The following is a 57,671-nucleotide window of genomic DNA, read 5'->3' on the forward strand; positions in this document are numbered from 1 at the left end:
CATGATTTTCTTCCCTGGTCGCCCACCAGGCGCAGATACCGGCCCCAGTCCCAGTGCGGACCCGGATCCGTGTGATCGGTGCCCGGCACCTCCACGTGCCCGACGATGTGCTCCCGGTCGACGGGTATGCCGTACCGCGCGCAGATCCGGGCCGTCAGCCGCGCCGAGGCGGCGTACATCGCGTCCGTGAAGGACCCGGCGTCCTCGACGAAACCCTCGTGCTCGATGCCCACGCTCCGCTCGTTGTACCCCCGGTCGCCCGCGTGGAAGGCCACGTCCAGCTCGCGGACCAGCTGCGTGACGCGCCCGTCCCGGCGGACGATGTAGTGGGCCGCGGCCGCGTGCTCCGGATCCTGGAAGACCTTCACCGCGCTCGCGTAGCCGCCCTGGGTCACATGCACGACGACCCGGTCGACCGGGTAGTCCGCCGGACGGTCGGCCCGCCGGTAGTTCGCGGGGGAGGCGGCCACCCACCGCGCGCCCCGGAAGTCGACCGCGCCCGCGACCCGCGGCTTCTCCACGCCCGGCAGCCGCCACCACAGCCGGGACAGCTCCTCGCGCCCCAGCGCGATCCCGCCCACGGCCGCCGCCGCGCCGCCGACGAGCAGGGCCCGGCGTCCCAGCCGCCGCTCCGAGCCCTCGCCGTCCGCGTCCCTCGTCGCCCCCATGTGCTCGTCAACGGATGTCCGGCGCCCCCGGTTCCCGTGGCCCCGTACCCTGGAAGGGTTATGACTGAGACCCCGCAGCGCCCCCTCCGCGTCCTCGCCGCCATGTCGGGCGGCGTCGACTCCGCCGTCGCCGCCGCGCGCGCCGCGGAAGCCGGCCACGACGTGACCGGCGTCCACCTCGCGCTCTCCGCGAACCCGCAGTCCTTCCGCACGGGCGCGCGGGGCTGCTGCACCATCGAGGACTCGCGCGACGCCCGCCGGGCCGCGGACGTCATCGGCATCCCCTTCTACGTCTGGGACCTCGCCGACCGCTTCCGCGAGGACGTCGTCGAGGACTTCGTCGCCGAGTACGAGGCCGGCCGCACCCCCAACCCGTGCCTGCGCTGCAACGAGAAGATCAAGTTCGCCGCGCTGCTGGACAAGGCGCTGGCGCTCGGCTTCGACGCGGTCTGCACCGGCCACTACGCGAAGGTGATCCTCCACGAGGACGGCACCCGCGAACTGCACCGCGCCTCCGACATGGCCAAGGACCAGTCCTACGTCCTCGGCGTGCTCGACGACCGGCAGCTCGCCCACGCGATGTTCCCGCTCGGGGACACCCTCACCACCAAGGACGAGGTCCGCGCGGAGGCCGAACGCCGCGGCCTCGCGGTGGCCAAGAAGCCCGACTCGCACGACATCTGCTTCATCGCCGACGGCGACACCCAGGGCTTCCTGGCCCAGCGGCTGGGCCGGAGCGAGGGCGACATCGTCGACGAGTCCGGCGCCAAGGTGGGCACCCACGAGGGCGCGTACGGTTTCACCATCGGCCAGCGCAAGGGCCTGCGGATCGGCACCCCGGCCCCCGACGGCAAGCCGCGCTACGTCCTGGACATCTCCCCGGTGACCAACACGGTCACGGTCGGCCCGGCCTCCGCCCTGGACGTCACCGGCCTCACCGCGATCCGGCCCCGCTGGTGCGGCGCCGCCCCGGCCGGGCCCGGCACCTACACCGCCCAGCTGCGCGCGCACGGCGGCGAGAGCGAGGTCCGCGCCGAACTCGTCGACGGCGAGCTGCGGGTGCGTTTCACCGAGCCGGTGCGCGGCGTCGCCCCCGGCCAGGCGATCGTCCTGTACGACGGCACCCGCGTGGTCGGCTCGGCGACGATCGCCTCGACGCTCCGTGCGCAGGACCCGGCCGAGGACACGGCCACGGCGGTGTGACCCCCGGGACGGGGGCTCGCGTCACAGCCCTCCGGCGGCGACTCCTCTAGTCCCAGTCCCACATCACCCCCACATGCCCGGGCCGGGTCTCCGGCTCCAGGACGTGGACCGTGCCGTACGCGTTCAGCGTCAGGTCGGCGACGAACTCCCGCGGTGCCTGCAACGAGGGCCGCCCGAACCGCCGGCACCGCACCGGCAGCGCCGCCCGGTCGAAGGCGACCTGCAGCACATAACTTCCGCCCCCGTGCGTGAAGCCGCGGAAGTACTCGCGGCTCGGCTCGCCCGTGCCGTCCTCGAAGCGGTACCGCAGCACCGCCGTCGCCCCCGCCGTCAGCCGCGCGTCGAACAGCAGCTCCGCGACCACCACCGCGGCCTCCTGCGCCCGCCGCACCCGCCCGACCCGGCAGTTCTCCAGGCCCACCACCCGCACCCGTTCGGTGTCCGCGTCGGCTTCGCCGCAGTGGATCGCCACGTAGCGGTCCACACCGTCCCGGTGCGCCCGCACCACGTGCTGGGACTCGCGGACGGCGAGCCGCCGGTGCCCGTCGATCTCCACCCGCTCGTGGTGCAGCACGGTGTGCAGCCCGCCGTCCCGCGGCACGTCCAGCTCGGTGAGCAGCCGCTCCGGCGCCGAGTCCGGGCCGGCCAGCGTCCGCAGCGTCCGGGCCGTCGGCTGGTCGGCCGCCGCACGCGGTCCGAGCAACCGCGTCAGGGCGTGTTCCGGCAGCTCCAGCAGTTCCTCCAGCGCCGTCACCGCGCGCAGCGACGCGGGCCGGTCCGGCCGGCGGATGCCGCGCTGCCAGTAACTCAGGCTCGTCACGCCCACATTGATGCCGCGCTGTGCCAGCCGGTGCCGCACCCGGTGCAGCGCCGGCCCGCGCGCGGTGAGAGCGGTCTGCAGGGCCACGTGGAACGGTCCGGTGCGCAGTGCCTCGGCGAGCCGTGCCTCGGCCTCGGCCCGGGGGCCGGCCGGGGCCGGACGGGCGTCCCGGGCCCGGGCGACGGGGAGCGCCGCACCGGGCGGCCGGGTGCGGCGGGTGCCGAGTCCGTCGCCCTGCTCTCCCGGCGCTTCCGGTGTTTCGGGTGCTTCCGGTACTTCCGCTGCTTCCGGTGCTTCCGGCACAGGAGTTCCCCTTCGCACCGCCGCGCCCCGGCGCGACGTGAATGTTCACTTCCCGGGCCGCGGCGGACCCGGCGGGGGGCGAGGTTACCAGCGGTACCGGTGGAGGTGTTCACGTATGGACGCCACTTGTTCACATCGGTGCCGGCCCCCGGATCGCGGACGTTGACCACGCACCGTCGCTGCTCGATGCTCGTCCGCAAGCGTCCGGACGCGCTCCTTCCGACCCACCCTTCACCAGGGAGGACCGCCCCATGTCTTCCACCGTTCCCCACCCGCCCCGGTCCCGCGGCAGACGTCGTGCCGTCCTCGCGAGCTGCCTGCTCGCCACCGCCCTGTCGCTCACCACCGCGACCACCGCGACGGCCGCGACCACCGCCACCGGCGCCAGGCAACTGAACATCAGCATGCAGGCCCAGCAGGAGAGCAACTGGTGCTGGGCGGCCAGCGGCGCCACCATCGCCTCCTGGTTCGGCCACGACTACAGCCAGAACTCCTTCTGCGACGCGGCCTTCGGCTACAGCCTGAACACCTCCTGCCCCAACAGCCAGGCCACCCTCGCCGACGACCGGACGGCGTACGACCGGATGGGTCTCAACCCGGGCAGCTACATCCAGGGCCGGCTGAGCTACGGCGGGGTACAGAGCGAGATCGACGCCGACCGCCCGGTGCAGACCCGCATCCAGTGGAGCTCGGGCGGCGGCCACATGGAGGTGCTGTACGGCTACGACGCCTCCAGCGGCTGGGTGTACTGGGGCGACCCGTGGCCCGACGACTACCGCTACAACTGGGCGACTTACGGCTAGCGTGAGCGCGGTGAAGCAGATCCGCACCCTGATCCGCCCGGCCGCCGCCGGAACCCTGGCCGCCGCCGTGCTCCTCCTGTCCGGCGCGAGCACGAGCGCGGCCGCCCCCGCCGCCCCCGCCGTCCCCCCTGCCTACAGCGCCGGCCAGCTCGCCGCCGCCCGCGCCGTGGCCGGCAGCGACACCATGCTCGCCGTGCTCGGCCGCTTCTTCGCCCACGCGCCGGGCCTCGCCGCCGGCGCCGCCGAGGCCGCCCCGCCGCGTCTCACCGGCGCCGGCACCACCGTCTACACGCTGAACGCCGACTTCGTCGCGGGGCGCGCGGGCGCACCGGTCGCCAAGCCGGCGTTCGTCGCCACCGAGGCGGTCTCGGCGGACGGCCGGCGGGCCTCCGTCTGGACCGTCCGCACCGCGCACGGCTGGCAGGTGGTGAACATCGCCAGCGGCGCCGACGAGACCGCGTACCCGGCCGAGGCGCACGGCCGCGGCACGGTGTTCCGCGAACCGCAGATCAACGCCTGGTACCTGCTGCGCGGCGAGCGACTGCTGCCGCTCAACCCGGAGGCGCGAGCGGCGATCGGCGCCGACGGCGCCACTGTGGACGGTTACCGGCGCCACGTCCGCTCGGCGTACGGTTCCCGGCTGGCCGGGTCGGCGTACGACCGCGAGGGCTACGCGGGGGGCTTCGGCCGGGAGTCCGCGGCCGCGGCGACCGCGGCGGCGGACCGGGAGTCCGGCCCGGACACCGGCGTCCTGGCCGGCGTCGCCGGTGCCGCGCTCGCCCTGGGCGGCGCGCTCGGCGGGCGAAGGCTGCTGCGAGGCCCGGGATCGCGGTGACCTGACCCACCGCGACCCCAGAGAGCGCGTACGGCGACGGTGCCCCACACGCCGTCGGCGCGCGCCGGGGGAGGGGGCCGGCCGGGCACACCGGCCCGGCCCCTCCCCGAACCGCCGCCGGACCCTTCTCGGTCGGGTACGGCACGCGCGCGCCCGGACCGAGCGGCGCGCGGGCCTCGCCGTGCGCCTACGAAGCCGCCCCCGCCGCGAAGAACTCCGCCAGCACCGGCGCCAGCACCTCCGCCTCCACGGCATGGCTCTGGCCCTCCAGCGTGCGGTACGTGCCCCGGGGCGCGAGCTGGGCGACCTGCTGGGCCGCCACGCGCATCCACCCCGCGCTCGCCCCGCCCGCGACGGCCAGCACCGGCACCCTGATCGACGCCAGCAGGTCCCGCGGCACCAGGCCGTCGCCCATCACCGCGTCGTCGTAGGCCAGGGTCGGCGCGATCGACTCCATGCCGGCCCACATGGGAGCCTGGCGGGCGTTGGCGATCACCTCCGGGGCCAGCCCGGTCAGCCGCAGGAACAGCTCGACCGCGTCCCCGCGCCGGTCCTCCGCCAGTGCCGCGGTCAGGTCCCGGGTGTACGCCGCGCGCTCCTCCGCGCCACCCTCGTACACCGCGAACGGCGGCTCGTACACGGCCACCTGACGCACCGGCAGCCCGCTCGCCGCCGCGCGCAGGGCCAGCGCCCCGCCCGAGGAGATGCCGTACAGCGCCGCCTCGCCGCCCACCGCCTCGATCAGCGCCGCGAGGTCCTCGACCTCGCGCTCCACCGCGTACGGCGCCGTGTCGCCGCTCCCGCCGCGGCCCCGGCGGTCGTAGACGACGGCGGCGAAGCGGTCGGAGAGGGCCGCCGCCAGCGGCGCCAGCGTGGCGCCCGTCGACATCGCGCCGCTGACGAGGACGACCACCGGGCCCTGGCCGGTGCGGTGGTGGGCGAGGAGGGTGCCGTCACGCGAGATGGTCTTGTTGTCCATGTCTGTGAAGACTGCCACGCCGCACCGGACTCATCGGGGAGGCGCCGGGCGCAGGTCGGTCAAGGGCGTCGCCCGGGTCGCCGCCGGGTCACGCCACCTCCACGTCGTAGAAGCAGAGGTGGTCCTTGATCTCGGCGACGTCCGGCTTCGGGTCGGGGTACGCCCACACCAGGTCCGCCGCGTCCGGCAGCGACCAGTAGGACGCCGTGCCCTTGAAGGGGCAGTAGGTGTGCGAGTCGGACGGGGTCAGCAGGTCCAGGCGCACGTCCTGCGGCGGCAGGTAGTAGCGCGGGGGACAGCCGGTCTCGCGCAGCACCAGGGCCCGGTCGCTCTCCGCGAGGACCAGGCCGTCGTGCACCACGCGCACATGCCCGCCGCTCGGCTCGATGGTGATCGTGTGTCCATGGGTCATACCGGGACAGCGCCGGCGGGCGCGGACTTCTTCCCGCGCGGGCGCACGTCCTACGCCCGCGTACCGTGGGCCCCATGAACATCTGCGTCTTCCTCTCCGCCGCCGACCTCGACGACCGCTACACGCGCCCCGCGCGGGACTTCGCCCGGCTGATCGGAAAGGGCGGCCACACCCTGGTCTGGGGCGGTTCCGACAGCGGGCTGATGAAGGTGGTCGCGGACGGCGTGCACGAGGCGGGCGGCCGGTTGGTCGGTGTCTCGGTCGACTTCCTGTCGGCCAAGGCCCGGCCCGGGGTGGACGACATGGTGATCGCGCGGGACCTCGCCGAGCGCAAGAGGCTGCTCCTGGCGAGGGCCGACGCCGTGGTGATCATGGTGGGCGGCACCGGCACCCTCGACGAGGCCACCGAGATCCTGGAGCTGAAGAAGCACGGCCGGACCGAGAAGCCGGTGGTGCTGCTGAACACCGCCGGCTTCTACGACGGGCTCCAGGAGCAGTTCCGCCGCATGGAGGAGGAGGGGTTCCTGCCGCGGCCGCTCGCCGAGCTCGTGCACTTCGCGCAGGAGCCCGCGAGCGCGATGGCCTACCTGGAGGCGTCGGCGGCCGGCGCCCCGGGGGCCGACGGCCGCTGAGCCGCTGATGCGACCATGGCGGGCATGGCAACTCATGTGATCACCGGAGCCGGTTCCGGCATCGGCGCGGCCGTGGCCCGCCGCCTGCACGCGCGCGGGGACGAACTCGTGCTGCACGCGCGCGACGCGGGACGGGCGAAGGAACTGGCGGCCGAGTTCCCCGGCGCCCGCACGCTGGTCGGCGACCTCGCGGACCCGGACCGGCTCAGCTGGGCCTTCTCCCACCAGAGCCTCCCGGACCGGGTGGACACCCTGCTGCACATCGCGGGCGTGGTCGACCTCGGCCCGGTGGGCGAGCTGACCCCGAAGACCTGGCACCACCAGCTCGACGTCAACCTCGTCGCCCCGGCGGAGCTGACCCGTCACCTCCTGCCCCAGCTGCGCGCCTCCCGCGGCCACGTGGTGTTCGTCAACTCGGGCGCCGGCCTGAGCGCGCACGCGAACTGGGCCGCGTACGCCGCCTCCAAGCACGGCCTGAAGGCCCTGGCCGACTCCCTGCGCCAGGAGGAGCACGGCAACGGCGTCCGCGTCACCTCGGTCTACCCCGGCCGCACGGCCAGCCCCATGCAGGCCAAGGTCCACCAGCAGGAGGGCAAGGAGTACGACGCCGGGCAGTGGATCGACCCCGAGTCGGTCGCGACGACGATCCTGATGGCCGTGGACCTGCCGCGGGACGCCGAGGTGAACGACCTGACGGTGCGGCCGGGCCGCTGACCACCCCGGCCGGTGCCGCCGGCCGCGGCGGATTCCGTAGGCTTCCCGGGTGAGCGAAAACAGCCAGTTCAGGTTCGGTGCCGCCACCGGGGTGGGGTCCCTGCCCGGTGGGGACGCCCGGGAAGCCGCCAAGACCGTGACCGGGACCTTCGAGGACTTCCCGTTCCTGCCCGAGCTGCCCGGGCGCGGACCCGGCGCCGACATGGTCGGACGCACCGCGGGGATGCTCGTCGAGCTGTACGCGCGCGTGGAGCCCAGCGGCTGGCGGATCGGGGACCGGCCGGGCCGCGACACCCAGCGGGCCCGGTCCTGGCTGCGGGAGGACCTCGACGCGCTGGAGGAGTTCACCCAGGGCCACGAGGGACCGCTGAAGGTGCAGGCCGTCGGCCCCTGGACGCTGGCCGCCGCCCTCGAACTCAGGAACGGCGAGGCCGCGCTCTCCGACCCCGGCGCCTGCCGGGACCTCGCCGCCTCGCTCGCCGAGGGACTGCGCCTGCACCTCGCGGACGTCCGGCGGCGCGTGCCCGGCGCCGAGATCGTCCTCCAGCTCGACGAGCCCTCCCTCACCGCCGTCCTGCGCGGCCGGGTCAGGACCGCCAGCGGCTACCGCACCCACCGCGCCGTCGACCGGCAGGTCGTCGAGGCCACGCTCCGCGACGTCCTGGGGGTGCACACGCAGGGGCCGGTCGTGGTCCACTCGTGCGCACCGGACGTCCCGTTCGCCCTGCTGCGCCGGGCGGGCGCGGCGGGGATCTCCTTCGACTTCTCGCTCCTCACCGAGCGTGACGACGAGGCGATCGGGGAGGCCGTGGAAGGGGGCACCCGGCTCCTCGCCGGTGTCGTCCCGGGCACGGACGGCCCGTTGTCAGACCCTGCCGGTAGCGTCATGGGTGTCAGGACGCTGTGGCGCAGGCTGGGGCTGCGACCGGGGCTTCTCCCGGAGACGGTCACGGTCACCCCGGCGTGCGGCCTCGCGGGCGCTTCCCCCGCGTACGCGCGCCGGGCGCTCGCCCACTGCGTCCGGGCGGCGAGATCCCTCGCGGACAACCCAGAGTAACGGGAGGACCACACGGTGGCCGGCGACAAGCAAGCGGAGACGACGGTGCCCGCCGAGGCACGGGAGAAGCACGCGCAGCTCGCGGAGCAGGTCGAGGAGCACCGCTTCCGGTACTACGTGAAGGACGCTCCCGTCATCAGCGACGCCGAGTTCGACCAGCTCCTGCGCTCCCTGGAGGCGCTGGAGGAGGAGTACCCGGAGCTGCGCACGCCCGACTCGCCGACCCAGAAGGTCGCGGTGGCGTACGCGACGGACCTCGCCGAGGTGGAGCACCGGCAGCGGATGCTCTCCCTGGACAACGTCTTCGACGACGCCGGGCTCGCCGCCTGGGCCGAGCGTGTCGCCAAGGACGTCGGCACCACGGACCACCACTTCCTGTGCGAGCTCAAGGTCGACGGCCTCGCGGTCAACCTGACCTACGAGGACGGCCGGCTCACCCGGGCGGCCACCCGCGGCGACGGCCGCGTCGGCGAGGACATCACCCCCAACGTCCTGACGATCGCGGAGATCCCGCACCGGCTGGACGGCGACCGCGTGCCGTCCCTGGTGGAGATCCGCGGCGAGGTCTACTTCCCGATGGAGGCCTTCCAGGACCTCAACGCCCGCCGGGTCGCGGCGGGGGAGAAGCCGTACGCCAACCCCCGCAACTCCGCCTCCGGTTCGCTGCGGCAGAAGGACCCGAAGGTCACGGCGACGCTGCCGCTGCACATGGTCGTCCACGGCATCGGCGCCCTGGAGGGCTACGAGGGCCTCACCCGCCTCTCCGAGGCCTACGAGCTGCTGAAGTCCTGGGGCCTGCCCACCTCCCGGCACAACAAGGTGGTCGACGGGCTCGACGGCGTCCGCGAGTTCATCGCGTACTACGGCGAGAACCGGCACTCGGTGGAGCACGAGATCGACGGCGTGGTCGTCAAGCTCGACGAGATCCCGCTCCAGGGCCGCCTCGGCTCCACCTCCCGCGCCCCGCGCTGGGCGATCGCGTACAAGTACGCGCCGGAGGAGGTCAACACCAAGCTCGTCAACATCCGGGTGGGCGTGGGCCGTACCGGCCGGGTCACGCCGTACGCGCAGGTCGAACCGGTCACGGTGGCCGGCTCGGAGGTCGAGTTCGCCACCCTGCACAACCAGGACGTGGTCAAGGCCAAGGGCGTGCTCATCGGCGACACGGTCGTGCTGCGCAAGGCCGGTGACGTCATCCCGGAGATCCTCGGCCCCGTCGTGGACCTGCGCGACGGCACCGAGCGCGAGTTCGTGATGCCCTCCGAGTGCCCGGAGTGCGGCACCCCGCTGCGGCCGATGAAGGAGGGCGACGTCGACCTGCGCTGCCCGAACGCCCGCACCTGCCCGGCCCAGTTGCGCGAGCGGCTCTTCTACCTGGCGGGCCGCAAGGCGCTGGACATCGAGCACTTCGGCTATGTGGCCGCGGCCGCGCTGACCAGGCCGCTGGAGCCGGAGCGGCCACCGCTGACGGACGAGGGCGACCTGTTCGACCTGACCGTCGAGCGGTTGCTGCCCATCAAGGCGTACGTCCTCGACCAGGACAGCGGTCTGCCCAAGCGCGACCCGAAGACCGGCGAGGAGAAGGTCGTCACGGTCTTCGCCAACCAGCAGGGCGAGCCGAAGAAGAACGCGCTTGCCATGCTGGAGAACATCGCGGCGGCCAAGCGGCGCCCGCTCGCCCGCATCCTCACCGGACTGTCGATCCGTCACGTCGGGCCGGTCGCGGCCGAGGCGCTGGCCCGCGAGTTCCGGTCCATCGAGCGCATCGAACAGGCCACTGAGGAGGAGCTGGCGAACACCGAGGGCGTCGGCCCCATCATCGCCGCCTCGCTCAAGGAGTGGTTCGCCGAGGAGTGGCACCAGGAGATCCTGCGCAAGTGGCGGGACGCGGGCGTGCGTACGGAGGAGGAGAGCACCGGCGAGGAGGAGGGGCCGCGCCCGCTGGAGGGGCTGACCGTCGTGGTCACCGGCACGCTCGAGAAGTTCACGCGCGACGGCGCCAAGGAGGCGCTGCAGAGTCGCGGGGCGAAAGTGACCGGTTCGGTGTCGAAGAAGACCTCTTTCGTTGTGGTGGGTGACAACCCGGGGTCGAAGTACGACAAGGCGATGCAGCTGAAGGTGCCGGTTCTGAACGAGGACGGTTTCGGCGTCCTGTTGGAACAGGGGCCCGACGCGGCGGCCGAAGTCGCCCTCCCGACCGGCGAGTAGGGGGTTGAAGGCCACCCGTTCTGCGCATATCAGATGCATACGGGTGGTTGGGGCGCATTCGGGCAACCGTCGACGACCGCTGCCCGTGGAAGCCTTCTGCGGCCTACTGTTGAGGGGCGCGCCTGCCGTGCCCAGTTGCGGTCAGGGCGTCCCCGTGCTCGCGAGGGAGTACGTGGAAGGGTTTTCCAGAGCGGTGCCGTTGAGGGTCGTCGGGCAGCGGGCCGCGTGGCGTGGGCACCGCCGGCTGTGAGAGGGACGGGAATGGAACCGACCGAGAGCGCCGCCCCGGACTCACGACTGCGCCGGATCACCGGCGCATGGCGGGGGTGGACGGGGCGGTCGCCGGAGCGCGCGGGCGCGGAGGGGCGTGCCGCCGGTCCGTGCGTCGTGACGGAGATCGGCCCCGTCGCGCAACCGGCCGCCGACCGCGCCTCCGCGCTCCCGGACGACGACTCCGAACCGCACCCGTACCGGCCCGCGTTGCCCGCCGCGGCCGTCGCGGCGGCCGCCCTCGTGCTCGGCGCCGGTTTCTACCGGGCCTTCGCCGGCCACCACGCGCTCTTCCCGTCCGGCGGGGTCGGCTGGTCGCTGGCCGTCCTCACCGGCATCATCGTCGGCCACCTCGTGATGCTCGGCCGGGCCCGCTGGTGGGGCGGCACCGGTTCCGGCGCCGCCCTCACCCTCGCCGTCCTGCTGCTCTACGGCTGGGTGTCCGCCGGCATGGTCAGCCTCACCGTCGTCGTCCTGGTCGGCATAGCCAGGCGCCACCGCTGGCGCCAGGGCGCGCTGCACGGCGCGGTGGACATCCTCGGGATCGGCGCCGGCGCCCTGCTGCTGGGCGCCTTCGGCAGCGTGCCGACGGTCGAGCGGCCCTGGGACCCGGGCACCTGGACCGCGTACACCGCGCCCCAGGTGGTGCTGGCCGCCGTCGCCTACCTCGCGGTCTCCCGCATCCTGCTGTGGTACCTGCACGCACCGCAGGCCGGCGGGCTGCCCACCGTCGCCCGCACCGCACTGGTCCGGCAGGGCCTGGTCGCCGTCGCGCTGCTCGGCATCGCCCCGCTGGTCTGCGTGGTCGCCGTCGCCAAGCCCGTACTGCTGCCGCTGTTCTCCATCCCGCTCATCGCCCTCGACTCCACACTGTGGATCGCCCGCGCCCGCGCCGAGGAGCAGTTGCGCGACCCGCTGACCGGACTGCCCAACCGGCAGTGGCTGCTGGAGCGCACCTGGACCGCCCTCGACGACGCCGAACGCGTCGGCGCCCGGGCCGCCCTGATGCTGATCGACATGGACCGCTTCCGATCGGTCAACGACACGCTCGGCCATCTCGCCGGTGACCGGCTGCTGCTCCAGATAGCCGACCGGCTGCGGCTGGCGCTGCCGCGCGGGGCGGAGGCCGCGCGGCTCGGCGGCGACGAGTTCGCCGTCTTACTGCCCGTGGCCGACTCCACGACGTCCGCAACCCGGGTCGCCCGCGGCCTGGTCGGCGCCCTCGGCTCCCCGCTCGACCTCGACGGGCTCACCCTCGTCCTGGAGGCCAGCGCGGGGGTCGCCGTCTTCCCCGACCACGCCCTGGACGCCGAGGGCCTGCTGCGCCGCGCCGACGTGGCGATGTATCAGGCCAAGCGGGACCGCACCGGGGTGGAGGTGTACGAGTCCAAGCGGGACTCCAACACCCCGGACCGGCTCGGGCTGCTCGGCGACCTGCGCCGCGCCCTCGACGCCCACGAGGTCGAGCTGCACTACCAGCCCAAGGTCCGCTTCGACGGACAGGTCGCCGGGCTGGAGGCGCTGGTGCGCTGGGTCCACCCCGAGCGCGGCAAGGTGCCGCCGGACGAGTTCATCGCGATCGCCGAGTCCTCGGGGCTGATGCCCCATCTGACGGAGTACGTGCTGGAGACCGCCCTCGGCCAGGTCGCCGCGTGGCGCGCCCAGGGGCTCTTCGTACCGGTGGCGGTCAACGTCTCCCCGCGCGACGTGCACACCCCCGGCTTCGCGGGCTCGGTCGCGGCGCGGCTGGCCCGGCACGGCGTTCCGGCGGGAGCGCTCCAACTGGAGATCACCGAGCATGTGCTGCTGGAGGACCCGCAGCGCGCCGCGGACACGCTGGCCGGGCTGACCGGGCACGGCGTGAAGATGTCGCTGGACGACTTCGGCACCGGCTACTCCTCGCTGGTGCACCTGCGCCGGCTGCCGGTGAGCGAGCTGAAGATCGACCGTTCCTTCGTGGCCCGGCTGGCGGTGGACACGGAGGACGCCGAGATCGTGCGCTGCACCATCGACCTCGCGCACTCCCTCGGGCTGCTCGTCGTGGCCGAGGGCGTCGAGGACGACGAGACCTGGGAGCGGCTGCGCGACCTCGGGTGCGACGCCGTCCAGGGGTGGCTGGTCGCCGCCGCGATGCCGCCCGAGGAGACCACCGCGTGGCTGCGGGCCCGGGGATCCCTGGGATGGCAGCGGCCCGCGGCGGCGCTGCCCGCGGCGGCGTCCGACGAGTGAACCGGCCACCCGCCCGCCGGTCCTGAGGGGGCCCGTGACGGTCCCGCGCCACGGCGGGACGAGAGCGGGCGCCTCCGGGATCCATTTCGCCACGGCGGTCGTTGGGCTGATCAGTGCCGGACCGCTCTTCGCGGCCTGACCGGGTTCTCCCGGCCCGGCCGGCGTCCCAACCGTCACCAGGGGGTTGCTCCATGTCGCTGTTCGTACCGAAGTTCGACGAGTCCGTGATCGTCCGCGACGCCGGGGCCGAGGTCGTCGGCAGGGCGCCCACCACGGTGAAGCTGCTGGCCGACAGCAGCGCGACCGGGGGTGCCCTGTCCACCGTCCGGGTCACCCTCACCGACGGCGCCGACGGCGCCCGCCCGCACCTGCACAACAACTCGGCCGAGATGTTCTTCGTCCTCCACGGCGCCGCCGAGCTCCTCTCCGGCGACGACGTCGTCACCGCCGGGCGCGGCGACCTCGTGGTCGTCCCGCCGGGCCGGCCGCACGCCTTCGCCGCCGTGCCCGGCTCCGACGCCGACCTCCTCGTCGTCATCACACCGGGCGTCGAGCGGTTCGCGTACTTCCGCCACCTCCAGCGCATCCACCTCGGCGAGGTCACCCCGGAGAGCCTGCTGGAGGTGCAGGAGCTCTACGACAACCACTTCCTGCACAGCGAGGCCTGGGACGGGCGCCGCCGCTGAGCACGGGGACGGGACGGCGCGGCCAGGGGGGCACGAGGCCCCGGCCGCGAAACCGTTTAACGACCATGGCGCCCCGCCCCATAGGATTGGCCCCAACCACACACACTCACCCCAGAGGATCGCTGCATGCCTGGCATCACGCGCGAGGAGGTCGCCCACCTCGCCCGGCTGGCGCGTCTGGAGCTGAAGCCCGAAGAGCTCGACCACTTCGCCGGCCAGCTGGACGACATCATCGGCGCGGTGGCCCGCGTCAGCGAGGTCGCCGACCGAGACGTACCGCCGACCTCCCACCCGCTGCCGCTGACGAACGTCATGCGCAGCGACGAGGTCCGTCCGTCGCTCACCCCCGAGCAGGCGCTCTCCAGCGCCCCGGCCCAGGAGCAGCAGCGTTTCAAGGTGCCGCAGATCCTGGGGGAGGAGTAACCAGCCATGACGGACAGCACCATCATCAAGCTCACGGCCGCCGAGACCGCCGAGAAGATCGCCTCCGGCGAGCTCACGGCCGTCGAGGTCGCCGAGGCCCACCTCGCCCGGATCGAGGCCGTGGACGAGAAGGTCCACGCCTTCCTGCACGTCGACCGCGAGGGCGCCCTCGCGCAGGCCCGCGCCGTCGACGAGAAGCGGGCGCGCGGCGAGAAGCTCGGCCCGCTGGCCGGCGTCCCGCTCGCGCTGAAGGACATCTTCACCACCGAGGGCGTGCCGACCACCGTCGGCTCCAAGATCCTCGAGGGCTGGATCCCGCCGTTCGACGCGACGCTCACCCAGCGGCTGAAGGCCGCCGACGTCGTGATCCTCGGCAAGACGAACATGGACGAGTTCGCCATGGGTTCGTCGACGGAGAACAGCGCCTTCGGCCCGACCGGCAACCCGTGGGACCTCACCCGCATCCCCGGCGGCTCCGGCGGCGGGTCGAGCGCCGCCCTCGCCTCCTTCCAGGCCCCGCTCGCCATCGGCACCGACACCGGCGGCTCCATCCGCCAGCCGGCCGCCGTCACCGGCACGGTCGGCGTGAAGCCGACCTACGGCGCGGTCTCCCGCTACGGCATGGTCGCCTTCTCCTCCTCCCTCGACCAGGGCGGCCCCTGCGCCCGTACGGTCCTGGACGCGGCGCTGCTGCACGAGGTGATCGCCGGGCACGACCCGCTGGACTCCACCTCGATCGACGCCCCGGTCCCGCCGGTCGTCGAGGCCGCCCGCAACGGCAGCGTCGCGGGGATGCGCGTCGGCGTCGTCAAGCAGTTCCGCGGCGAGGGCTACCAGGCCGGCGTCATCCAGCGGTTCGACGAGTCCGTCGCGCTGCTCGAGGAGCTGGGCGCCGAGATCGTCGAGCTGGACTGCCCGTCCTTCGACCTGGCCCTCTCGGCGTACTACCTGATCGCCCCGTCCGAGTGCTCCTCCAACCTCGCCCGCTTCGACGGCCTGCGCTACGGCCTGCGGGTCGGCGACGACGGCTCGCGCTCGGCCGAGGACGTCACCTCGCTCACCCGCGAGGAGGGCTTCGGCCCGGAGGTCAAGCGCCGCATCATGCTCGGCACCTACGCGCTGAGCTCCGGCTACTACGACGCCTACTACGGCAGCGCCCAGAAGGTCCGCACGCTGATCAAGCAGGACTTCGACGCGGCGTTCGAGCAGGTCGACGTCATCGTCTCCCCGACGACCCCGACCACCGCCTTCGCGATCGGCGAGCGCGCCGACGACCCGATGGCGATGTACCTCGCCGACCTGTGCACCATCCCGACCAACCTGGCGGGCAACGCGGCCATGTCGCTGCCCTGCGGTCTCGCGCCGGAGGACAACCTCCCGGTCGGGCTCCAGATCATCGCCCCCGTGATGAAGGACGACCGGCTCTACAAGGTCGGCGCGGCCGTCGAGGCCGCCTTCGTGGAAAAGTGGGGCCACCCGCTGCTCGAGGAGGCTCCGTCGCTGTGACCAAGGCACTGTCCAAGGCCAAGGGCTTCAAGAAGTCCAAGTCCGGTACGTACCTGTCGATGGCCACCACCGCGTTCGGCGCGGTGAGCGTCGTCAAGCAGGCCAGGAAGGCCCGGAAGGAGAGCGACACGCTGCGTCTGCTCGACGCGGCCGTGTCCGCCGCCGCCATCGTGACCGGCCTCGCCATCCTCTACCGCGAGCTGAAGCGGCTGGGCGACGACGACGTCCTGCTGGGCTGAGAGGGAAGTTTTCACCGTGACCACCACGACCGACCTGGTGTCGTACGAGGACGCGCTGGCGACCTACGACCCCGTCATGGGCCTCGAGGTCCATGTCGAACTCGGCACCAAGACCAAGATGTTCTGCGGCTGTTCCACCGCGCTCGGCGCGGAACCGAACACGCAGACCTGCCCCACCTGCCTCGGCCTGCCCGGCTCGCTCCCGGTCGTCAACGCGACCGGTGTCGAGTCCGCCGTCAAGATCGGTCTCGCCCTGAACTGCGAGATCGCCGAGTGGTGCCGCTTCGCCCGGAAGAACTACTTCTATCCGGACATGCCGAAGAACTTCCAGACCTCCCAGTACGACGAGCCGATCGCCTTCGACGGCCACCTCGACGTGCAGCTGGAGGACGGCACGACCTTCCGCGTGGAGATCGAGCGCGCCCACATGGAGGAGGACACCGGCAAGTCCACCCACGTGGGCGGTGCCACCGGCCGCATCCACGGCGCCGACTACTCGCTGCTGGACTACAACCGGGCCGGCATCCCGCTCATCGAGATCGTCACCAAGCCGATCGTCGGCGCCGGTGACCGCGCTCCCGAGGTCGCCAAGGCGTACGTCCGCGAGCTGCGCGAGGTCATCCGGGCGCTCGGTGTCTCCGAGGCCCGTATGGAGATGGGCCAGATGCGCTGCGACGTGAACCTGTCGCTGATGCCCAAGGGCAGCGACACGTTCGGCACGCGCTCCGAGACGAAGAACGTCAACTCGCTGCGGTCCGTGGAGCGCGCCGCCCGCTACGAGATCATGCGCCACGCCGCCGTGCTCGGCGCCGGCGGCACGATCGTCCAGGAGACCCGCCACTTCCACGAGGACACCGGCTCCACCACCTCGGGCCGGGTGAAGGAGGAGGCCGAGGACTACCGGTACTTCCCGGAGCCCGACCTCGTCCCGGTGGCCCCCGCCCGCGAGTGGGTCGAGGAGATCCGCGCCGCGCTGCCGGAGCTGCCGCTGGTGCGCCGCAACCGGCTCCGCGAGGAGTGGGGCGTGTCGGGTACCGACATGCAGGCGATCCTCAACGCCGGCGCCCTCGACCCGATCGTCGCCACGATCGGGGCCGGCGCCGACGCCGCCTCCGCCCGCAAGTGGTGGATGGGTGAACTGGCGCGGCAGGCCAACGAGTCCGGCAGGTCCCTGGACGAGCTGGCGATCACGCCGGAGCAGGTCGCCCGGGTGGCCGGACTCGTCGCCTCCGGCGAGCTCAACGACAAGCTGGCCCGCCAGGTCATCGAGGGCGTCCTCGCCGGTGAGGGCAGCCCGGACGAGGTCGTCGAGAAGCGCGGCCTGAAGGTCGTCTCCGACGAGGGCGCGCTGACCGCCGCCGTCGACGAGGCCATCGCCGGCAATCCCGCCATCGCGGACAAGATCCGCGGTGGCAAGGTGGCCGCGGCCGGCGCCCTGGTCGGCGCCGTCATGAAGGCCACGCGCGGCCAGGCGGACGCGGCCCGCGTCAAGGAGCTGATCCTGGAGAAGCTGGGCGTCGAGGGCTGATCCCGGGCCGGTACGGTCGAGCACTGGGGGGACGCGTCGGTCGCGACGCGTCCCCCCAGGTGTGTCACCGGCCGCGACCCCCCGCACCGGGCTTGGGGACCGACGCGCTACGCTCGCCCGGCATGAATGGACGCGCCGATTCCGAAACGCCCCCCGGCATAGCCGAAGAGGGCGACGTCGAGGGTGCCGGCGTACCTGAGGGCGACGAGGGCGCCGAGTCCGCCCCCGTGATCGACGACGACGGTGAGGATCCGGCGGAGGTGGCGCGCCGCGCCCGCTGGACGGCGTCGGGGTCGGGCGCCCTGCTGACGCTCGCCGGGCTCGCCGCGTCGCTGCTGCGCCTCACCGGCTCGTCCCCGGCGCTCGTTCCCGCCGCCTACGCCCTCGGCGCCGCCGTCTGCGCGCTCGCCGCCGCTCTGGGGGCCCGGGGCCACACCCGGAGGGCGCTGTGGCTCCTGATCGCCGGGGTGATGGTGATGGCACTCGGCGACCAGTTCGACTGAGGCAGCCGATTGTGGACTTTTTGACCCTTTTGATCGGGTCGTCCCGGCCCGGCGGTCCGCGCGGGATCGTCCTGTGAATTGGGTCCCATTCATGTGAATCAGCACACGATCCCCATAAAGGATCATATGGGCCTGCAAGAGTGGCATCACCTTGCTCATGCGTTCTTTGCGGGCTGTTCCGTTCATCGGCGAATGTTCCCGGTCAAAGATCCACACATAGTCCCCTCGGGAGCACGTCCGTGGCAGCCCTCGCGCGCTGGTGTGTCCGGCACCGCCTCCTCGTCGTCCTGCTGTGGCTCCTCGCCTTCGCCGGGGCCACCGCGGCCGCCACTGCCGCCGGTTCCGCGTACTCGAACGACTACGAGGTCCCGGGCACCGAGTCGGGCCGTGCGACCCAGCTGCTTCAGGAGGGCTTCCCGGGCCTCGGCGGGGACGGCGACACCGTCGTCTGGCACACCTCGCACGGCACCGTGCGCGCCCCGGCCGTCGAGCGGACGATGTCCCACACCCTGGACCGGATCGCGGCCCTGCCCCAGATCGCCTCCGTGACCGGCCCGTACACGGCCCAGGGCGCGGACCGGATCAGCGCCGACGGGCACACCGCGTACGCGACCGTCACCTTCCGCCACCCGGCCCGGGAGGTCACCCGAACCGAGGCGAGCGCCGTGGTCGAGGCCGCCAGGTCCGCCCGGACCGACGGGCTCCAGGTGGAGCTCGGCGGCACCGCCGTCGGCCTGACCGAGTCCTCCGGCGGGCACCTCGCCGAGGCCGTCGGCGTGGTCGTGGCCGCCGCGGTGCTCTTCCTCGCCTTCGGCTCGCTCGCCGCCTCCCTGGTGCCGATCGCCACCGCGCTGGTCGGCGTCGGCACCGCCTACGCGGCCGTCGGACTCCTCGGCCACGCCATGACCGTGGCCGACTTCGCGCCCATGCTCGGGCTGCTGGTCGGGCTCGGCGTCGGCATCGACTACGCGCTGTTCATCGTCACCCGGCACCGGCGCGGACTGAAGCGCGGACTGAGCACCACCGAGGCGGCCACGACCGCCGTCGCCACCACGGGCCGCGCCGTCGTCTTCGCGGGCGCCACCGTGTGCATCGCCCTGCTGGGCATGCTGATCCTGCGGCTCGGCTTCCTCAACGGGGTCGCGGTCGCCGCCTCGGTGACCGTCCTGCTCACCGTCGCGGCCTCGGTGACCCTGCTGCCCGCCCTGCTGTCCTGGATCGGCCCGCGCGCCCTGAGCCGGCGGGAGCGGCGCCGGCTGGCCGAGCACGGGCCCGAGCCCGAACTGCCCACCGGGTTCGCCGCCCGCTGGTCCGCCTTCGTCGAACGCCACCCCAAACTGCTCGGCGCGCTCGCCCTGGCCGTCGTCACCGTGCTCGCCGTTCCCACGCTCTCCCTGCGCCTGGGCAGCTCGGACCAGGGCAACGACCCGGCGTCGACGACCACACGCCGGGCCTACGACCTCGTCGCCGAGGGCTTCGGCCCCGGCGTCAACGGCCCGCTGACCCTAGTGACCCGGGTGGACGGCGCCGAGGACCGGCTCGCCCTGGACAACCTCGACGCCACCCTGCGCTCCACCGAGGGCGTCGCCGCGGTGACCCCGGTGACCTACAACACCGGCGGCGGCACCGCCTACCTGACCGTCGTCCCCGACTCCGCGCCCCAGTCGCAGCGCACCAGCGACCTCGTCGACCGGCTGCGCACCGAGGTGCTGCCGCGCGCCGAGACCGGCACCTCGCTCGACGTGCACGTCGGCGGCGTCACCGCCGGGTACGACGACTTCGCCGGGATCATCGTGGGCCGGCTGCCGCTGTTCGTCGGCGTGGTCGTCGGCCTCGGCTGCGTCCTGCTGCTGCTCGCGTTCCGGTCGCTGGGCATCCCCCTGAAGGCCGCCGTGATGAACGTCGCCGCCGTCGCCGCCGCCTTCGGGGTCGTCGTCGCGGTCTTCCAGTGGGGCTGGGGCAGCGAACTGCTCGGCCTCGGCCGCGCCGGCCCGATCGAGCCGTTCCTCCCCGTGATCATGGTCTCCGTCCTCTTCGGGCTCTCCATGGACTACCAGGTCTTCCTGGTCAGCCGGATGTACGAGGAGTGGCTGGAGACCGGCGACAACCGGCGCGCCGTCCGTGTCGGCCTCGCCGAGACCAGCCGGGTGATCAACTCGGCCGCGGTCATCATGATCTCCGTCTTCCTCGCCTTCGTCCTCAGCGGCGACCGGGTGATCGCCATGTTCGGCATCGCGCTGGCCTCCGCCGTCGCCCTCGACGCCTTCGTGCTGCGCACCCTGCTGGTGCCCGCGCTGATGCACCTGCTCGGCGGCGCCAACTGGTGGCTGCCGCGCCGGCTGGACCGCGTCCTGCCCCGGATCAGCATCGAGCCGCCCGAGTGCCGCGCCGCCCATGAGAGGCTCGTGGACGTCGACGGCGAACCGAAGGAGCGGCAGCGCGATGTACGCGACATCCCTGGGTGACGACGGGGCCGAGCTGAGGCCGCTGGAACCCTGGCACGCCGAGGAGTTCCTCGCGCACCTCGACCGGGGCCGGGACTTCATCACCCGGCACATCCCGTTCGGCGCGAACGCCACCGACGTGGACTCCGCCCGCGCGGTCCTCCAGGCGTACGCCGACAAGCGCGCCGCCGACAGCGGCTTCCTGCACGGGCTGTGGCTGGACGGGAAACTGGTCGGCGGGCTGCTGTTCCGCGTCTTCGACGCCGCCAGCGGCAACTGCGAGATCGGCTGCTGGCTGGAGCCGGCCGGGACCGGTCGCGGGCTGGTCACCCGCGGCGCACGGGTGCTGATCGACTGGGCGTTTGACGAGCGCGGCATGCACCGTGTGGAGTGGTACGTGTCGTCGGCCAACGAACCGAGCATCGGCGTGGCCCGGCGGCTGGGGCTGACCCGCGAGGGTGTGCTCCGCGAGAGCCACCCCTACCGGGGCGCACGCCAGGACACCGAGATCTGGGCGGTGCTGGCCCCCGAGTGGCGTGCCGCACGCACGCGTGGGCACTGACGCGCCGGAGGGCGCGCGCCGCTCACCGTGATCGGCAAGAGACCGCGACGACCATGAAGAGACCTCTCAGACAGCGTCCGTACGGTGCGAGGCATGGGAACCAAGACTGCAGACGAGGCCGGAGCCGCCCACGGGGCCGAGGCGAAGAACGACCAGGAGACGGTGAACGTGACCAAGTCCGACCGACCCGACGCCACCACGCCGGGCCAGGCCGAGGAAACGACGGGGACCGACGAGAAGGGCACCGTCCAGGGCGCCCGCGCGGGCGTCGGTGACGCCGACGCGGCGGCCGCCCCCGAGCGCTCCGAGAGCGCCGCGACCGCCGAGGCCGGGGAAGCCGCCGGAGCCGAGGCGAGCGGTCCCACCGGGGTCGGCCAGGGCGCCGGCGCCGTCGTCGCCGCCGCGCTGGGCCTCGTCTCGCTGACCGGGAGCTGGCTCGGCACCGTCGCCGGTGCGCGGGCCCAGCTCATCGGCCAGCTGCAGACGGCCTCCTCGGCGACCGTGGCCAAGCAGATCAAGGCGGTGTACGGCGACTCCTGGCAGGCCACCGCGCTGTGGGGCGGGCTGTTCGCCCTCCTCGCGCTGGTCGTCGGCGTCGTGGTCCTCGCCCGGCCCGCGTTCGGCGCCCCGGGCAGGCCGCAGGCGGTCTGGATCAAGTCGGTCGCCTGGGCGGGCGTCGTGCTGGGCGTCCTCGGGCTGCTGCTGGCCGTCCTGAAGTACACCGGCGTCCTGCTCGGCCTGCCGACGACCTGACGCACCGCCCGGGCATCGCGCCCCGGACGGGCGGGGGGCCTTAGGGCTGCCGTGGACACCTCACGGCCGCCCTGAGGCCCCCCGCGCATGTCTTACGTACGCCACCCGCCCGTCTAAGGCCCCGAGCGCCGCGCAAGATGCGGAACTCTCCCGATGTGGCCGGCCCCCCTGGGAGACGAAGGTGGAGGAGTCGCGGAAAGCGGCACCGGAAACCACCTCTCACCAGGGAGACAGACGCCATGTTCGACTACGAGCTCCACCAGCTGCGTTCCGCCGACCTGCGCCGCCGGGCCGCGCACGAGCGACTGGTGCGCGCGGTGCTCCGCGGCGGCCGCGCCGGGCGCCGCCCGGCCGGCCCGGAGACCCCGGAGGCGGAATCCCATACCGAACACCCCCGCCGCCACCGCTTCACCCGCGCCGCATGACCGCCCCGCCGGAAAGCCCCGTCCCCCTGGGCCGGGGCTTTCCGTCCGTGACCGGCCGGGGGCGGGGAGCCGCCGGTCGCGGGCAGGCCGGGGCAGGTCCCGGGCCGGGTGCCGCGGGTGCGGGTGCGGCGGAGGGCGGGCGGTCGAAAACCGGTGCCGCGGTGTCGGACCCGCGTGCGATGCTCTGGGCTGTGGAGACCAGGTCCGTCAGTCCGGTGTTCGTCGGTCGCGGCGACGAGTTGGAGACGCTGCACGACGCGCTCGCCCGCGCCGACGCGGGGGAGCCGCAGGCCCTGCTGGCCGGCGGCGAGGCGGGCGTGGGCAAGACGCGTCTGACCGAGGAGTTCGCCACCGCCGCCTGCCGCCGCGGCGCCGTCGTCGCGCTCGGCGGCTGTGTGGAGATCGGCGCCGACGGACTGCCGTTCGCCCCCTTCTCCACCGCCCTGCGCGCCCTGCGCCGCGAACTGCCCGGCGAACTGGCCGCGGCCGCCGCCGGCCAGGAGGAGGAACTCGCCCGGCTGCTGCCCGAGCTGGCCGAGACCACCACCGCCCGCGGAGCGGGCCGGCACGACGAGGAGGGCATGGCCCGCCTCTTCGAGCTCACCGCGCGGCTGCTGGAGCACGTGTCCCGCGACCGCACGGTCGTCGTCGTCCTGGAGGACCTGCACTGGGCCGACGCCTCCACCCGGCACCTGCTGTCCTACCTCTTCCGCACCCTGCGCACCGGCCGTCTCGTCGTCCTGGCCACCTACCGCTCCGACGACATCCACCGCCGCCATCCGCTGCGCCCGCTGCTCGCCGAACTGGACCGGCTGCGCACCGTCCGCCGCCTCGAGCTCGCCCGCTTCAACCGCCAGGAGGTGGGCCGCCAGATCGCCGGCATCATCGCCACCGAGCCGGACCCCGTCCAGGTCGACGAGATCTTCGACCGCTCCGACGGCAACGCCTTCTTCGTCGAGGAACTCGCCGTCGCCGCCCGCGAGGGCCGGGCCTGCCTCAGCGAGTCCCTGCGGGACCTGCTCCTGGTCCGGGTGGAGGCGCTTCCCGAGCCCGCCCAGCGGGTCGCCCGGATCGCCGCCGAGGGCGGCTCCACCGTCGAGTACCGGCTGCTCGCCGCCGTGGCCCGGCTCGCCGAGGACGACCTGATCGAGGCGCTGCGGGCCGCCGTGAACGCCAACATCCTCCTCGCCGCGCCCACCGGGGACGGCTACCGCTTCCGGCACTCCCTGGTGCGCGAGGCGGTCAGCGACGACCTGCTGCCCGGCGAGCGCTCCCGCCTCAACCGCCGCTACGCCGAGGCACTGGAGGCCGACCCGGCCCTCGTCCCCGCCGGCGAACGGGTCATGCGGCTGGCCAGCTACTGGTACCACGCCCACGACCCGGCCAAGGCCCTGCCCGCCGTCCTCGACGCCACCGTCGCGGCCCGCGCCCGGCACGCCTACAGCGAGCAACTGCGGCTCCTGGAGCGGGCGATGGAACTGTGGGACGCCGCCCCCGAGGACGTACGGGCACGACTGCGCCCGGCGGACTACGCCGAGGCCTACCGGCCCTCACCGCCCGCAGGGCGTGCGGGCGGCCCCGGCGGCCCCGAACCCTCCGCCGCCCCCCTGCGCTACCTCGACCTGATGGCGGAGGCCGTCGTCGCGGGCCGCCTCAGCGGCGAGCGCGACCTCGCCATGAAGATCACCAAGCGGGCGCTGCGCCTCCTGGAGGACGAGTACGACCCCCTGCGCGCCGCCTGGTTCTGGATCCAGCGCTCCCGGCTGGTGCAGTCCAAGGCCCACGGCGACGGCTGGCAGGAACTGGCCACCGCACAGGAGCTGGTGCGCGGCCTGCCGCCGTCGGAGGTGCACGCCGAGGTGCTGGCCCACGTCGCCAACTGGTCGATGGTCCACGCACCGGGCCCCGATGCCTTCACCTCCGCCGAACGGGCCGTGGAGTACGCGCGCATGGTCGGCGCCCGCGAGATCGAGATGAACGCCCGCCTCACCCTGAACAACCTCAGAGTCGAGGCCGGGGACGTCGAGGCGGGACTCGCCGAGATGTACGAGGTCAAACGGCGGACGGTCGAGGACGGGATCCCCGGCGTGGCGGGCCGCTGCTACGTGAACCTGCCGTCCGAGCTGGAGTCCGTCGGACGCTCCCGCGAGGCCGTGCCCCTCATGGAGGAGGGGATCGCGTTCGCCCGGCGCTTCCGGCAACTGGACACCGAGGCCTGGGTGTGGGGCAACCTCGCCGAGTCCCTGTTCACCCTGGGCCGGTGGGACGAGGCCGCCGAGGCGGCGACCCGCTCGGGGCGCGTCGGGCAGAGCGCCAAGCCGCGCGGTTTCCGCGCCCGGATCCGCGCCGAACTCGCCCTCGCCCGCGGCGACCTGGACGAGGCGGCCCGCCAACTGGCCGCCGCGCGGGATCACTTCGGCTCCCACGACTACGCCCCGCAGCACGAGCTGCCGCTGGTCCGCATCGCGCTCGCGGTCGCCGCCGGCGAGGGCCGCCTGCTGGACGCCCGCGCCCAGCTCGAACAGGTCCTGGAATCCGGCTTCCCGCCCGGCACCCAGCGGTACTGCTGGCCGCTGCTGCTCACCGCCGCCACCGTGGAGACCCGCGCCGCCGCGCTGCCCGCGGCCGGCCCGGGACGCGCCGAGACCCTCGACCGCATCCGGGGGGCCGCCAGGACGCTGGCCACCCACGTGCCCGTCTGGCAGGCCTACGAGCGCTGGGTGCGCGCGGAACTGCTGCGCGCCGAGGGCCGCGACAGCGCCGAGGACTGGGCCGGCCTCGTCGAGGCCTTCGAGTCCCTGGAGCGCCCCTACGACCTGGCCCGGGTGCGTCACCGGCTGGCCGAGGCCCTGCTCGCGGCCGGGGACGACGACGAGCGGGAGCGCGCCACCGAGCTGCTGCGGCTGGCCCACGCCGTCGCCGGGCACCTCGGCGCCCGCCCCCTCGCCGACTCCGTCGCCCTGCTCGCCCAGCGCGCCCGCCTCACCCTGGCCCGCGCCCCGCGCCGGGCGCCCGCCGACGCCGATCCCGCCGGGTCCCTCGGCCTCACCAGCAGGGAGCGCGACGTGCTGCGCCTGGTGTCCGCCGGCCGCACCAACCGCCAGATAGCCGAGGAACTGTTCATCTCCCCGAAGACGGCCAGCGTCCACGTGTCGAACATCCTGGGCAAGCTCGGCGTCTCCGGGCGCGGCGAGGCGGCGGCGGTGGCGCACCGGCTGGGCCTGTTCCCCGCCGACGCGCTCACCGCCCCGGCGCCGGGCTGAAACGTACGCTGAAGGGAAACCGGCAAGGGGGAGGTGCCGTGTTCAACGTCTTCGAGGAACTGTTCGCGCCCGGCCGCAAGCACACCCGGGACGAGCGGAACCGGCTCGAGTTGACCCGGGAGGACGTCGGTGACGGCGACCCGGGGCGGGGGCCGATCGACCTCGCGTCCGGGAAGGTCGTCGTCAGGCATCCCCCGCCGCCGGCCCGGGAGGACACCGGCGAGGAGTAGGCGCCGGGCGCCGCGGACCGGGCTGACCGGGCTGACCGGGAGAAGGGCCCTACGTCACCCGGAGCTCCAGAATGCGGTCGTCGCCCTTCTTCGGGCTGCCCCGGCCGTCGGTGTTGCTGGTCACCAGCCACAGCCTGTCCCCGCCCGCCGCGACCACCGTGCGCAGCCGGCCGTACTCGCCCTTCAGGAAGGCCTGCGGGGGCGCCGACGCCCGGGTGCCCCGCAGCGGGACGCGCCACAGACGCTCCCCCTTCAGCGCGGCCACCCAGAGGGAGCCCGCGGCGTACGCGATGCCGCTCGGGGACGCGTCGTCCGTGTGCCACTGCGTCAACGGATTCACGAACCTGGGATTGCCGGACCTGCCCTCGGCGTCCGGCCAGCCGTAGTTGCCGCCCGGCCTGATCGCGTTCACCTCGTCCCAGGTGTCCTGGCCGAACTCCGAGGCGAACAGGCGCTGTTCGTCGTCCCAGGCGAGCCCCTCCACATTGCGGTGGCCGTACGAGTACACCGGGGACCCCGGGAACGGGTTGCCCGGGGCCGGTTCGCCCTCCGGCGTCATCCGCAGGATCTTGCCGCCCAGTGATGCGGTGTCCTGGGCCAGGCCCCGGTCACCGGTCTCGCCGGTGCCCGCGTACAGCATCCGGTCCGGGCCGAAGGCGATCCGGCCGCCGTTGTGGATGAGGCCCTTGGGGATGCCCTTGAAGACCGTGTCCGGCGCCCCGAGCTGCTCACCGGCGGGCTTCTTCTCGTCGTACAGCACGCGCACGATGCGGTTGTCCGAGGCCGAGGTGAAGTACGCGTAGATCATGTGGTCGGAGGCGAAGGCGGGGGAGAGGGCGATGCCGAGCAGGCCGCCCTCGCCCTCCGGGGCCACCCCGGACACCGTGCCGAGCTCGGTCTTCCGTCCGGTCCTCTCGTCGACCCGGGTGATCGTCGCCCGGTCGCGGGAGGAGACGAGCAGGCCGCCGCCGGGCAGCGGCGCCAGGCCCCACGGGGTGTCGAGGCCCTCCGCGATCGTGCGCAGCACCTTCACCGAGCCCTTGGTCGGCGGCGCGGTCTCCCCGGCCGCCGGCCCGGAGGGCGAGGCCGTCGCGGCCGTACGGCTCGGCGCCTCGGTGCCGGCGCCCGACGGGCCGCCCCCGGTGCCGGAGCAGCCGGCCGTCCACAGCAGCGCGCCGGCGGCCAGGGCGGCCGTCACAGCTCGACGTCGCACGATCATGTCCCTTCGACGCGGCGGGTCCTCCTGTCTTACTCCGCCCACGCCTCCCAGGTTCCCGGTTCACCGCGATCCGACGCTCCGCGCGGGCGGTCGGCCGCGCTCGGCCCGGTCGTCGCGCCGGGTCCGGGCGCCGTGCCCGGTCCGGCGCGCCGGGTTCGGGCAGGGCCCCGGCGCACTCCGCCGGGTCCGGGCCGTCCTCAGTCCCAGGACCCCTGCGCCGCGGGCAGATGCCCCACCTCGGCCAGGTCCCGTGCGGTCAGGCGCAGCCCCGCCGCCCCGGCGTTGTCCGTCACCCAGCGTTCCCGCTTGGTGCCCGGCAGCGCGACGACGTGGCGGCCCTGGGCCAGCACCCAGGCCAGCGCCACCTGCGCCGGCGTGACGTTCGCGCCGTGCCGTGCGGCCACCCGGCGCAGGCCCGCGACGATCGGCTGGTTGGCGGCCATCATCTCGGCGGTGAAACGGGGGTGGCGGGCGCGCACGTCGTCCCGTTCGAAGCCCCCGCCGGGAGTGAGCGTGCCGGTGAGGAAGCCGCTGCCCAGCGGCATCGCGGCGAGGAAGCCGATGCCGCGCGCCTCGCACCACGGCAGCAGACCGTCCAGCGCCTCCGGCGACCACACCGACAGCTCGGCCTGCACCGCGCTCACCGGGAAGACCTGCTGCACCCGCTCCAGCTGCCGGATCGTTCCGTCGTGCAGCCGCGCCCCGGGCCGCCGCCCCCTGCGCGCCCCGACGGCGCACAGGCCCAGCGCCCGCACCTTCCCGGCCCGTACGAGCTCCGCCATCGCCCCCCAGGTCTCCTCCACCGGCACCTCGGGGTCGGCGCGGTGCAGCTGGTACAGGTCGATGACGTCCGTCTGCAGCCGCCGCAGCGAGGCGTCGCAGGCGCGCCGCACATAGCCGGGGCGCCCGTTGGCCACGATGTGCTGCTCGCCCACCAGCAGCCCGACCTTGGTCGACACGAACGCGTCCGCGCGCCGCTCCTTCAACGCCCGCCCCAGCAGCAGCTCGTTGGTGAACGGGCCGTACATGTCGGCCGTGTCCAGCAGCGTCGAGCCCAGGTCCAGTGCCCGGCGCACCGCCCTGAGCGACTCCTCGCCCCGCTGCCGCGACGCGCTGTACGCCCAGCTCATCGGCATGCACCCGAGTCCGACGGCCCCCACCGCGAGCGCCGCCGCGCCGATCGTCCTGCGCTCCACCTGGCCGTAACCCTCCCTGTCCTGGGATCAACCAACCTAACCTCTGCGTTCCCGCGCCCCTCACATAGCCTCGGGACCATGACTGCTGACGTGTGGCTGCCCATCCCGCCGGACGAGATCGAGGGCCTCCCCGAGGAGCTCGCCTACCGCTTCTGGGACGGCGCCGAGGAGTTCCCCGCGGACCCCGCCGACTGCGCCTTCTACGTCGTGCCGTACATGAAGCCCGGCGGCGTCGGCGTGCGCCCGCTGCCCCGGATGAGCGCGGTACGGGTCGTGCAGACGCTGTCCGCCGGCACCGACCACGTGGAGCCCGGCCTCAGGCACCTGCCGCCCGGCGTGCAGCTGTGCAACGCGCGCGGGGTGCACGAGGCGAGCACGGCCGAACTGACCCTCGCCCTGGTCCTCGCCTCGCTGCGCGGCATCCCCGACTTCGTCCGGGCCCAGGACCGGGGGGAGTGGCGGGGAGGCTTCCGTCCGGCGCTGGCCGACAAGAACGTCCTCATCGTGGGGTACGGCTCCATCGGCGCCGCCATCGAGGACCGGCTCGCGCCGTTCGAGCTCGCGCGGGTGGCGCGCGTGGCGCGCTCCGCACGCACCACGGCGCGCGGTCCGGTGCACCCGCTCACCGATCTGCCCTCCCTGCTCCCGGACGCCGATGTCGTCATCCTGTCCACGCCCCTGACCGAGGCCACGCGCGGCCTGGCGGGAGCCGACTTCCTCGCGCGGATGAAGGACGGCGCGCTGCTCGTGAACGTCGCCCGCGGCCCCGTCGTCGACACGAAGGCGCTGCTGGCGGAGCTGGAGAGCGGCCGGATCACCGCCGCGCTCGACGTGACCGACCCCGAGCCGCTGCCGCCGGGCCACCCTCTGTGGCACGCGCCGGGTGTGCTCGTCAGCCCGCACGTCGGCGGCCCCACGTCCGCCTTCCTGCCGCGGGCCGAACATCTGCTCGTCAACCAGCTGCGCCGCTTTGTGAACCAGGAGCCGCTCGCCAACGTGGTCCTGACGACGGGAGCGGCAGGCGTGTAATCCGCTTCGGGTACCGTCCGCAACCTCCTGGACGCGGTGCGTACCCACATCCCCGCTGGTCGTCACGGAGCGTAGAGAAGCTATGTCCCTGAGTGACGATCCTGGTGTATCGTCCCCGACAGGGGCTGCGCCGCGCACCGTTCGGCGCCGGGGATGGACATGGCAGACTGCGAGGGGGGCGACGGGCGATGCACGGCCTATGGACGAACGATCCGACGCGGCGGAGCTGCCGGCGGCGGCCCTGGCGCACCGCCACGAGCAGACGCGGCCACCACGGCAGCCATCACCACGGCAGGCACAGCGGGCGCAGGAGGCACGCCCACCCGGCGCACCGGGACCCGCGGGACCCGGCGGCGCGGACCGGGAGGGCCCGGTGAGCCCGCCGCCCGCCCCGGCCCCGCTCGGCGGAGCCCCGCGGCCGCGGCCCGCGTCGCGCCTCCCCCTGCCCCGACCGCCCCTCCCGCGCGGCGCGGGCGGCCTGTTCCCCCAGCTCGTCCTGGCCCTGGTCTGCGCGGGATACGCCGTCGGTTCCGCACTCGGCTGGGGCTCGGACGAAGTGGCGCTGATCATGGGTGACTTCGGGCTGAGTGCCGCGGCCGGCACCGCCGCAGTGTCGTGCGCGGTCTACGCCCGCGGCCCGCGGGTCCGCTTCCGGCCCGCCTGGCTGCTGTTCGCCCTCTCCTCGGCGATGGCGTCCCTGGGCAACCTGGTCTGGGGGTGGTACGAGGTCGTCCTGAACGAGCCGGTGCCCAGCCCCAGTTACGCCGACCTGTTCTTCCTGTGCTTCGCGCCGCCCGCCATCGTCGGCCTGCTGGTGCTCGCCAAGCGGCCCGCCAACAAGGCGGGCTGGGTCTGCCTCGCGCTGGACGCCTGGCTGATCGGCGGCTCGCTGCTCACGCTGTCCTGGAGCCTGGCGCTCGCCCAGGCGGCCAAGTTCGACGGGCCGAGCGTGGCGCACACCGCGCTCTCGCTGGCGTACCCGCTGATGGACATCGCCCTGGTGAGCATGGTGCTCGCGCTGCACTTCCGGCGCTCCGCCGTCAACCGCACCGCCGTGAACACGGCGATCGGCGCCCTCGCCCTGACCGTCATGTGCGACGCGCTGTTCACCTCGCCGCTGCTGCACAACAACTACCACTCCGGCCAGTTGCTCGACGCGGGCTGGTTCGCCGGGTCCCTGCTCCTGGCGTACGCCCCCTGGGCCGCGCCCCGCCCCGACCCGGACCGCCCCGACCCCAGCCGCCGGCCCGCGGACAGGACCGAGGCGGACCACCCGGGCACCGACCACCCGGGCACCGACCATCCCGCCGACCACGCCGGCTCCGACCACCCCGGCACGGACCACGGCGAGGCGGACCACCGCCGGACGGACGGTCACGCGCGGGCGGCCGACAGGCTCCCGAGCCAAGCAGACGGGCTGCCGCGCCACGCCGACGGGCTCCCGCGCCCGGCGGACCGGCAGGCGCGCGTGGCGCACGCACACGTGCCCGGACCGCGCCGGAGCGCCCGCGGCCCCCACCTCCCGCCGCCCGCGCCGGGCGCCGACCACGAGCGGTACCAGGCCGGCCGGCCCCTGACCGGCTCGCTCGCCGCGCTCACGCCGTACCTCGCGGCCGCCGTCTGCACCCTGGGCGTGCTGTACAACGTGCTCAACGGGCACAGCGTCGACCGCGTGGTGCTGATCACCGCGGGCGCCGTGGTGCTGGCCCTCGTGGTGCGCCAGGGCATCATGCTGCTCGACAACATCACCCTCACCCAGGAACTGGCCCAGAAGGAGAACCACTTCCGCTCCCTGGTGCAGGGCTCGAGCGACGTCATCATGATCGCCGCGCCCAACGGCGTCCTCCGGTACGTCTCCCCGGCCGCCGCCGGCGTCTACGGACGGTCCGCGGAGGAGCTGGTGGGCAGGGAACTGGCCGGCCTCATCCACCCCGAGGACCTCGGCTGCGTGGTGCACGAGGTGCGCCGGTTCCTCGCCGCCAGCCCGCAGGAGGAGCCCACGACCCGCATCGAGTGCCGCTTCCGCTCCGGCGGCGGCGGATGGCTCAACGTCGAGTCGACCATCAACCGCCACCACGGCGGCCTGATCTTCAACAGCCGGGACGTGACCGAACGGGTGCGCCTGCAGGCGCAGCTCCAGCACAACGCGGAGCACGACCCGCTCACGGACCTGCCCAACCGCGCGCTGTTCACCCGGCGCGTGCAGCAGGCGCTGTCCGGCCGGCGCTCCACCGACCACGGCACCGCGGTGCTCTTCATCGACCTCGACGGCTTCAAGGCCGTCAACGACACCATCGGGCACCAGGCCGGGGACGAACTCCTCGTCCAGGCCGCCCGCAGACTCCAGGAGGCGGTCCGCCACGGGGACACCGCCTCCCGGCTCGGCGGCGACGAGTTCGCGGCCCTGATCGTCGGGGACGGCACCCGCGACCGCACCGCCCGCGAAGGGGACATCCTGGAGCTCGCCGACCGCCTCAGGGTGACGCTGTCCCAGCCGTACCTCATCGACGGCAACGAGGTCCGGGTCGCCGCGTCCATCGGCGTGGCCTTCGCCGAGCCGGGCCTCGGCGCCGGGGAGCTGCTCCGCAACGCCGACCTCGCGATGTACCGGGCGAAGGCGGCCGGCAAGGGCCGGGTCGAGCTGTACAAGCCGCAGATGCAGCAGGACGTCGTCCGCAAGGCGGAGCTGGCCACCCGTCTGCGGGCCGCCCTGCACGACGGCGAGTTCGCCCTGCTCCACCAGCCGGTGGTGTGCCTGGAGAACGGCCGGATCACCTCGGTGGCCGCCCAGGCGCGCTGGCGCTCCTCGCAGGGGGTGCTCTTCGCCCCCGCCGAGTTCCTGCGGGTGGCCGAGGACAGCGACAGGACCGCCGAACTGGGCCGGTGGGTGCTGGAGGAGGCCATCGAGCAGGCCGCCGAGCGGGCCGCGAGCGGCCTGTCCAAGCCCGTGGTGGTCCGGATGGGCGCCCGCCGGCTGCTGGACCGCTCGCTGCCGCCCGGCTCCGTGGAGGCCCTGCTGACCCGGCACGGGCTCCCGTCCGGGGCGCTGGTGATCGAGCTCTCCGACATCGACCCGCGGGTCTCGCTGGACGAGCTGGAGCGGCGGCTGAGCGCCCTGCGGCGGCTCGGCGTCCGGATCGCGCTGGACGGCTTCGGCGGTGGCTACGCGGCCGTCACGGCCCTCAGACGCCTGCCCCTGGACGTCCTGAAACTCGACCGCGGCCTGGTCGAGGGCGTGGTCGAGTCGGCCCGCCTGCACAAGATCACCAGTGGGCTGCTGCGCATCGCCATCGACCTCGGGCTCCAGTCCGTGGCCGACGGTGTGGACCTGCCGGAGCAGGTCGTCGCGCTGCGCGCGATGGGCTGCACCCACGGGCAGGGCACGGCCTTCTCCGGTCCGCTGGACGAGTACCGGCTGCGCCGGGCGCTGACCTCCGGCCGCTTTCCGGTGCCGCACGGCCCGGTCGAACCGGCGTTCGCGGGCGGTGGCGCGGGGCTGTACTCCGGTGGAGTGGCGGCCGTCTTCGGAGGCGGGACGGCCCTCCGCTCACATAATGAGACGCCCGTCCCACCCACTTGACACCGGGTGCGTGCCGGGGGGAGGGTCAGTGCCATGCGCACCCGAATTCTCGTACTTGGACAGCGCGTCGGCTGAGCTGGGACCCACCGGAGGACGATCCGGAATCCCCAGCGACCCTCACCGGCGCGCTCCCCTCGCTTGCCTTGCGGCACGAGGGGTTTTTTGTTGCACAGGCACCCCTCGTGCAGCAGCCGAAATCCGCTCACACCTCGCAAAAACCCTCAGCATCGAGAAGAGAATGACGATGACCGAGCAGGCCACCGGGGCCCATCACCCGCAGCCGCGGCCCCGATCCGGAGGACAACAGTCCGCTCCCGAGCACGTCACGGGTGCGCAGTCCCTCATCCGCTCTCTCGAGGAGGTCGGCGCCGACACGGTATTCGGCATTCCCGGCGGTGCGATCCTTCCCGCGTACGACCCGCTGATGGACTCCACCCGGGTGCGCCACGTCCTGGTCCGGCACGAGCAGGGCGCCGGTCACGCGGCCACCGGCTACGCGCAGGCCACCGGCAAGGTCGGCGTCTGCATGGCGACCTCCGGACCCGGCGCCACCAACCTGGTCACCCCGATCGCCGACGCCCACATGGACTCCGTGCCGCTGGTCGCGATCACCGGCCAGGTCGCCTCCAAGGCGATCGGCACGGACGCCTTCCAGGAGGCGGACATCGTCGGCATCACCATGCCGATCACCAAGCACAACTTCCTGGTCACCAAGGCCGAGGACATCCCGCGGATCATCGCGCAGGCGTTCCACATCGCCTCCACCGGCCGCCCCGGCCCGGTCCTGGTCGACATCGCCAAGGACGCCCTCCAGGCGAAGACCACCTTCTCCTGGCCGCCGGTGATGGACCTGCCCGGCTACCGGCCCGTCACCAAGCCGCACGCCAAGCAGATCCGCGAGGCGGCCAAGCTCATCACCTCCGCGAAGCGCCCCGTCCTCTACGTCGGCGGCGGCGTCCTGAAGGCCCGCGCCACCGCCGAGCTCAAGGTCCTCGCGGAACTCACCGGAGCGCCCGTCACCACCACCCTGATGGCGCTCGGCGCATTCCCCGACAGTCACCGGCTGCACGTGGGAATGCCGGGCATGCACGGTTCGGTCACCGCCGTCACCGCGCTGCAGAAGGCCGACCTGATCGTCGCCCTCGGAGCCCGCTTCGACGACCGCGTCACCGGCAAGCTGGACAGCTTCGCCCCGTTCGCCAAGATCGTCCACGCCGACGTCGACCCGGCCGAGATCGGCAAGAACCGCGCCGCCGACGTGCCGATCGTCGGCGACGCCCGCGAGGTCATCGCCGACCTGATCCAGGCCGTGCAGAGGGAGCACGCCGAGGGCCACCGGGGCGACTACACCGCTTGGTGGAACGACCTCGGGCGCTGGCGCGAGACCTACCCGCTCGGCTACGACCAGCCCGCGGACGGCTCGCTCTCCCCGCAGCAGGTCATCGAGCGGATCGGGCAGCTCGCCCCAGAGGGCACGATCTTCGCGGCGGGCGTCGGCCAGCACCAGATGTGGTCCGCGCACTTCATCCAGTACGAGAAGCCCGCCACCTGGCTGAACTCCGGCGGCGCCGGAACCATGGGCTACGCGGTCCCGGCCGCCATGGGCGCCAAGGCCGGCCGTCCGGAGCGCGCCGTCTGGGCGATCGACGGTGACGGCTGCTTCCAGATGACCAACCAGGAACTCACCACCTGCGCCCTGAACAACATCCCGATCAAGGTCGCCATCATCAACAACGGCGCCCTCGGGATGGTCCGCCAGTGGCAGACCCTCTTCTACAACCAGCGGTACTCCAACACGGTGCTGCACTCCGGGCCGGGCGCCGAGCCCAAGGGCCCGAGCGCCGGCACCCGGGTCCCCGACTTCGTGAAGCTGTCGGAGGCCATGGGCTGTCACGCGATCCGCTGCGAGTCGCCCGACGACCTCGACAAGGTCATCGAAGAGGCGAACGCGATCAACGACCGCCCCGTCGTCGTCGACTTCATCGTCCACGAGGACGCGATGGTCTGGCCGATGGTCGCGGCCGGCACCTCCAACGACGAGATCATGGCCGCCCGGGACGTCCGCCCCGACTTCGGCGACAACGAAGACGACTGAGCCGGGAAGACGAAGAGGAAGAGCAACCAGACATGTCCAAGCACACGCTCTCCGTCCTGGTGGAGAACACGCCGGGCATCCTCGCCCGGATCGCCGCCCTGTTCTCCCGGCGCGGCTTCAACATCGACTCCCTTGCGGTCGGTGTCACCGAGCACCCCGACATCTCCCGCATCACCATCGTGGTGGGCGTGGAGGACCTGCCGCTGGAGCAGGTGACCAAGCAGCTCAACAAGCTCGTCAACGTGCTGAAGATCGTCGAGCTGGAGCCGTCGCAGGCCGTCCAGCGCGAACTCGTCCTGGTGAAGGTGCGCGCCGACAACGAGACGCGCTCCCAGATCGTGGAGATCGTCCAGCTGTTCCGCGCCAAGACCGTCGACGTCTCCCCGGAGGCCGTGACGATCGAGGCCACCGGGTCCGGCGAGAAGCTGTCGGCGATGCTCAAGATGCTGGAGCCGTTCGGCATCAAGGAGCTGGTCCAGTCCGGCACCATCGCGATCGGCCGCGGCGCCCGCTCGATCACGGACCGGTCGCTGCGCGCGCTCGACCGGTCGGCGTAACGACGCGTCCGGGCGGCCGGGGAAATCCGGCCGCCCGTATGCCGAGACCCCCAGACTTCCCTTCCCCCCACCGTCATACGGTGGGAGCACACCTGCACACCAAGGAGAGAACCCAAAGTGGCCGAGCTGTTCTACGACGCTGACGCCGACCTGTCCATCATCCAGGGCCGCAAGGTCGCGGTCATCGGCTACGGCAGCCAGGGCCACGCCCACGCCCTGTCGCTGCGCGACTCGGGTGTCGACGTGCGGGTCGGTCTGCCCGAGGGCTCCAAGTCGAAGGCCAAGGCCGAGGAGCAGGGCCTGCGCGTGGTGACGCCCGCCGAGGCCGCCGCCGAGGCCGACGTCATCATGATCCTGGTCCCGGACCCGATCCAGGCCCAGGTCTACGAGGAGTCCGTCGCCCCGAACCTGAACGACGGCGACGCGCTGTTCTTCGGGCACGGCTTCAACATCCGCTTCGGCTTCATCAAGCCCCCGGCCGGCGTCGACGTCTGCATGGTCGCCCCGAAGGGCCCGGGCCACCTGGTGCGCCGCCAGTACGAGGAGGGCCGCGGCGTCCCCTGCATCGCGGCCGTCGAGCAGGACGCCTCCGGCAGCGCCTTCGCGCTCGCCCTCTCCTACGCCAAGGGCATCGGCGGCACCCGCGCCGGCGTCATCAAGACCACCTTCACCGAGGAGACCGAGACCGACCTCTTCGGCGAGCAGGCCGTTCTCTGCGGCGGCACGGCCGCGCTGGTCAAGGCGGGCTTCGAGACGCTGACCGAGGCGGGCTACCAGCCCGAGATCGCCTACTTCGAGTGCCTGCACGAGCTGAAGCTGATCGTCGACCTCATGTACGAGGGCGGCCTGGAGAAGATGCGCTGGTCGATCTCCGAGACCGCCGAGTGGGGCGACTACGTCACCGGCCCGCGCATCATCACCGACGCCACCAAGGCCGAGATGAAGAAGGTCCTCGCCGAGATCCAGGACGGCACCTTCGCCCGCAACTGGATGGACGAGTACCACGGCGGTCTGAAGAAGTACAACGAGTACAAGCAGCAGGACGCCGAGCACCTGCTGGAGACCACCGGCAAGGAGCTGCGCAAGCTCATGAGCTGGGTGAACGAGGAGGCGTAGGCCTCCCGGCCGAGGGGGCCGGAGCGAGCCGCTCCGGCCCTTTCGCCGAACCCGGGGTAACGTCGGTGGTCACAGGGGACGCGCGGCGTTGTCCACCCCGTCCAGCCACGGACGGGTGATCCTTCCGCGGTGGCGTAATGCGGCGCATCCGGCGCCACTACACTGCTGCACTAACAAACGCGTCAGGCCCACAGCGTCGTGCGTCTCTTACGCGGTAGCCCCTCCTCCGCCTGCGGCCGTCGGGACGGCCGTCCGCATGCATTGGACTTGTGAGGACTCACGTGAGCTCGAAACCTGTCGTACTCATCGCTGAAGAGCTGTCGCCCGCGACCGTCGACGCACTCGGTCCGGACTTCGAGATCCGCCACTGCAACGGCGCGGACCGAGCCGAACTGCTCCCCGCCATCGCCGACGTGGACGCGATCCTGATCCGCTCCGCCACCAAGGTGGACGCCGAGGCGATCGCCGCCGCGCGCAGGCTCAAGGTCGTCGCACGAGCCGGCGTCGGCCTGGACAACGTCGACGTCTCCGCCGCCACCAAGGCCGGCGTGATGGTCGTCAACGCCCCGACCTCCAACATCGTGACCGCCGCCGAGCTGGCCTGCGGTCTGATCCTCGCCACCGCCCGCAACATCCCGCAGGCCAACGCCGCGCTGAAGAACGGCGAGTGGAAGCGCAGCAAGTACACGGGCGTCGAGCTGGCCGAGAAGACCCTCGGCGTCGTCGGCCTCGGCCGCATCGGCGCCCTGGTCGCCCAGCGCATGTCCGCCTTCGGCATGAAGGTCGTCGCCTACGACCCCTACGTGCAGCCCGCGCGGGCCGCGCAGATGGGCGTCAAGGTGCTGACCCTGGACGAGCTGCTGGAGGTCTCCGACTTCATCACCGTCCACCTGCCCAAGACCCCCGAGACCCTCGGCCTGATCGGCGAGGAGGCGCTGCGCAAGGTCAAGCCGGGCGTGCGCGTGGTCAACGCGGCGCGCGGCGGCATCGTCGACGAGGAGGCGCTGTACTCGGCGCTCAAGGAGGGCCGCGTCGCCGGCGCCGGCCTGGACGTGTACGCCAAGGAGCCGTGCACCGACTCGCCGCTGTTCGAGTTCGACCAGGTCGTCGCCACCCCGCACCTGGGCGCCTCCACGGACGAGGCGCAGGAGAAGGCCGGCATCGCGGTCGCCCGGTCGGTCCGCCTCGCCCTGGCCGGCGAGCTCGTGCCGGACGCGGTGAACGTGCAGGGCGGTGTCATCGCCGAGGACGTCAAGCCGGGTCTGCCGCTCGCCGAGCACCTCGGCCGGATCTTCACCGCCCTCGCGGGCGAGGTCGCGGTCCGCCTCGACGTCGAGGTCTACGGCGAGATCACCCAGCACGACGTGAAGGTGCTGGAGCTCTCCGCGCTCAAGGGCGTCTTCGAGGACGTCGTCGACGAGACCGTGTCGTACGTCAACGCGCCGCTGTTCGCCCAGGAGCGGGGTGTGGAGGTGCGCCTGACCACCAGCTCCGAGTCGGCGGACCACCGCAACGTGGTCACCGTGCGCGGCACCCTCGCGGGCGGCGAGGAGGTGTCGGTCTCCGGCACCCTGGCCGGCCCGAAGCACGTCCAGAAGATCGTCGCGGTCGGCGACTACGACGTCGACCTCGCCCTCGCCGAGCACATGGTCGTCCTGCGCTACGAGGACCGTCCGGGTGTCGTCGGCACCGTCGGCCGCATCATCGGCGAGGCGGGCGTCAACATCGCCGGGATGCAGGTCGCCCGCGCGGCGGCGGGCGGCGAGGCGCTGGCGGTGCTCACCGTGGACGACACGGTGCCGGCCGGCGTGCTGACCGAGGTCGCCGGGGAGATCGGCGCGACCTTCGCCCGCGCGGTGAACCTGGTCTGAGGCAACCGTTCCGAAGCGCCGGGCGGGCTGGTGATCCAGCCCGCCCGGCGCTTTCGCGTGCCGCGGCGTCCCGGGGGAGCGCGTTCCGGTGGCTCAGGCGAGGCGGGCCTCCGGCTCGGCCTCCGCAGCCGGCGCCGGGCGCACGTGGATCCGGCGCAGGGTGCCCGCCGCCGCGAGGGCGGCCAGGGCCAGCAGGACCGCCCCGGCGAGCGCGGCCCCCCGCATCCCGTGGGTGAAGGCCTCGCGCGCCGTGGCCGCCAGGGCGTCTCCCGCGCGCCCCGGCAACCGCCCGGCGACGGCGAGGGCGCCGCCCAGGGTCTCGTGGGCCGCCGCCGGAGCCGAGGACGGGATGTCGCGGCGGTAGACGGCGGTGCCGATGGAGCCGAGGACCGCCATGCCCAGCGCGCCGCCGAACTCGGTGGCCGTCTCCAGCAGGGCCGAGGCCGTACCGGCCCGATCCACCGGCGCCGTGCTCATCGCGAGGTCGGTCAGCTGGGACATCACCATGACCGCGCCGCAGGCCAGGACACCCGCCGCGGTGAGGACCAGCCAGAGGGAGTGCGTGCCGGCGAACGCCAGGAGCGTGAACCCGGCCGCGGAGAAGGCGAAGCCGGTGGCGACCGCGTACCCGCGGTCGGCGCCCCGGGCGACGAGGTGTCCGGTGACCGGGCCGGCGACGCCGATGAGCACCGACGGGAGCAGGCTCCACAGCGCGGCCGACAGGGGGCTCTTGCCGAGGACCGACTGCAGGTACTGCGTGGTGAAGATGGCCGAGCCCATGACGGCGAACGCCGAGATCAGGGTCAGGACCAGCGCCGGGGTGAAGCCGCGGCCCCTCAGCAGCGCCGGCGGGATCAGCGGGGAGTCCCCGGCGCGCTGGCGCCGGACGAGGAGCGCGGCGAAGAGCAGGCCGACGGCCACCGACACCACGTACCGCGGGTGCCAGCCCTCGGAGGGGATCTCCTTCAGGCCGTAGACCACCGGGAGCACCGCGGCCATCGACAGCGGAACGCTCGGCCAGTCGAAGCGGCCCGGAGCGGGGTTCCGCGACTCGGGGAGCAGGACCGGGCCGAGCACCAGCAGCAGGGCCATCGCGGGCAGGTTGACCAGGAAGACCGAGCCCCACCAGAAGTGCTCGACGAGCACACCGCTCATCACCGAGCCCAGCGCGATGCCGCCGGTCATCACCCCCGACCACAGGCCGATGGCCTTCGCCCGCTGGGCGGGGTCGGTGAACATCGTGCGCAGCAGCGCCATCGTCGACGGCATCAGGGTCGCGCCGCCGATGCCGAGGACCGCGCGGGCCGCGATCAGGGTCTCGGCGCTGTCCGCGTACGCCGCCACCAGCGAGGCGGCGCCGAACGCGGCCGCGCCCGCCAGCAGCAGCCTGCGGCGGCCGATGCGGTCGCCCAGCGCGCCCATCGTCATCAGCAGGCCGGCCAGGACGAAGCCGTAGACGTCGAAGATCCACAGCTGCTGGGTGCCGCTCGGCCGCAGGTCGGCGCCGATGGCGGGGGCGGCGAAGTACAGGACCGAGACGTCCATCGAGACCAGGAGCAGCGGGAGCATCAGCACCCCGAGGGCGGTCCACTCGCGGCGCCCGGCGCGGACGGGGGCACCCTCGGCGCCCGGAGGAACGGTCGTGCTCGTCGGATTCGTCATGCCGGTGACTGTACGGCTGTATTAAACGCTCGTCTAGAACGCCTGTATAAGTCACCCGTCTAGGACAGTCGTATGGACGGCTATAGGCTGCTGTGCATGGGACACCGCGAGGATCTGCTCGAAGGCGCGAAGCGCTGCCTGCTGGCCAAGGGGTTCGCGCGGACCACCGCGCGCGACATCGTCAGGGAGTCGGGCACGAACCTGGCGTCGATCGGCTACCACTACGGCTCGAAGGACGCCTTGCTGGCGCAGGCGTACGTGTCGCTGGTCGAGGGGGTGGCCGACGACTGGGACGCGGCACCCGAAACCGGCGGCGCACCGGGCTCCCTCGAGCGGTTCCGGGAGGTGTGGTCGAACATCATCGCCACCATGCGCGAGCCCGGCTCCTTCTGGCGCCTCAGCGCGGAGATCGTGGTCATGGGCGACCAGCTGCCCGAGGTGCGCGACCACCTCGCGCGGGCCCAGCGGGAGGCTTCGCGGGGTTTCGTCGTCCTCATGACGGGCGGGCGCGAGGAGGACGTCCCGGAGGAGGTCGTCGACACGCTCGGCGCCTTCTACACGGTCCTCATGACCGGCCTGATCGCGCAGTGGACCTTCGACCCGAAGGCCGCGCCCGACGCCGACGCCCTCACCGAGGGCCTGCGCCGCCTGCTGGACGGTGTGCGACGGGCCGAGTGACCCGTCGGCGCGGGCCGCTGCCCACCGCCGCGCCCTACAGCCGCGCCCGCTTCAGCGCCATGTGCAGCAGCAGGCGGTCCTCGCCGTCGTCCAGGTCGAGGCCGGTCAGCTGCTCCACCCGGGACAGGCGGTAGTAGAGGGTCTGGCGGTGGATGCCCAGCTCGGCGGCGGCGCGGCCGGCCTGGCCGGCGCAGTCCAGGAACACCTCGGCCGTGCGGGCGAGTTCCTGGTGGGCGGGGGAGAGCAGGGCGCGTACGGCCACGTCCTCGGCGGTCCGCGGCGGCAGTGCCGTGAGCAGACGGAACGGGCCGATCGAGGCCCACCGCGCGACCGGCCCCAGCCGCGGCTCCGCCAGCGCGGCCCGGGCCGCCCCCGACGCCTCCGCCCAGGCGGTCCCGAGCTCCGCCAGCCCGGACCGGGCGGCGGCGACCCCGGCGGCGACTCGGGCGCCGCCCGTACGGCCGGCCGTTCCGACATCGGTGCCGGCCGCACCGGTTCCCCCGGGTCGCGCCCCGGCCCGTTCCAGCAGCCGGGCCGCCGCCGCCTCCGCCGGGGCCAGCGCGTCCGCCGACCGCAGCCGGACCAGGAGCGCCAGGCACTGCGCGGCGCCGGCGCCCCCCACCGCCCCGGGGGTCTGTGCGGTCCCCGCGTCCCAGGGCACGGTGCACAGTGCCGTCGCGCCCGGCAGGGTGCGCACCGACGGGGCGTCACCGGGGTCGGCCGAGGGCCACGGGGCCACGCACACCACCGTGTGCGGACCGTCCGCGCGCGCACCGAGGGCCGTCCGCAGCTCCGCCACCGCCATGTCCCGCGGCCAGCCGGGCTCGGCGGTCAGCACCGCCCGCAGCTCCCGGGTGAGGTCCGCCCCGTGCTGCGCCTCGTCCGCGAGCAGCGCGCCGATCCGCGCGGTCACCCGCATGGCCGCCGCGAGCTGCGGTTCGCCGGGGCCCGGCTCGTCGTCCAGCAGCCAGACGTAGCCGAGGACGACACCCCGATGGCGTACGGGGAGGCAGATCCGCCCCCGGTACACCCCCGCCTCCGGGGTCGGCGGGATCCGCACCGGGCCGGTGGCGCGGGTGATGCCGAAGCCCTCGAACCAGGTGCGCACCGCCGCCGTGGAGCGGCGGGTGAGGATCGAGCGGGTGCGCACCGGGTCCAGGGCCGACGGATCGAGGTCGCCCTCGCTGTCGTAGGCGCCGAAGGCGATCAGCTCGAAGTCCCGGTTCTCCAGCGTCGCCGGTGCGCCGAGCAGCTCGGAGATCTCGTCGACCAGCTCCTGGTAGTCACCTCTGCGTTCCGGCGTCACCCGGGCATTCTCCCGCATTTCCCAGGAGCCTCATACATCTGTCTGAGATCCCGGGCACGGATGCGTGACAGCTGTCGATGGTCGACGATCGGGTGGATCCTTAACTTTCACGGTGGTTCTCCGTGCCGTTGCCCGAGGGCGGGTGGCGGCTTCCTGTTCCTCGTAGTGGAGGTGCCCCGTGCTGGGTCCCGTGATTCTCGCCGCGTCGCGCAGCGACCGGATGCGACGCCTGATCTCGGCGGCCCCGGTGACCAAGCAGGTCGTCGACCGCTTCATCCCCGGCGAGACCGTGGACGACATCGTCCCGATCATCACGGACCTGACCGGCAAGGGCCTGGAGCTGACCATGGACGTGGTCGGCGAGGACATCACCACGCCCGAGCAGGCCGCCGCCGCCCGAGACGCCTACCTCCTGCTGATCGACCGGATCAAGGACCTGGAGCTCGGCACCAGGGTCGAGGTGTCCGTCAAGCTGTCCATGTTCGGCCAGTCCCTCCCGTCGCCCACCGCCGCCCGTGCCGGAGGGCCCTCCGGGCCCGCCCCCGCCTTCCCCGGCGGCCACGAGCTGGCCCTCGCCAACGTCCGCCCGGTCGTCGAGGCCGCCGCGGCGATCGGCACCACGGTCACCCTGGACGCGGAGGACCACACCACCCTCGACTCGATGTTCGCCATCCACGAGGAGCTGCGGAAGGACTTCCCGCAGACCGGCTGCGTCATCCAGGCCTACCTCTTCCGCACCGAGGCCGACGCCCGGCGGCTCGCCGCCGGCGGCAGCCGGGTGCGCCTGGTCAAGGGCGCCTACAAGGAGCCCGCCGAGGTCGCTTACCAGAACAGGCAGGAGATCGACAAGGCGTACGTGCGGATCCTGCGCACGCTCATGGAGGGCGAGGGGTACCCGATGATCGGGTCCCACGACCCGCGGCTCATCTCCATCGGGCAGGAACTCGCCCGGCGTGCCGGGCGCAAGCCCGCCGAGTACGAGTTCCAGATGCTGTACGGCATCCGGAGCGACGAGCACCTGCGGCTGGCCGCCGAGGGCCACCGCATGCGCGTCTACACCGCCTACGGCACCGACTGGTACGGCTACTTCATGCGCCGTCTGGCGGAGAAGCCGGCCAACCTGCGCTTCTTCGTCCGCTCGATGGTCAGCAAGGGCTGAGCCCGCTCCCCGCTCGCAACACCGCTCAAGTCAAGGAGTTACGGAACCCATGGACGCTGTGACCCAGGTCCCCACCCCCGTCAACGAGCCGGTGCACGGCTACGCCCCCGGCTCGCCCGAGCGCGCCCGCCTGGAGGCCAAGCTCAAGGAGCTCGCCGGCAACCCGGTCGACCTGCCCTGCACCATCGGCGGCGAGAAGCGCATGGGCGGCGGCGAGGCCTTCCAGGTCGTCCAGCCGCACAACCACAAGGCCGTCCTCGGCACCTACCGCAACGCCACGCGGGCGGACGCCCAGGACGCCATCGACGCGGCCCTCGCCGCCGCGCCCGCCTGGCGCGCGATGTCCTTCGACGACCGTGCGGCGATCATCCTGCGCGCCGCCGAGCTGCTGGCCGGCCCCTGGCGCGAGACCATCGCCGCCTCCACCATGCTCGGCCAGTCGAAGACCGCCCAGCAGGCGGAGATCGACAGCCCGTGCGAGCTGGTCGACTTCTGGCGCTTCAACGTCCACTACGCCCGCCAGATCCTGGCCGAGCAGCCCCCGGCGAACTCGCCGGGCGTGTGGAACCGCCTCGACCACCGCCCGCTGGAGGGCTTCGTCTACGCGATCACGCCGTTCAACTTCTCGGCGATCGCGGCCAACCTGCCGACCGCGCCCGCGCTGATGGGCAACGTCGTGGTCTGGAAGCCCTCCCCGACGCAGACCCACGCCGCCGTGCTGCTCATGCGGCTGCTGGAGGAGGCGGGACTGCCCAAGGGCGTCATCAACCTCGTCACCGGCGACGGCATCGAGGTGTCCGAGGTCGCCCTGGCCCACCGCGACCTGGCGGGCATCCACTTCACCGGCTCGACCAGGACCTTCCAGTACCTGTGGAAGACGGTCGGCGCCAACATCGAGAAGTACCGCTCCTACCCGCGTCTGGTCGGCGAGACCGGCGGCAAGGACTTCCTGGTCGCGCACCCGTCCGCCGACCGCGCGGTGCTCAAGACCGCGTTGACCCGCGGCGCCTTCGAGTACCAGGGCCAGAAGTGCAGCGCCACCTCCCGCGCCTACGTCCCGGCGTCGATCTGGAACTCCGGCTTCAAGGAGGAGTTCGCCGCCGAGGTCGACGGCCTGACCATGGGTGACGTCACCGACCTGGCGCACTTCATGGGCGCGGTCATCGACGAGCGCTCCTTCGCGAAGAACAAGGCGGCGATCGACCGGGCCAAGGAGGACGCGGCCTGCACGATCGTCGCGGGCGGCACCTACGACGACTCGGTCGGCTACTTCGTCCGTCCGACCGTCATCGAGTGCACCGACCCGGAGAACGACGTCTTCCGCACCGAGTACTTCGGCCCGATCCTCGCCGTGCACGTCTACGAGGACGAGAAGTACGACGAGATGCTCACCCAGATGGAGTCGGTGTCGGACTACGCGCTGACCGGGTCCGTCATCTCCAACGACCGCGCGGCGGCGGCGTACACGATGGAGCGGCTGCGCTACGCGGCCGGCAACTTCTACATCAACGACAAGTCGACCGGCGCCGTCGTCGGCCAGCAGCCCTTCGGCGGCGGCCGCGCCTCCGGCACCAACGACAAGGCCGGCGCCCCGCAGAACCTGATGCGCTGGACCCTGACCCGCGCCATCAAGGAGACGCTGGTCCCGCCGACCGACTACGGCTACCCGCACATGGGCTGACACACCGGCAGGTACCGAGGGCCGGGCCCCGTCCGCACGGACGGGGCCCGGCCCGTCTTCGTTTCCGCGCCCGTCCGGAGGCCGCCGTCTCAGATAGTAGGAAGTCCGAGTAATTGTGGAGACAGAGAAGCCGTCCTCGCTTAGCTTTGTAGAAGCCGAACGTCTCGCTCGATCCAGCGAACGGCAGGCGTGAGCCGGGCCCCGAGCAGGTAACCCCTGCGGCGCCGCTCCCCGCCACTGAGTCGGCATCACCCACGCCCATCAGGCAGTGGGCGAGTCTCGAAACTTCCTTTCCGCGCTCCCTGCTTGTCGAAGGAGTCGATTTCCCATGGCCGAGACGACCGTCCGCCGCCGAGTCCGCCACCACTCCCGTACGAGCGAGTCCGACCGCAAGAACGCCGCCGCCGCGCTCCAGCGCGCCCTCGACCGCCGGGACAACGGCGGCCAGACGGGCCACTGAGCCGCCGCGTCCACCAGCCGGGAGCCGCGCCCGCACGGGGCGCGGGCGCGGCCTTCGTGAGCCCCGTCCGCGCCCCCGTGGCCGCTCCCTTCGTCCGAATGATGGACGTCCCGTGTCATTTCATGGGACGCGAAGTAGGGTGCCGACATGTCTCGCAGCATCGATCTCGCAGTGATCCCCGGTGACGGCATCGGCCAGGAAGTGGTGGCCGAGGGCCTGAAGGTCCTGACCGCCGTCCTCCCGCAGGACGTGAAGCTCGAGACCGAGGAGTACGACTTCGGGGCCCGGCGCTACCACGCCACCGGTGAGACCCTCACCGACGCCGACCTGGAGCGGCTCGAGCGGCACGACGCCATCCTGCTCGGCGCGATCGGCGACCCGTCGGTGCCGTCCGGCGTCCTGGAGCGCGGCTTCCTGCTCAAGCTCCGCTTCGCCTTCGACCACCACGTCAACCTGCGCCCCTCGAAGCTGCTGCCCGGCGTCGCCACCCCGCTCGCGGGCGACCCGCGGATCGACTTCGTCGTCGTCCGCGAGGGCACCGAGGGCCCCTACACGGGCAACGGCGGCACCATCCGCAAGGGCACCGAGCACGAGGTCGCCACCGAGGTGTCCGTCAACACGGCCTACGGTGTCGAGCGCGTGGTACGCGACGCCTTCGCCCGCGCCCAGGCCCGCTCGCGCAAGAAGCTCACGCTGGTCCACAAGAACAACGTGCTGACCTTCGCCGGGCACCTGTGGACGAACGTCTTCAACCGGGTGGCCGAGGAGTTCCCCGAGGTCACCACCGAGTACATCCACGTCGACGCGGCGACGATCTACCTCGTCACCCAGCCCGAGCGCTTCGACGTGATCGTCACCGACAACCTCTTCGGCGACATCATCACCGACCTCGCCGCGGCCGTCTCCGGCGGCATCGGCGTCGCCGCCTCCGGCAACATCAACCCGAGCGGCGCGTTCCCGTCGATGTTCGAGCCGGTCCACGGCTCGGCCCCGGACATCGCCGGCCAGGGCAAGGCCGACCCCACCGCCACGGTCCTGTCCGTCGCCCTGCTGCTGCGCCACCTCGGCTACGAGGACGAGGCGACCCGGATCGAGGAGGCGGTCTCCGCGGACCTCGCGGAGCGCGGCGGGCTGCCCGCCCGCAGCACCGCCGAGATCGGCGACGCGCTCGCCGTACGAGTAGCCGGCTGACCTGGCCGCGCCACTCGAGAACTCCCCCGGCTCCGAGGAGTGGGGGGAATCCCATTCGAAGCCGTCGGGTCGCATCCGCACCCGGCGGCTTTCCGTATGCGGCGCCGGGTGCCACCATCAACCCCTGGGCCCGCATTCACCCCGTTTTCTTCCGCTGCAGGCTCCGCGCGATAATCGAACGCGGAGCCGCGGTATGAGGGAATGTTCGGACGTCCTAGCACCGGCCACTGGCCGTACGGGCGTGAGCGCGGCCCGTCACGACAACCGGTGAAGGACAAACCACTGATGACGACGCCCACGATCGAGCTCAAGCCCTCGGCCAACCCGCTCTCCGACGCGGAGCGGGAGGCGATCCTGGCCAACCCCGGGTTCGGCCGCCACTTCACCGATCACATGGTGACGATCAGGTGGACGGAGGGCCGGGGCTGGCACGACGGACAGCTCGTCCCGTACGCGCCGATCTCCCTCGACCCCGCCACTCACGTCCTGCACTACGCGCAGGAGATCTTCGAGGGGCTGAAGGCCTACCGCCAGCCCGACGGCACCGTCGCCACCTTCCGCCCCGACAAGAACGCCCAGCGCTTCCAGGCCTCCGCCCGCCGCCTGGCCATGCCCGAGCTGCCCGTCGAGACCTTCGTCGAGGCCTGCGACGCCCTGGTCCAGCAGGACCAGGGCTGGGTGCCGCCGCACGGCGGCGAGGAGTCGCTCTACCTGCGCCCGTTCATGATCGCCACCGAGGTCGGGCTGGGCGTCAAGCCCGCCAACGAGTACCTCTTCCTGGTCATCGCCTCCCCGGCCGGCGCCTACTTCCCGGGCGGCGTGAAGCCGGTCTCCATCTGGGTCTCCGAGGACCGGGTCCGCGCCGTCCCCGGCGGCATGGGCGACGCCAAGACCGGCGGCAACTACGCGGCCTCCCTGCTCGCCCAGGCCGAGGCGGCCGCCAAGGGCTGCGCCCAGGTCTGCTACCTCGACGCCGTGGAGCACCAGTGGGTCGAGGAACTGGGCGGCATGAACCTGTACTTCGTGTACGGCGACAGGATCGTCACCCCGACGCTCACCGGCTCCATCCTGGAGGGCGTCACCCGCGACTCGCTGCTGGCCGTCGCCCGCGACCTCGGCTACGAGTCCGAGGAGGCCCGCGTCTCCATCGACCAGTGGCAGCGCGACTCCGAGAACGGCACCCTCACCGAGGTCTTCGCCTGCGGCACGGCCGCCGTCATCACCCCGGTCGGCACCGTCAAGCGCGCGTCCGGCGAGTGGCAGCAGTCGGGCGGCGAGCCCGGCGAGGTCACGCTGAAGCTCCGCCAGGCCCTCCTGGACCTCCAGCGCGGCACCGCCGAGGACAAGCACGGCTGGATGCACCGCATCGGCTGAGTCCCGCCCCGGTTCTCCCTCGGGCCGTCCCCCGGCCGCTCCCACGAGCGGCCGGGGGACGGCCTTTTCCGTGTCCGTCATCCTATTTGAGTGCCGCTCAAGAAGCTCGTCGCTCTCCAGGCTCCCTACCTGGCGGTCTTCCCTTCCCTTACCGCTGTTTCAGACTTAGAGTGCTGCTCTAAAGTCTGGATGCGCAAAGCATGTGCAAGGAGGTGCCGCGACGTGAGACTCACCCCCACCGAGCGTGACCGGCTGTTGCTGTTCTCCGCCGCCGAGCTGGCCCGGTCCCGCAAGGCGCGCGGCCTGCGGCTCAACGTCCCGGAGGCCACCGCCCTGATCGCCGACACCGTCTGCGAGGCGGCCCGGGACGGCGCCCGGCTCGCCGAGGCGGTCGCGCGGGCCCGCGCGGTGCTCGGCCCGGACGACGTGCTGCCCGGCGTCGCGGACGTCGTCACGGAGGTGCACGTCGAGGCCGTCTTCGACGACGGCTCGCGGCTCGCGGTGGTCTCCGCCCCCATCGGCGGCGGACTGGGGGAGCGCGCGCCGGGCGCTCTGCTGCCGGGTCCGGGGCACGCCGAGCCCGAGGCGGAGGTCCGCCTCGCGGTCACCAACACCGCGACCGTGCCGGTCTCCGTCACCTCCCACTTCCACTTCTTCGAGGCCAACCCGCGGCTCGACTTCGACCGGGCCGCCGCCTACGGGATGCGGCTCGCGGTGCCCGCGGGCTCCTCCGTCCGCTTCGGCCCCGGCGAGCGCGTCGAGGTGGGGCTGCTGCCGATCGGGGGCGACCGCGTCGCCATCGGGTTCGCCGGGCTGGTCGACGGCCCGCTGGACGCGCCGGGCGCGCGGGAGGAGGCCCTGCGCAGGGCCGCCGCCTGCGGATATCTGGGAGCCGCGCGATGAATCCGTACGAGTACGCCGCCACCCACGGCCCCCGCGCCGGCGACCGCGTCCGGCTCGGCGACTCCGGGCTGGTGATCCGCGTCGAGTCCGACGCCCAGCGCCCGGGCGACGAGTTCCTCGCCGGGTTCGGCAAGACCGCCCGCGACGGACTGCACCTGAAGGCGGCCGCCGTCCGCGAGACCTGCGACGTCGTGATCAGCAACGTCGTCGTGATCGACGCCGTGCAGGGGATCCGGAAGGTCTCCATCGGGATCCGCGAGGGCCGGATCCACTCCGTCGGGCGGGCCGGCAACCCCGACACCCTCGACGGGGTCGACGTGGTCGTGGGGACCGGCACGTCGATCGTGTCAGGCGAGGGGCTGATCGCCACCGCCGGGGCCGTCGACACCCATGTGCACCTGCTCTCCCCGCGCGTCATGGAGGCCTCGCTCGCCTCCGGCGTGACCACGATCATCGGCCAGGAGTTCGGCCCGGTGTGGGGCGTGGGCGTCAACTCGCCCTGGGCGCTGCGGCACGCGTTCGGCGCCTTCGACGCCTGGCCGGTCAACATCGGCTTCCTCGGCCGGGGTTCGTCCTCCCACTCCGCCCCGCTGGTGGAGGCCCTCGCCGAGGGCGGCGCGTCCGGCTTCAAGGTGCACGAGGACATGGGGGCCCACACCCGCGCCCTGGACACCGCCCTCCGGGTGGCCGAGGAGCACGACGTGCAGGTCGCCCTGCACAGCGACGGGCTGAACGAGTGCCTGTCGGTCGAGGACACCCTGCGGGTCCTGGAGGGGCGCACCGTCCACGCCTTCCACATCGAGGGCTGCGGCGGCGGCCATGTGCCGAACGTCCTGAAGATGGCCGGAGTCCCGAACGTCATCGGCTCCTCCACCAACCCCACCCTCCCCTTCGGCCGGGACGCGGTCGCCGAGCACTACGGCATGATCGTCTCCGTCCACGACCTCAAGACCGACCTGCCGGGCGACGCCGCCATGGCCCGCGACCGCATCCGCGCCGGGACCATGGGCGCCGAGGACGTGCTGCACGACCTGGGGGCGATCGGCATCACCTCCTCCGACGCGCAGGGCATGGGCCGCGCGGGCGAGACCGTGCGGCGCACCTTCGCGATGGCCGGGAAGATGAAGGCCGAGCTGGGCCCCCTGGAGGGGGACGGCCCGGACGACGACAACGCCCGCGTGCTGCGCTACATCGCCAAGCTGACCGTCAACCCGGCCGTCGCGCACGGCCTCGCGCACGAGGTCGGATCCATCGAGCAGGGCAAGCTGGCCGACATCGTGCTGTGGCGCCCGGAGTACTTCGGGGCCAAGCCGCAGCTCGTGCTCAAGGCGGGCTTCCCGGCGTACGGCGTGACCGGCGACCCCAACGCGGCCACCGACACCTGCGAACCCCTCGTGCTGGGGCCGCAGTTCGGCGCGCACGGGGCCACCCCCGCCGAGATCTCGGTCGCGTTCGTCGCCCGGGCCGCCCTGGACCAGGGCCACGACCGGATGCCGACCCGCAGAAGAAGGGTCGCCGTCCGCGGCACCCGCGGCATCGGCCCCGCCGACCTGCGCCTGAACTCCCGTACCGGATCGGTCGACGTCGACCAGTGGACCGGGCTGGTCACCCTCGACGGCGACCCGGTCCGCTCCGGGCCCGCCGACTCGGTGTCCCTCAACCGCCTGTACTTCCTCTGAGGTTCAAGGAGCCAAGGACCGCGTATGAACACCCCCGCCGCCGACGGCTTCCACATGCCCGCCGAGTGGGCGCCGCACGAGCGCACCTGGATGGCCTGGCCCGGCCCCAACCCGACCTTCGACGACCCCGACGACCTCGTCCTCGCCCGCACGGCCTGGGCGTCGGTCGCCCGTGCCGTCCTCCGCTTCGAACCGGTGACGGTCGTCTGCCGACCCGGCCAGTCGGCGTACGCGCAGGCGCTGCTCGGTCCCGGCGTCGACACCGTCGAGCGCGACCTGGACGACGCCTGGATGCGGGACATCGGCCCCACCTTCCTCACCGGCGGGCGGGGCCGACTCGCCGCCGTCGACTGGACGTTCAACGGCTGGGGCGCCCAGGAGTGGGCCCGCTGGGAGCACGACGCGAAGATCGCCGCACATGTCGCGGACCTCGCGGGCGCCCGGACGTACGCCTCGGAGCTGGTCAACGAGGGCGGCGCGATCCACGTCGACGGCGAGGGCACCGTCCTGCTCACCGAGACCGTGCAGCTCGGCCCCGAACGCAACCCGCACTGGAGCAGGGAGCGGGTCGAGGCGGAGATCCACGCGCACCTCGGCACCCGCAAGGCCGTCTGGCTGCCCCGCGGCCTGACCGGCGACTACCCCCCGCACGGCTTCGGCACCCTCGGCCATGTGGACATCGTCGCCGCCTTCGCGCGCCCCGGCGTCGTCGTCGCCCACCACCAGCCGGACCCGGCGCACCCCGACCACGAGGTGACGAAGGAGGCCATCGGCATCCTGAGGTCCGCCACCGACGCGCGCGGCCGCCGCCTGGGGGTCGTGGAGGTCCCCGCCCCCACCGTGCTGGAGGCGGACGGGCACTGGGCCGACTACTCGTACATCAACCACTACCTCTGCAACGGCGGCGTCGTGCTGTGCGGCTTCGACGACCCCCGCGACGAACTCGCGGCCGGCGTCTTCCGGAGGCTCTTCCCGGAGCGGACGGTCACCCTGGTGGACGCCCGTACGATCTTCTCCGGCGGTGGCGGCATCCACTGCATCACCCAGCAGCAGCCGAGGATCTAGGAGCAGCGGATGGCCGGTGGGCGCAGGCAGGCGGCCCCGCCGCGCGAGGAGGTCCTCGCCGCCGCCATGGAGATGATCGCCGAGCGCGGTCTGGAGAAGCTCACCATGGCCGCGCTCGGCCGCGCGGTCGGCATGAGCAGCGGTCACCTGCTGTACTACTTCCACTCCAAGGACGAGCTGCTGCTGCGGACCCTGGAGTGGAGCGAGGGCCGCCTGGGCGCCGAGCGCGGCCGGCTGCTCGCCCGCACCGCCCCCGCCCGCGCGCGCCTGGACGGCTACGTCGACCTGTACGTCCCCGACGGCCACCGCGACCCGCACTGGACGCTGTGGCTGGAGGTCTGGAACCGCTCGCAGAACGCCGACGACGCCGCCCGCGACCGGCAGGCCGCCATCGAGGGCGCCTGGCACCGCGACCTGGTCGCCCTGATCGCCGAGGGCGTCTCGCGCGGCGAGTTCCGCCCCGTGGACGCCGACCGGTTCGCCACCCGGCTGCGCGCCCTGCTCGACGGCTTCTCCATCCACGTGGCGATCGGGCTGCGCGGCACCGGCCGGGAGCAGGTCCTCGGTCACGTAAGGGAGTTCCTGGACGAATCGCTTACCCGCCCCGCCAAGTGACGCCGCCGAACGGCCCATTGGGCGGGTCATCCGTGCCCGGCCGGGGCAGGTACGCCTCATGGGACAACAGCACTGGAAGAGGATCTGGATCGGCTCGGCCGGGAACATGGTGGAGTGGTACGACTGGTTCGTCTACGCCAGTTTCGCCACCTACTTCGCCGGGGCGTTCTTCCCCGACGGCGACCCGACCGCCCAACTCATGAACACCGCGGGCATCTTCGCGGTCGGCTTCTTCATGCGACCGGTCGGCGGCTGGCTGCTCGGCCGGGTCGGCGACAGAAGAGGCCGCAAGGCCGCGCTGACCCTCACCGTGACCCTGATGTCCGCGTCCGCGATCCTCATCGCGGTGGCGCCGACGTACGCGGCCGCCGGGTACGGCGGGGCGCTGGTGCTGCTCCTCGCCCGCCTGCTCCAGGGCCTGTCGGTGGGCGGCGAGTACGCGGCCAGCGCCACCTACCTCACCGAGGCCGCCGACCCGCACCGGCGCGGTTTCGCCTCCAGCTTCCAGTACGTGTCCATGACCGCAGGCCAGATCGTCGGCCTGGGCCTGCAGATCGTCCTGCAGCGCACCATGTCGGACGACGCGCTGCACAGCTACGGCTGGCGCATCCCGTTCGTCGTCGGCGCGCTCGGCGCGGCCGTGGTCTTCTACCTGCGGCGCAGCATGCTGGAGACCGAGGTCTACGAGGCCGACGCCACCGGCGGCGAGGAGCGCGGCACGCTGCGCGCGCTGTGGCGGCACCGGCGGGAGGCGCTGCTGGTGATGGCCCTGACCATGGGCGGCACGGTCGCCTACTACACGTACACCACGTATCTCACGAAGTACCTGTCGAACTCCGCGGGCCTGTCCAAGCAGACCGCCACGCTGGTCTCCTTCACCGCGCTGATCGTCTTCGCCTGCCTCCAGCCGCTGGCCGGCCGGCTGTCCGACCGGATCGGCCGCCGTCCGCTGCTGATCACCTTCGCCGTCGGCTCCACCCTGCTGACCGTGCCGGTCATGACCCTGCTCGGGCACGCGGGGAGCTTCTGGCCGGCCCTCGGCCTGTCCCTGCTGGCGCTGGTGATCGTGACCGGCTACACCTCGATCAACGCCTGCGTGAAGGCGGAGCTGTTCCCGACCGGCGTCCGCGCGCTCGGCGTGGCCCTCCCGTACGCCCTGGCCAACGCGCTGTTCGGCGGTACCGCGGAGTACGTCGCCCTGTGGTTCAAGAACGCCGGCGCCGAGTCCGGTTTCTTCTGGTACGTGGCGGGCTGCGCGGCCGTCTCCCTCGTCGTCTACCTCACCATGCGGGAGACGAAGGACCTCGACCTCACCCGGATGCGCGCCGCCGAGGCGTCTCGGCTGACGCCCGCATCCTGAGACGGCGGTGAGCGCGGGGGCGGATTGTGCCAGACTGCCCCCGTGCTCTCGTTCGCCATGATTATGGGCAGCAGGCGCGCCGGTCCGCAGTGACCGTCTCGTACGACCAGGTACGGGCGGCCATCGTGTCCTCGACCCGCGCGCAGACCTCTCGCACCCGCGAGAGGTTTTTCGTTTTCTGGCCCACCTTCAGCCGGGAGCGGAGCGCGAGGGATGATGGGGGGACGGTGGAGCCGGTCATTCCGGTAAGACCGAGATCCAAAACAGGAGCCTTGAGACCATGACCGCAACCAGCCAGCCGGCCGATGCGTTCCACGTGTTCGACACCACCCTGCGCGACGGCGCCCAGCGGGAGGGCATCAACCTCACCGTCGCCGACAAGCTGGCCATCGCCCGGCACCTGGACGACTTCGGCGTGGGCTTCATCGAGGGCGGCTGGCCCGGAGCCAACCCGCGCGACACCGAGTTCTTCGCCCGCGCCCGGCAGGAGATCGAGTTCCGGCACGCCCGGCTGGTCGCCTTCGGCGCCACCCGCCGCGCGGGCGCGACGGCGGCGGACGACCCGCAGGTCAGGGCGCTCCTGGAGTCCGGCGCCGAGGTGATCACCCTGGTGGCGAAGGCGCACGACCGGCATGTGGAACTGGCGCTGCGCACCACGCTGGAGGAGAACCTGGAGATGGTCCGGGACACCGTCTCCTACCTGCGTTCGGAGGGCCGCCGCGTCTTCGTCGACTGCGAGCACTTCTTCGACGGCTACCGCGCCAACCCCGCCTACGCCAAGGCCGTCGTCCGGGCCGCCTCGGAGGCGGGCGCGGACGTGGTGGTGCTGTGCGACACCAACGGCGGAATGCTCCCCGCCCAGGTCCAGGCGGTCGTCTCCACCGTCCTGGCGGACACCGGCGGCCGCCTCGGCATCCACGCCCAGGACGACACCGGCTGCGCCGTCGCCAACACGCTGGCCGCGGTCGACGCCGGCGCCACCCACGTGCAGTGCACGGCGAACGGCTACGGCGAGCGGGTCGGCAACGCCAACCTGTTCCCCGTCGTGGCGGCCCTGGAGCTGAAGTACGGCAAGCAGGTGCTGCCCGAGGGCCGGCTGCGCGAGATGACGCGCATCTCGCACGCCATCGCCGAGGTCGTCAACCTGACGCCCTCGACGCACCAGCCCTATGTGGGTGTATCCGCCTTCGCGCACAAGGCCGGGCTGCACGCCTCCGCGATCAAGGTCGACCCGGACCTGTACCAGCACATCGACCCCGAGCAGGTCGGCAACACCATGCGGATGCTCGTCTCCGACATGGCGGGCCGGGCGTCGGTGGAGCTGAAGGGCAAGGAACTCGGCGTCGACCTCGGCGGCGACCGCGAGCTGGTCGGCCGGGTGGTCGAGCGGGTCAAGGAGCGCGAGCTCAAGGGCTACACCTACGAGGCGGCGGACGCCAGCTTCGAACTGCTGCTGCGCGCCGAGGCCGAGGGCAGGCCGCTGAAGTACTTCGAGGTGGAGTCCTGGCGGGCGATCGTCGAGGACCGCCCCGACGGCACCCACGCCAACGAGGCCACGGTCAAGCTGTGGGCCAAGAGCGAGCGCATCGTCGCCACGGCCGAGGGCAACGGCCCGGTCAACGCCCTCGACCGCGCCCTGCGGGTGGCCCTGGAGAAGATCTACCCCGAGCTGGCCGCCTTCGAGCTGGTCGACTACAAGGTCCGCATCCTGGAGGGCAAGCACGGCACCCAGTCCACGACCCGCGTGCTCATCTCCACCTCGGACGGCCGCGGCGAGTGGTCCACGGTGGGCGTGGCGGACAACGTCATCGCCGCGTCCTGGCAGGCGCTGGAGGACGCGTACACCTACGGCCTGCTGCGCGCGGGCGTGGAACCGGCGGCGTAGGCGTCGAACCGGCGGCGTAGGCCTTGGGCCGGGCGGGAGCGGCAACGGCCGGCCGGGCGGGCGCGGTTCGGCCCGCCCGGCCGATCGTGTCCCGGCCCGCCTGACGGACCATGGGCCGGCCCGCCCGGCGTCTCACAGCGCCGCGTCGCGGGCGCGGGGCAGGTGGTCGCCGGGCCGGTCTCGCCCGCCGGACCGATCCAGCCGCAGCAGCCCGGCGGACGGCGCCCGGTGGCCGGCCGCCTGCGTCGTGGACCGGGTCAGCTCCTCGACGCCCTCGGCGAGATAGCCGACCCAGGCGGCCGCCTCCTCCTCCATCAGCCGGTGGGCGTCCATGCGCAGCCGCTCGACGATCCCGAGCAGCGCGGCCTGCTCCTTGTCGCTGGGGGCGTCGGTGATGCGCAGAAACCCCTGCGTCCACTCCGTCTGGGCCCGCTTCAGGACCTGCTGGAGGGCGAGCTGGGTCCTGATGTAGCGGGTCCAGGTCGCGGAGAAGCCGAAGACCCGGTCGAACAGCACGCACCCGGCGCCGCCGGCCAGGAACACGAAACCCCACTCGGGTCCTATGGCCGCCGGGCTCGCCGCGTGGACCAGCGGCGTGAGCGTGCCCGCGATGCCCAGCAGCCCGGCGAGGGCGCGCAGCGAGCGGGACCACAGCGACGGACCGCGGCGCCGTGCCAGGTACCAGCCGATCGCCGAGTGCACCTCGCTCTCCGCGTGCCGGAACAGCTCCGCCAGCGCCTCCGCGCGCGTGCGCGAGCGGTCCAGCCCGGTGAGCTCGGACACCTGCATGTCCGAGTCCTTCTGTCTGTTGAACACGCCGCTCCGCCTTCCCCAGCGCCGGTGCCGGCAACGGGCCCGCCGCCGGCAGCACCGCATGGTAGCGAGGGCGCGCGCGGGGCGGGCCCCGTCGGCCGCCACGTCCGGTGCGCCGTTTCCCTGCCCGGCCCCGAGAACCGTCGCTGACCGGATGCGCCCGGATTCCGGTAGTTTCGCATCATGAAGGCCGTCGCCCTGACCCGAGTCCTTCCCCGGTGGCTGGTCGCGCTCGCGGTCGCCGTACCGGTCGCGCTGGCCGTCCCGCAGCCCGGCACCGCGCGGGCCGCCGCGGCCACCGGCGCCGCGGCCACGGCATCGGCGACCACCTCCACCAGCGTCTCCGCGGTCGCCGAGGCCCTGCGCAGGAACCCCGTCTACGTCGATCCGGCCGCCTCCGGACAGCTGTCCGCCGCGGACGCCCGCGCCCTCGCCCGGAAGATCAGGGACGCGGACAAGCCGCTTTTCGTCGCCGTCCTGCCCGCCGGGTACCCCACCAGGAACCTCTTCGCCGACCTGCGCACCGCCACCGGCGTCACCGGCCTGTACGCCGTCCGCCTCGGCGACCGCTTCGACGCCCGCGCAGACGCCTCCGTCCTCTCGCGCAACGCCGTGCGCAACCTCGTCACCAGCGTGCGGGGCGAGGACGCCAGGACGCAGCTCACCGACTTCGCCGACCGGGCGCTGCCCACCCTGCGCGGCTCCGCACCCGCCACCTGGAGCGGGGGCGCCTCCGGCCAGGGCAGCGGGATGTCGACCGGCGCGCTGATCACCGCCGGAGCCGTCCTGGTCGCGGGCGGCGCCGGCGCCTACGCCTTCGTCCGCCGCAACCGGCGCCGCCGGGAGGCCGAGCAGCGGGCCGCGCTGGAGCGGCTGCGGATCGTCGTCGACGAGGACATCACCGCCTTCGGCGAGGAACTGGACCGCCTCGACTTCCACCCCGCCGAGGCGGGCGCGGACGACGCCATGCGGGCGGACTACGAGCGCGCGCTGGACGCCTACGAGCAGGCCAAGCAGTACATGGCCGACGCCCGCCGGCCGGAGGACGTCAAGGGGGTCACCGAGGCCCTGGAGGACGGGCGTTTCTCCCTGGCGCAACTCGCCGCCCGCCGCGAGGGACGGCCCCTGCCCGAGCGCCGGCCGCCCTGCTTCTTCGACCCGCGCCACGGCCCCTCGGTCGCCGACGCCGACTGGACGCCCCCGGGCGGCGCTCCCCGCGAGGTCCCGGTCTGCGCCGCCGACCGGGTCCGCCTCGCCGAGGGACGCGACCCGCACATCCGCGAGGTCGACACCGACTACGGCCGCCGACCCTACTGGGACGCGGGCCCGGCCTACGGCCCCTGGGCGGGCGGCTACTTCGGCGGCGGCATCCTGCCCGGCCTGCTGGTCGGCACCCTGCTGGGCAGCGCGATGGCGACCCCGGCCTACGCGGCCGACTACGGCACCGGTTACGGCGACTTCGGCGGCTACGAGGGCGGAGAC

At 73.1% G+C, this 57,671-nt stretch carries 48 protein-coding genes (2 of these 48 cut by a window edge); 39 read left to right on the forward strand and 9 right to left on the reverse strand.

All coding sequences use genetic code 11. The annotated features are described in order from the left end of the window. Positions 1-668: the 5' portion of an N-acetylmuramoyl-L-alanine amidase gene (locus tag ACIPM1_RS28435; protein WP_402439370.1), read on the reverse strand. Its footprint begins 1 nt before the window's first position; only the first 668 of its 669 coding nucleotides appear in the window; the start codon lies at positions 666-668; only part of the stop codon is in view: it crosses the left edge, with 2 bases visible at positions 1-2. A 60-nt stretch (positions 669-728) separates the two neighbouring features. Between ACIPM1_RS28435 and mnmA the strand changes: the two genes are divergently transcribed. Then, on the forward strand, positions 729-1,871 hold the full coding sequence (mnmA, locus tag ACIPM1_RS28440; RefSeq protein ID WP_402439372.1) for a tRNA 2-thiouridine(34) synthase MnmA: 1,143 nt from the start codon (positions 729-731) through the stop codon (positions 1,869-1,871). 46 nt (positions 1,872-1,917) lie between these two features. Here the strand turns inward: mnmA and ACIPM1_RS28445 are convergent, their stop codons facing one another. Then, entirely contained in the window at positions 1,918-2,799 is an 882-nt protein-coding gene (locus ACIPM1_RS28445) for a hypothetical protein (RefSeq protein WP_402439454.1), read from the reverse strand. Positions 2,800-3,245: 446 nt separating this feature from the next. Between ACIPM1_RS28445 and ACIPM1_RS28450 the strand changes: the two genes are divergently transcribed. Both ACIPM1_RS28450 and ACIPM1_RS28455 read left to right on the forward strand, forming a co-directional pair. Next, positions 3,246-3,797, forward strand: coding sequence for a papain-like cysteine protease family protein (locus ACIPM1_RS28450; RefSeq protein WP_402439374.1), 552 nt, complete (start codon positions 3,246-3,248; stop codon positions 3,795-3,797). Positions 3,798-3,807: 10 nt separating this feature from the next. After that, the gene (locus tag ACIPM1_RS28455; RefSeq protein WP_402439376.1) at positions 3,808-4,632 is read left to right on the forward strand and encodes a hypothetical protein; all 825 of its coding nucleotides are present in this window, start codon (positions 3,808-3,810) and stop codon (positions 4,630-4,632) included. Between the two features lie 187 nt (positions 4,633-4,819). Here the strand turns inward: ACIPM1_RS28455 and ACIPM1_RS28460 are convergent, their stop codons facing one another. After that, entirely contained in the window at positions 4,820-5,611 is a 792-nt protein-coding gene (locus tag ACIPM1_RS28460; protein ID WP_402439456.1) for an alpha/beta fold hydrolase, read from the reverse strand. 88 nt (positions 5,612-5,699) lie between these two features. Then, positions 5,700-6,023 (reverse strand): DUF427 domain-containing protein, encoded by a 324-nt coding sequence (locus ACIPM1_RS28465; protein ID WP_402439378.1) that lies wholly within the window; start codon positions 6,021-6,023, stop codon positions 5,700-5,702. A 74-nt stretch (positions 6,024-6,097) separates the two neighbouring features. Between ACIPM1_RS28465 and ACIPM1_RS28470 the strand changes: the two genes are divergently transcribed. The 17 genes from ACIPM1_RS28470 to ACIPM1_RS28550 all read left to right on the forward strand — a co-directional run bounded on the left by ACIPM1_RS28470 (position 6,098) and on the right by ACIPM1_RS28550 (position 25,695). Continuing rightward, a complete protein-coding gene (locus tag ACIPM1_RS28470; RefSeq protein ID WP_402439380.1) occupies positions 6,098-6,655 on the forward strand; it encodes a TIGR00730 family Rossman fold protein in 558 nt (185 codons plus the stop codon). A 15-nt stretch (positions 6,656-6,670) separates the two neighbouring features. Further along, positions 6,671-7,369, forward strand: a complete 699-nt coding sequence (locus tag ACIPM1_RS28475) for an SDR family oxidoreductase (protein ID WP_356187859.1) — start codon at positions 6,671-6,673, stop codon at positions 7,367-7,369. 49 nt (positions 7,370-7,418) lie between these two features. After that, on the forward strand, positions 7,419-8,426 hold the full coding sequence (locus ACIPM1_RS28480; RefSeq protein WP_402439382.1) for a methionine synthase: 1,008 nt from the start codon (positions 7,419-7,421) through the stop codon (positions 8,424-8,426). A 15-nt stretch (positions 8,427-8,441) separates the two neighbouring features. Continuing rightward, on the forward strand, positions 8,442-10,634 hold the full coding sequence (ligA, locus tag ACIPM1_RS28485) for an NAD-dependent DNA ligase LigA (RefSeq protein WP_402439383.1): 2,193 nt from the start codon (positions 8,442-8,444) through the stop codon (positions 10,632-10,634). A 261-nt stretch (positions 10,635-10,895) separates the two neighbouring features. Beyond that, positions 10,896-13,133, forward strand: coding sequence for a putative bifunctional diguanylate cyclase/phosphodiesterase (locus ACIPM1_RS28490; protein WP_402439385.1), 2,238 nt, complete (start codon positions 10,896-10,898; stop codon positions 13,131-13,133). Between the two features lie 191 nt (positions 13,134-13,324). Then, positions 13,325-13,819 carry a cupin domain-containing protein gene (locus ACIPM1_RS28495; protein ID WP_402439387.1) on the forward strand — a complete coding sequence of 165 codons (495 nt, stop codon included), beginning with the start codon at positions 13,325-13,327 and terminating at the stop codon, positions 13,817-13,819. Positions 13,820-13,945: 126 nt separating this feature from the next. Continuing rightward, complete coding sequence (gatC, locus tag ACIPM1_RS28500) at positions 13,946-14,242, forward strand: Asp-tRNA(Asn)/Glu-tRNA(Gln) amidotransferase subunit GatC (RefSeq protein ID WP_402439389.1); 297 nt, start codon at positions 13,946-13,948, stop codon at positions 14,240-14,242. A gap of 6 nt (positions 14,243-14,248) precedes the next feature. Beyond that, positions 14,249-15,748 (forward strand): Asp-tRNA(Asn)/Glu-tRNA(Gln) amidotransferase subunit GatA, encoded by a 1,500-nt coding sequence (gatA, locus tag ACIPM1_RS28505; protein ID WP_356187871.1) that lies wholly within the window; start codon positions 14,249-14,251, stop codon positions 15,746-15,748. Next, the gene (locus ACIPM1_RS28510; protein ID WP_356187873.1) at positions 15,745-15,987 is read left to right on the forward strand and encodes a hypothetical protein; all 243 of its coding nucleotides are present in this window, start codon (positions 15,745-15,747) and stop codon (positions 15,985-15,987) included. Before gatA ends, ACIPM1_RS28510 begins: the two co-directional genes overlap by 4 nt. Positions 15,988-16,003: 16 nt before the next feature. Next, positions 16,004-17,515: an Asp-tRNA(Asn)/Glu-tRNA(Gln) amidotransferase subunit GatB gene (gene gatB / locus ACIPM1_RS28515; RefSeq protein ID WP_402439392.1), complete on the forward strand. Its 1,512-nt coding sequence runs from the start codon at positions 16,004-16,006 to the stop codon at positions 17,513-17,515. A 122-nt stretch (positions 17,516-17,637) separates the two neighbouring features. Then, a complete protein-coding gene (locus ACIPM1_RS28520; protein ID WP_402439394.1) occupies positions 17,638-18,018 on the forward strand; it encodes a hypothetical protein in 381 nt (126 codons plus the stop codon). A 239-nt stretch (positions 18,019-18,257) separates the two neighbouring features. After that, positions 18,258-20,483 (forward strand): MMPL family transporter, encoded by a 2,226-nt coding sequence (locus ACIPM1_RS28525; protein WP_402439396.1) that lies wholly within the window; start codon positions 18,258-18,260, stop codon positions 20,481-20,483. Then, a complete protein-coding gene (locus ACIPM1_RS28530) occupies positions 20,461-21,024 on the forward strand; it encodes a GNAT family N-acetyltransferase (protein ID WP_402439398.1) in 564 nt (187 codons plus the stop codon). The genes ACIPM1_RS28525 and ACIPM1_RS28530 overlap by 23 nt, the downstream gene beginning before the upstream one ends. Positions 21,025-21,117: 93 nt before the next feature. Continuing rightward, positions 21,118-21,777 (forward strand): hypothetical protein, encoded by a 660-nt coding sequence (locus ACIPM1_RS28535; RefSeq protein ID WP_402439400.1) that lies wholly within the window; start codon positions 21,118-21,120, stop codon positions 21,775-21,777. A gap of 239 nt (positions 21,778-22,016) precedes the next feature. Further along, complete coding sequence (locus ACIPM1_RS28540; protein ID WP_402439402.1) at positions 22,017-22,202, forward strand: hypothetical protein; 186 nt, start codon at positions 22,017-22,019, stop codon at positions 22,200-22,202. Positions 22,203-22,381: 179 nt separating this feature from the next. After that, complete coding sequence (locus tag ACIPM1_RS28545) at positions 22,382-25,465, forward strand: AAA family ATPase (RefSeq protein WP_402439403.1); 3,084 nt, start codon at positions 22,382-22,384, stop codon at positions 25,463-25,465. Positions 25,466-25,503: 38 nt separating this feature from the next. Beyond that, positions 25,504-25,695, forward strand: coding sequence for a DUF6191 domain-containing protein (locus tag ACIPM1_RS28550; protein ID WP_402439405.1), 192 nt, complete (start codon positions 25,504-25,506; stop codon positions 25,693-25,695). A gap of 49 nt (positions 25,696-25,744) precedes the next feature. Here the strand turns inward: ACIPM1_RS28550 and ACIPM1_RS28555 are convergent, their stop codons facing one another. Continuing rightward, the gene (locus tag ACIPM1_RS28555) at positions 25,745-26,914 is read right to left on the reverse strand and encodes a PQQ-dependent sugar dehydrogenase (protein WP_402439406.1); all 1,170 of its coding nucleotides are present in this window, start codon (positions 26,912-26,914) and stop codon (positions 25,745-25,747) included. Positions 26,915-27,111: 197 nt separating this feature from the next. Beyond that, the gene (locus tag ACIPM1_RS28560) at positions 27,112-28,110 is read right to left on the reverse strand and encodes an aldo/keto reductase (RefSeq protein WP_402439408.1); all 999 of its coding nucleotides are present in this window, start codon (positions 28,108-28,110) and stop codon (positions 27,112-27,114) included. 78 nt (positions 28,111-28,188) lie between these two features. On the opposite strand from ACIPM1_RS28560, the gene ACIPM1_RS28565 reads away from it, so the two are divergent. The 6 genes from ACIPM1_RS28565 to serA all read left to right on the forward strand — a co-directional run bounded on the left by ACIPM1_RS28565 (position 28,189) and on the right by serA (position 38,358). After that, on the forward strand, positions 28,189-29,139 hold the full coding sequence (locus ACIPM1_RS28565; RefSeq protein WP_402439410.1) for a 2-hydroxyacid dehydrogenase: 951 nt from the start codon (positions 28,189-28,191) through the stop codon (positions 29,137-29,139). 373 nt (positions 29,140-29,512) lie between these two features. Next, complete coding sequence (locus tag ACIPM1_RS28570) at positions 29,513-32,719, forward strand: EAL domain-containing protein (protein ID WP_402439411.1); 3,207 nt, start codon at positions 29,513-29,515, stop codon at positions 32,717-32,719. Between the two features lie 244 nt (positions 32,720-32,963). Next, positions 32,964-34,814: an acetolactate synthase large subunit gene (locus ACIPM1_RS28575; RefSeq protein WP_356187896.1), complete on the forward strand. Its 1,851-nt coding sequence runs from the start codon at positions 32,964-32,966 to the stop codon at positions 34,812-34,814. Positions 34,815-34,846: 32 nt separating this feature from the next. Then, on the forward strand, positions 34,847-35,371 hold the full coding sequence (gene ilvN / locus ACIPM1_RS28580; RefSeq protein WP_114255472.1) for an acetolactate synthase small subunit: 525 nt from the start codon (positions 34,847-34,849) through the stop codon (positions 35,369-35,371). Between the two features lie 117 nt (positions 35,372-35,488). After that, positions 35,489-36,487 carry a ketol-acid reductoisomerase gene (gene ilvC / locus ACIPM1_RS28585; protein WP_356187898.1) on the forward strand — a complete coding sequence of 333 codons (999 nt, stop codon included), beginning with the start codon at positions 35,489-35,491 and terminating at the stop codon, positions 36,485-36,487. Between the two features lie 281 nt (positions 36,488-36,768). Next, positions 36,769-38,358: a phosphoglycerate dehydrogenase gene (gene serA, locus ACIPM1_RS28590; protein ID WP_356187900.1), complete on the forward strand. Its 1,590-nt coding sequence runs from the start codon at positions 36,769-36,771 to the stop codon at positions 38,356-38,358. A 93-nt stretch (positions 38,359-38,451) separates the two neighbouring features. On the opposite strand, the gene ACIPM1_RS28595 is transcribed toward serA, so the two are convergent. Then, positions 38,452-40,020 (reverse strand): MFS transporter, encoded by a 1,569-nt coding sequence (locus ACIPM1_RS28595; RefSeq protein ID WP_402439413.1) that lies wholly within the window; start codon positions 40,018-40,020, stop codon positions 38,452-38,454. Between the two features lie 96 nt (positions 40,021-40,116). Here ACIPM1_RS28595 and ACIPM1_RS28600 point away from each other — a divergent pair, with 96 nt between their 5' ends. Further along, positions 40,117-40,698, forward strand: a complete 582-nt coding sequence (locus ACIPM1_RS28600; protein WP_356187952.1) for a TetR/AcrR family transcriptional regulator — start codon at positions 40,117-40,119, stop codon at positions 40,696-40,698. A gap of 34 nt (positions 40,699-40,732) precedes the next feature. On the opposite strand, the gene ACIPM1_RS28605 is transcribed toward ACIPM1_RS28600, so the two are convergent. After that, positions 40,733-42,022, reverse strand: coding sequence for a PucR family transcriptional regulator (locus ACIPM1_RS28605; RefSeq protein ID WP_402439415.1), 1,290 nt, complete (start codon positions 42,020-42,022; stop codon positions 40,733-40,735). A 160-nt stretch (positions 42,023-42,182) separates the two neighbouring features. On the opposite strand from ACIPM1_RS28605, the gene ACIPM1_RS28610 reads away from it, so the two are divergent. The 11 genes from ACIPM1_RS28610 (at position 42,183) to cimA (ending at position 55,376) form a co-directional block, all read left to right on the forward strand. Next, positions 42,183-43,163, forward strand: a complete 981-nt coding sequence (locus ACIPM1_RS28610) for a proline dehydrogenase family protein (RefSeq protein WP_402439416.1) — start codon at positions 42,183-42,185, stop codon at positions 43,161-43,163. A gap of 49 nt (positions 43,164-43,212) precedes the next feature. Continuing rightward, complete coding sequence (gene pruA, locus ACIPM1_RS28615) at positions 43,213-44,844, forward strand: L-glutamate gamma-semialdehyde dehydrogenase (protein WP_356187908.1); 1,632 nt, start codon at positions 43,213-43,215, stop codon at positions 44,842-44,844. A 328-nt stretch (positions 44,845-45,172) separates the two neighbouring features. After that, positions 45,173-45,304, forward strand: a complete 132-nt coding sequence (locus ACIPM1_RS28620; RefSeq protein WP_356187910.1) for a hypothetical protein — start codon at positions 45,173-45,175, stop codon at positions 45,302-45,304. 147 nt (positions 45,305-45,451) lie between these two features. After that, a complete protein-coding gene (locus tag ACIPM1_RS28625) occupies positions 45,452-46,495 on the forward strand; it encodes a 3-isopropylmalate dehydrogenase (protein WP_402439418.1) in 1,044 nt (347 codons plus the stop codon). 285 nt (positions 46,496-46,780) lie between these two features. Continuing rightward, positions 46,781-47,869 (forward strand): branched-chain amino acid aminotransferase, encoded by a 1,089-nt coding sequence (locus tag ACIPM1_RS28630; protein WP_392194426.1) that lies wholly within the window; start codon positions 46,781-46,783, stop codon positions 47,867-47,869. A 222-nt stretch (positions 47,870-48,091) separates the two neighbouring features. Beyond that, positions 48,092-48,772, forward strand: a complete 681-nt coding sequence (gene ureA, locus ACIPM1_RS28635) for an urease subunit gamma (RefSeq protein ID WP_402439420.1) — start codon at positions 48,092-48,094, stop codon at positions 48,770-48,772. After that, positions 48,769-50,451, forward strand: a complete 1,683-nt coding sequence (locus ACIPM1_RS28640; protein WP_402439422.1) for an urease subunit alpha — start codon at positions 48,769-48,771, stop codon at positions 50,449-50,451. Before ureA ends, ACIPM1_RS28640 begins: the two co-directional genes overlap by 4 nt. Positions 50,452-50,475: 24 nt before the next feature. After that, complete coding sequence (locus ACIPM1_RS28645; RefSeq protein WP_402439424.1) at positions 50,476-51,516, forward strand: agmatine/peptidylarginine deiminase; 1,041 nt, start codon at positions 50,476-50,478, stop codon at positions 51,514-51,516. A gap of 9 nt (positions 51,517-51,525) precedes the next feature. After that, positions 51,526-52,131 carry a TetR/AcrR family transcriptional regulator gene (locus ACIPM1_RS28650; protein WP_402439426.1) on the forward strand — a complete coding sequence of 202 codons (606 nt, stop codon included), beginning with the start codon at positions 51,526-51,528 and terminating at the stop codon, positions 52,129-52,131. Between the two features lie 58 nt (positions 52,132-52,189). Further along, a complete protein-coding gene (locus ACIPM1_RS28655; protein WP_402439428.1) occupies positions 52,190-53,491 on the forward strand; it encodes an MFS transporter in 1,302 nt (433 codons plus the stop codon). A 280-nt stretch (positions 53,492-53,771) separates the two neighbouring features. Beyond that, positions 53,772-55,376 (forward strand): citramalate synthase, encoded by a 1,605-nt coding sequence (gene cimA / locus ACIPM1_RS28660; protein ID WP_402439430.1) that lies wholly within the window; start codon positions 53,772-53,774, stop codon positions 55,374-55,376. Between the two features lie 132 nt (positions 55,377-55,508). Here cimA and ACIPM1_RS28665 read toward each other — a convergent pair whose 3' ends face one another. Next, a complete protein-coding gene (locus tag ACIPM1_RS28665) occupies positions 55,509-56,165 on the reverse strand; it encodes an SLATT domain-containing protein (protein WP_402439432.1) in 657 nt (218 codons plus the stop codon). Positions 56,166-56,372: 207 nt separating this feature from the next. Here ACIPM1_RS28665 and ACIPM1_RS28670 point away from each other — a divergent pair, with 207 nt between their 5' ends. Next, positions 56,373-57,671, forward strand: the 5' portion of a protein-coding gene (locus ACIPM1_RS28670; protein WP_402439434.1) for a hypothetical protein. The gene runs 105 nt beyond the window's last position; the window shows 1,299 of its 1,404 coding nt (coding positions 1-1,299); it begins with the start codon at positions 56,373-56,375; the stop codon falls past the right edge of the window.

This window comes from Streptomyces sp. NPDC086766, from assembly GCF_044746005.1.
Classification (GTDB): domain Bacteria; phylum Actinomycetota; class Actinomycetes; order Streptomycetales; family Streptomycetaceae; genus Streptomyces.

Bases quoted from the DNA above. Each gene is read 5' to 3' on its own strand.
- ACIPM1_RS28530 (WP_402439398.1), top strand. From the start codon at position 20,461: ATGTACGCGACATCCCTGGGTGACGACGGGGCCGAGCTGAGGCCGCTG.
- ACIPM1_RS28625 (WP_402439418.1), top strand. From the start codon at position 45,452: ATGTCTCGCAGCATCGATCTCGCAGTGATCCCCGGTGACGGCATCGGC.
- gatA (WP_356187871.1), top strand. From the start codon at position 14,249: ATGACGGACAGCACCATCATCAAGCTCACGGCCGCCGAGACCGCCGAG.
- ilvN (WP_114255472.1), top strand. From the start codon at position 34,847: ATGTCCAAGCACACGCTCTCCGTCCTGGTGGAGAACACGCCGGGCATC.
- ACIPM1_RS28645 (WP_402439424.1), top strand. From the start codon at position 50,476: ATGAACACCCCCGCCGCCGACGGCTTCCACATGCCCGCCGAGTGGGCG.
- ACIPM1_RS28450 (WP_402439374.1), top strand. From the start codon at position 3,246: ATGTCTTCCACCGTTCCCCACCCGCCCCGGTCCCGCGGCAGACGTCGT.
- ACIPM1_RS28640 (WP_402439422.1), top strand. From the start codon at position 48,769: ATGAATCCGTACGAGTACGCCGCCACCCACGGCCCCCGCGCCGGCGAC.
- ACIPM1_RS28545 (WP_402439403.1), top strand. From the start codon at position 22,382: ATGCTCTGGGCTGTGGAGACCAGGTCCGTCAGTCCGGTGTTCGTCGGT.
- ACIPM1_RS28540 (WP_402439402.1), top strand. From the start codon at position 22,017: ATGTTCGACTACGAGCTCCACCAGCTGCGTTCCGCCGACCTGCGCCGC.
- ACIPM1_RS28600 (WP_356187952.1), top strand. From the start codon at position 40,117: ATGGGACACCGCGAGGATCTGCTCGAAGGCGCGAAGCGCTGCCTGCTG.
- ACIPM1_RS28630 (WP_392194426.1), top strand. From the start codon at position 46,781: ATGACGACGCCCACGATCGAGCTCAAGCCCTCGGCCAACCCGCTCTCC.
- ACIPM1_RS28470 (WP_402439380.1), top strand. From the start codon at position 6,098: ATGAACATCTGCGTCTTCCTCTCCGCCGCCGACCTCGACGACCGCTAC.
- cimA (WP_402439430.1), top strand. From the start codon at position 53,772: ATGACCGCAACCAGCCAGCCGGCCGATGCGTTCCACGTGTTCGACACC.
- ACIPM1_RS28465 (WP_402439378.1), bottom strand. From the start codon at position 6,023: ATGACCCATGGACACACGATCACCATCGAGCCGAGCGGCGGGCATGTG.
- ACIPM1_RS28595 (WP_402439413.1), bottom strand. From the start codon at position 40,020: ATGACGAATCCGACGAGCACGACCGTTCCTCCGGGCGCCGAGGGTGCC.
- ACIPM1_RS28520 (WP_402439394.1), top strand. From the start codon at position 17,638: ATGAATGGACGCGCCGATTCCGAAACGCCCCCCGGCATAGCCGAAGAG.
- gatC (WP_402439389.1), top strand. From the start codon at position 13,946: ATGCCTGGCATCACGCGCGAGGAGGTCGCCCACCTCGCCCGGCTGGCG.
- ACIPM1_RS28565 (WP_402439410.1), top strand. From the start codon at position 28,189: ATGACTGCTGACGTGTGGCTGCCCATCCCGCCGGACGAGATCGAGGGC.
- ACIPM1_RS28650 (WP_402439426.1), top strand. From the start codon at position 51,526: ATGGCCGGTGGGCGCAGGCAGGCGGCCCCGCCGCGCGAGGAGGTCCTC.
- ACIPM1_RS28460 (WP_402439456.1), bottom strand. From the start codon at position 5,611: ATGGACAACAAGACCATCTCGCGTGACGGCACCCTCCTCGCCCACCAC.
- ACIPM1_RS28555 (WP_402439406.1), bottom strand. From the start codon at position 26,914: ATGATCGTGCGACGTCGAGCTGTGACGGCCGCCCTGGCCGCCGGCGCG.
- ACIPM1_RS28475 (WP_356187859.1), top strand. From the start codon at position 6,671: ATGGCGGGCATGGCAACTCATGTGATCACCGGAGCCGGTTCCGGCATC.
- pruA (WP_356187908.1), top strand. From the start codon at position 43,213: ATGGACGCTGTGACCCAGGTCCCCACCCCCGTCAACGAGCCGGTGCAC.
- ACIPM1_RS28655 (WP_402439428.1), top strand. From the start codon at position 52,190: ATGGGACAACAGCACTGGAAGAGGATCTGGATCGGCTCGGCCGGGAAC.
- ACIPM1_RS28665 (WP_402439432.1), bottom strand. From the start codon at position 56,165: ATGCAGGTGTCCGAGCTCACCGGGCTGGACCGCTCGCGCACGCGCGCG.
- mnmA (WP_402439372.1), top strand. From the start codon at position 729: ATGACTGAGACCCCGCAGCGCCCCCTCCGCGTCCTCGCCGCCATGTCG.
- ACIPM1_RS28490 (WP_402439385.1), top strand. From the start codon at position 10,896: ATGGAACCGACCGAGAGCGCCGCCCCGGACTCACGACTGCGCCGGATC.
- ACIPM1_RS28495 (WP_402439387.1), top strand. From the start codon at position 13,325: ATGTCGCTGTTCGTACCGAAGTTCGACGAGTCCGTGATCGTCCGCGAC.
- ACIPM1_RS28605 (WP_402439415.1), bottom strand. From the start codon at position 42,022: ATGCGGGAGAATGCCCGGGTGACGCCGGAACGCAGAGGTGACTACCAG.
- ACIPM1_RS28535 (WP_402439400.1), top strand. From the start codon at position 21,118: ATGGGAACCAAGACTGCAGACGAGGCCGGAGCCGCCCACGGGGCCGAG.
- ACIPM1_RS28575 (WP_356187896.1), top strand. From the start codon at position 32,964: ATGACCGAGCAGGCCACCGGGGCCCATCACCCGCAGCCGCGGCCCCGA.
- ACIPM1_RS28620 (WP_356187910.1), top strand. From the start codon at position 45,173: ATGGCCGAGACGACCGTCCGCCGCCGAGTCCGCCACCACTCCCGTACG.